This window comes from Bradyrhizobium liaoningense (genome assembly GCF_018130955.1).
GTDB lineage: Bacteria > Pseudomonadota > Alphaproteobacteria > Rhizobiales > Xanthobacteraceae > Bradyrhizobium > Bradyrhizobium liaoningense_C.
Map to the genome: position 1 here is coordinate 1 of NZ_JAFCJM010000021.1, position 54,932 is coordinate 54,932.

Annotated in this window: 57 protein-coding genes, 1 tRNA gene and 3 pseudogenes (1 of these 61 running past the window's edge); 36 read left to right on the forward strand and 25 right to left on the reverse strand. The window is 64.3% G+C overall.

What is annotated here, in order from left to right; translation table 11 throughout:
• Positions 1-170: 170 nt before the first annotated feature.
• On the reverse strand, positions 171-617 hold the full coding sequence (locus JQ632_RS18925; RefSeq protein WP_212404087.1) for a lysozyme inhibitor LprI family protein: 447 nt from the start codon (positions 615-617) through the stop codon (positions 171-173).
• Between the two features lie 283 nt (positions 618-900).
• Here JQ632_RS18925 and JQ632_RS18930 point away from each other — a divergent pair, with 283 nt between their 5' ends.
• From JQ632_RS18930 to JQ632_RS18965, 8 genes are all read left to right on the forward strand, one after another.
• The gene (locus JQ632_RS18930; protein WP_212404088.1) at positions 901-2,058 is read left to right on the forward strand and encodes a thiolase domain-containing protein; all 1,158 of its coding nucleotides are present in this window, start codon (positions 901-903) and stop codon (positions 2,056-2,058) included.
• Entirely contained in the window at positions 2,058-2,447 is a 390-nt protein-coding gene (locus tag JQ632_RS18935; protein WP_212404089.1) for a Zn-ribbon domain-containing OB-fold protein, read from the forward strand. Before JQ632_RS18930 ends, JQ632_RS18935 begins: the two co-directional genes overlap by 1 nt.
• A 201-nt stretch (positions 2,448-2,648) precedes the next feature.
• Positions 2,649-3,509, forward strand: coding sequence for a MaoC family dehydratase (locus JQ632_RS18940; RefSeq protein ID WP_212404090.1), 861 nt, complete (start codon positions 2,649-2,651; stop codon positions 3,507-3,509).
• Positions 3,510-3,616: 107 nt separating this feature from the next.
• A complete protein-coding gene (locus JQ632_RS18945) occupies positions 3,617-4,495 on the forward strand; it encodes an SDR family oxidoreductase (RefSeq protein WP_212404091.1) in 879 nt (292 codons plus the stop codon).
• Between the two features lie 131 nt (positions 4,496-4,626).
• Positions 4,627-5,580 carry a dihydrodipicolinate synthase family protein gene (locus JQ632_RS18950; RefSeq protein ID WP_212404092.1) on the forward strand — a complete coding sequence of 318 codons (954 nt, stop codon included), beginning with the start codon at positions 4,627-4,629 and terminating at the stop codon, positions 5,578-5,580.
• Between the two features lie 4 nt (positions 5,581-5,584).
• Positions 5,585-6,448, forward strand: a complete 864-nt coding sequence (locus JQ632_RS18955; protein ID WP_212404093.1) for an NUDIX hydrolase — start codon at positions 5,585-5,587, stop codon at positions 6,446-6,448.
• 35 nt (positions 6,449-6,483) lie between these two features.
• Positions 6,484-7,401: a DMT family transporter gene (locus tag JQ632_RS18960; RefSeq protein WP_212404094.1), complete on the forward strand. Its 918-nt coding sequence runs from the start codon at positions 6,484-6,486 to the stop codon at positions 7,399-7,401.
• A 107-nt stretch (positions 7,402-7,508) separates the two neighbouring features.
• Entirely contained in the window at positions 7,509-10,196 is a 2,688-nt protein-coding gene (locus tag JQ632_RS18965; RefSeq protein ID WP_212404095.1) for a PAS domain S-box protein, read from the forward strand.
• A 69-nt stretch (positions 10,197-10,265) separates the two neighbouring features.
• Here JQ632_RS18965 and JQ632_RS18970 read toward each other — a convergent pair whose 3' ends face one another.
• On the reverse strand, positions 10,266-10,616 hold the full coding sequence (locus JQ632_RS18970; protein WP_212404183.1) for a GrlR family regulatory protein: 351 nt from the start codon (positions 10,614-10,616) through the stop codon (positions 10,266-10,268).
• 268 nt (positions 10,617-10,884) lie between these two features.
• On the opposite strand from JQ632_RS18970, the gene JQ632_RS18975 reads away from it, so the two are divergent.
• Positions 10,885-11,382, forward strand: coding sequence for a hypothetical protein (locus JQ632_RS18975; RefSeq protein WP_212404096.1), 498 nt, complete (start codon positions 10,885-10,887; stop codon positions 11,380-11,382).
• Positions 11,383-11,445: 63 nt separating this feature from the next.
• Here the strand turns inward: JQ632_RS18975 and JQ632_RS18980 are convergent, their stop codons facing one another.
• Positions 11,446-11,829 (reverse strand): VOC family protein, encoded by a 384-nt coding sequence (locus tag JQ632_RS18980; RefSeq protein WP_212404097.1) that lies wholly within the window; start codon positions 11,827-11,829, stop codon positions 11,446-11,448.
• 308 nt (positions 11,830-12,137) lie between these two features.
• On the opposite strand from JQ632_RS18980, the gene JQ632_RS18985 reads away from it, so the two are divergent.
• The 3 genes from JQ632_RS18985 to JQ632_RS18995 all read left to right on the forward strand — a co-directional run bounded on the left by JQ632_RS18985 (position 12,138) and on the right by JQ632_RS18995 (position 13,560).
• The gene (locus JQ632_RS18985) at positions 12,138-12,653 is read left to right on the forward strand and encodes a hypothetical protein (RefSeq protein ID WP_212404098.1); all 516 of its coding nucleotides are present in this window, start codon (positions 12,138-12,140) and stop codon (positions 12,651-12,653) included.
• A 169-nt stretch (positions 12,654-12,822) separates the two neighbouring features.
• Positions 12,823-13,386, forward strand: a complete 564-nt coding sequence (locus JQ632_RS18990) for a hypothetical protein (RefSeq protein ID WP_212404099.1) — start codon at positions 12,823-12,825, stop codon at positions 13,384-13,386.
• A 97-nt stretch (positions 13,387-13,483) separates the two neighbouring features.
• A tRNA-Arg gene (locus tag JQ632_RS18995) sits at positions 13,484-13,560 on the forward strand.
• Between the two features lie 45 nt (positions 13,561-13,605).
• Here the strand turns inward: JQ632_RS18995 and JQ632_RS19000 are convergent.
• Positions 13,606-14,013: pseudogene (locus tag JQ632_RS19000) on the reverse strand (glutathione binding-like protein); the annotation flags it as partial.
• Between the two features lie 62 nt (positions 14,014-14,075).
• Entirely contained in the window at positions 14,076-14,333 is a 258-nt protein-coding gene (locus JQ632_RS19005; RefSeq protein WP_212404101.1) for a hypothetical protein, read from the reverse strand.
• A 209-nt stretch (positions 14,334-14,542) separates the two neighbouring features.
• Here JQ632_RS19005 and JQ632_RS19010 point away from each other — a divergent pair, with 209 nt between their 5' ends.
• Complete coding sequence (locus JQ632_RS19010; protein ID WP_212404102.1) at positions 14,543-14,953, forward strand: DUF3775 domain-containing protein; 411 nt, start codon at positions 14,543-14,545, stop codon at positions 14,951-14,953.
• A 71-nt stretch (positions 14,954-15,024) separates the two neighbouring features.
• Entirely contained in the window at positions 15,025-15,486 is a 462-nt protein-coding gene (locus JQ632_RS19015) for a host attachment protein (RefSeq protein WP_212404103.1), read from the forward strand.
• Between the two features lie 28 nt (positions 15,487-15,514).
• Here the strand turns inward: JQ632_RS19015 and JQ632_RS19020 are convergent, their stop codons facing one another.
• Entirely contained in the window at positions 15,515-15,778 is a 264-nt protein-coding gene (locus tag JQ632_RS19020) for a hypothetical protein (RefSeq protein WP_212404104.1), read from the reverse strand.
• Positions 15,779-16,069: 291 nt separating this feature from the next.
• On the opposite strand from JQ632_RS19020, the gene JQ632_RS19025 reads away from it, so the two are divergent.
• The 3 genes and pseudogenes from JQ632_RS19025 to JQ632_RS19035 all read left to right on the forward strand — a co-directional run bounded on the left by JQ632_RS19025 (position 16,070) and on the right by JQ632_RS19035 (position 18,101).
• Positions 16,070-16,516: a hypothetical protein gene (locus tag JQ632_RS19025; RefSeq protein ID WP_212404105.1), complete on the forward strand. Its 447-nt coding sequence runs from the start codon at positions 16,070-16,072 to the stop codon at positions 16,514-16,516.
• 63 nt (positions 16,517-16,579) lie between these two features.
• Positions 16,580-17,281: pseudogene (locus tag JQ632_RS19030) on the forward strand (DMT family transporter); the annotation flags it as partial.
• An 82-nt stretch (positions 17,282-17,363) separates the two neighbouring features.
• A complete protein-coding gene (locus JQ632_RS19035; protein ID WP_212404106.1) occupies positions 17,364-18,101 on the forward strand; it encodes a hypothetical protein in 738 nt (245 codons plus the stop codon).
• Between the two features lie 51 nt (positions 18,102-18,152).
• On the opposite strand, the gene JQ632_RS19040 is transcribed toward JQ632_RS19035, so the two are convergent.
• Together JQ632_RS19040 and JQ632_RS19045 are read right to left on the reverse strand one after the other, a co-directional pair.
• Entirely contained in the window at positions 18,153-18,431 is a 279-nt protein-coding gene (locus tag JQ632_RS19040; protein ID WP_249152261.1) for a hypothetical protein, read from the reverse strand.
• Positions 18,432-18,497: 66 nt separating this feature from the next.
• Positions 18,498-19,937, reverse strand: coding sequence for a deoxyribodipyrimidine photo-lyase (locus tag JQ632_RS19045; protein ID WP_212404107.1), 1,440 nt, complete (start codon positions 19,935-19,937; stop codon positions 18,498-18,500).
• A 131-nt stretch (positions 19,938-20,068) separates the two neighbouring features.
• On the opposite strand from JQ632_RS19045, the gene JQ632_RS19050 reads away from it, so the two are divergent.
• Together JQ632_RS19050 and JQ632_RS19055 are read left to right on the forward strand one after the other, a co-directional pair.
• On the forward strand, positions 20,069-21,802 hold the full coding sequence (locus JQ632_RS19050; protein WP_212404108.1) for a methyl-accepting chemotaxis protein: 1,734 nt from the start codon (positions 20,069-20,071) through the stop codon (positions 21,800-21,802).
• 72 nt (positions 21,803-21,874) lie between these two features.
• The gene (locus JQ632_RS19055) at positions 21,875-22,270 is read left to right on the forward strand and encodes a DUF2177 family protein (protein WP_212404109.1); all 396 of its coding nucleotides are present in this window, start codon (positions 21,875-21,877) and stop codon (positions 22,268-22,270) included.
• Positions 22,271-22,422: 152 nt separating this feature from the next.
• On the opposite strand, the gene JQ632_RS19060 is transcribed toward JQ632_RS19055, so the two are convergent.
• Entirely contained in the window at positions 22,423-23,082 is a 660-nt protein-coding gene (locus JQ632_RS19060) for a peroxiredoxin (protein WP_212404110.1), read from the reverse strand.
• Between the two features lie 382 nt (positions 23,083-23,464).
• On the opposite strand from JQ632_RS19060, the gene JQ632_RS19065 reads away from it, so the two are divergent.
• Positions 23,465-24,040: a hypothetical protein gene (locus tag JQ632_RS19065; RefSeq protein ID WP_212404111.1), complete on the forward strand. Its 576-nt coding sequence runs from the start codon at positions 23,465-23,467 to the stop codon at positions 24,038-24,040.
• A 156-nt stretch (positions 24,041-24,196) separates the two neighbouring features.
• On the opposite strand, the gene JQ632_RS19070 is transcribed toward JQ632_RS19065, so the two are convergent.
• The 5 genes from JQ632_RS19070 to JQ632_RS19090 form a co-directional block, all read right to left on the reverse strand.
• Positions 24,197-26,047 (reverse strand): nucleotide pyrophosphatase/phosphodiesterase family protein, encoded by a 1,851-nt coding sequence (locus tag JQ632_RS19070; protein WP_212404112.1) that lies wholly within the window; start codon positions 26,045-26,047, stop codon positions 24,197-24,199.
• Positions 26,048-26,432: 385 nt separating this feature from the next.
• Complete coding sequence (locus JQ632_RS19075; RefSeq protein WP_249152263.1) at positions 26,433-26,750, reverse strand: response regulator transcription factor; 318 nt, start codon at positions 26,748-26,750, stop codon at positions 26,433-26,435.
• Positions 26,751-26,800: 50 nt separating this feature from the next.
• On the reverse strand, positions 26,801-28,024 hold the full coding sequence (locus tag JQ632_RS19080) for an ABC transporter permease (protein WP_212404113.1): 1,224 nt from the start codon (positions 28,022-28,024) through the stop codon (positions 26,801-26,803).
• Positions 28,021-28,746: an ABC transporter ATP-binding protein gene (locus JQ632_RS19085; protein ID WP_212404114.1), complete on the reverse strand. Its 726-nt coding sequence runs from the start codon at positions 28,744-28,746 to the stop codon at positions 28,021-28,023. The genes JQ632_RS19080 and JQ632_RS19085 overlap by 4 nt, the downstream gene beginning before the upstream one ends.
• Entirely contained in the window at positions 28,743-29,909 is a 1,167-nt protein-coding gene (locus JQ632_RS19090; RefSeq protein ID WP_409363498.1) for an efflux RND transporter periplasmic adaptor subunit, read from the reverse strand. The genes JQ632_RS19085 and JQ632_RS19090 overlap by 4 nt, the downstream gene beginning before the upstream one ends.
• Positions 29,910-30,826: 917 nt before the next feature.
• Here JQ632_RS19090 and JQ632_RS19095 point away from each other — a divergent pair.
• The 7 genes from JQ632_RS19095 to JQ632_RS19125 all read left to right on the forward strand — a co-directional run bounded on the left by JQ632_RS19095 (position 30,827) and on the right by JQ632_RS19125 (position 34,613).
• On the forward strand, positions 30,827-31,501 hold the full coding sequence (locus JQ632_RS19095; RefSeq protein WP_212404115.1) for a response regulator transcription factor: 675 nt from the start codon (positions 30,827-30,829) through the stop codon (positions 31,499-31,501).
• A gap of 300 nt (positions 31,502-31,801) precedes the next feature.
• A complete protein-coding gene (locus JQ632_RS19100) occupies positions 31,802-32,200 on the forward strand; it encodes a curlin subunit CsgB (RefSeq protein ID WP_212404116.1) in 399 nt (132 codons plus the stop codon).
• Between the two features lie 122 nt (positions 32,201-32,322).
• Positions 32,323-32,715 (forward strand): curlin, encoded by a 393-nt coding sequence (locus tag JQ632_RS19105; protein WP_212404117.1) that lies wholly within the window; start codon positions 32,323-32,325, stop codon positions 32,713-32,715.
• Positions 32,716-32,758: 43 nt separating this feature from the next.
• Positions 32,759-33,172, forward strand: a complete 414-nt coding sequence (locus JQ632_RS19110; protein ID WP_212404118.1) for a curlin — start codon at positions 32,759-32,761, stop codon at positions 33,170-33,172.
• A 160-nt stretch (positions 33,173-33,332) separates the two neighbouring features.
• Positions 33,333-33,677, forward strand: a complete 345-nt coding sequence (locus tag JQ632_RS19115; protein ID WP_312015629.1) for a curlin — start codon at positions 33,333-33,335, stop codon at positions 33,675-33,677.
• Between the two features lie 20 nt (positions 33,678-33,697).
• On the forward strand, positions 33,698-33,994 hold the full coding sequence (locus tag JQ632_RS19120; RefSeq protein ID WP_212404120.1) for a hypothetical protein: 297 nt from the start codon (positions 33,698-33,700) through the stop codon (positions 33,992-33,994).
• Positions 33,995-34,163: 169 nt separating this feature from the next.
• Positions 34,164-34,613, forward strand: a complete 450-nt coding sequence (locus JQ632_RS19125; RefSeq protein ID WP_212404121.1) for a hypothetical protein — start codon at positions 34,164-34,166, stop codon at positions 34,611-34,613.
• Positions 34,614-34,640: 27 nt separating this feature from the next.
• Here JQ632_RS19125 and JQ632_RS19130 read toward each other — a convergent pair whose 3' ends face one another.
• Together JQ632_RS19130 and JQ632_RS19135 are read right to left on the reverse strand one after the other, a co-directional pair.
• On the reverse strand, positions 34,641-35,318 hold the full coding sequence (locus tag JQ632_RS19130) for a MarC family protein (RefSeq protein ID WP_212404122.1): 678 nt from the start codon (positions 35,316-35,318) through the stop codon (positions 34,641-34,643).
• 3 nt (positions 35,319-35,321) lie between these two features.
• Positions 35,322-36,164, reverse strand: a complete 843-nt coding sequence (locus JQ632_RS19135) for a GNAT family N-acetyltransferase (RefSeq protein WP_212404123.1) — start codon at positions 36,162-36,164, stop codon at positions 35,322-35,324.
• Between the two features lie 110 nt (positions 36,165-36,274).
• Between JQ632_RS19135 and JQ632_RS19140 the strand changes: the two are divergent.
• A pseudogene (locus JQ632_RS19140) lies at positions 36,275-36,980 on the forward strand (SDR family oxidoreductase).
• Positions 36,981-37,204: 224 nt separating this feature from the next.
• Complete coding sequence (locus tag JQ632_RS19145; protein WP_212404124.1) at positions 37,205-38,035, forward strand: outer membrane protein; 831 nt, start codon at positions 37,205-37,207, stop codon at positions 38,033-38,035.
• A gap of 59 nt (positions 38,036-38,094) precedes the next feature.
• Here JQ632_RS19145 and JQ632_RS19150 read toward each other — a convergent pair whose 3' ends face one another.
• Both JQ632_RS19150 and JQ632_RS19155 read right to left on the reverse strand, forming a co-directional pair.
• Positions 38,095-39,150, reverse strand: coding sequence for a serine hydrolase (locus tag JQ632_RS19150; protein WP_212404186.1), 1,056 nt, complete (start codon positions 39,148-39,150; stop codon positions 38,095-38,097).
• A gap of 316 nt (positions 39,151-39,466) precedes the next feature.
• A complete protein-coding gene (locus JQ632_RS19155) occupies positions 39,467-39,637 on the reverse strand; it encodes a hypothetical protein (RefSeq protein WP_212404125.1) in 171 nt (56 codons plus the stop codon).
• A gap of 174 nt (positions 39,638-39,811) precedes the next feature.
• Here JQ632_RS19155 and JQ632_RS19160 point away from each other — a divergent pair, with 174 nt between their 5' ends.
• From JQ632_RS19160 to JQ632_RS19170, 3 genes are all read left to right on the forward strand, one after another.
• Positions 39,812-40,198 carry a helix-turn-helix transcriptional regulator gene (locus tag JQ632_RS19160; RefSeq protein WP_212404126.1) on the forward strand — a complete coding sequence of 129 codons (387 nt, stop codon included), beginning with the start codon at positions 39,812-39,814 and terminating at the stop codon, positions 40,196-40,198.
• A 3-nt stretch (positions 40,199-40,201) separates the two neighbouring features.
• Positions 40,202-40,693 (forward strand): SRPBCC family protein, encoded by a 492-nt coding sequence (locus JQ632_RS19165; RefSeq protein ID WP_212404127.1) that lies wholly within the window; start codon positions 40,202-40,204, stop codon positions 40,691-40,693.
• Positions 40,694-40,866: 173 nt separating this feature from the next.
• Positions 40,867-41,709: a hypothetical protein gene (locus JQ632_RS19170; protein ID WP_212404128.1), complete on the forward strand. Its 843-nt coding sequence runs from the start codon at positions 40,867-40,869 to the stop codon at positions 41,707-41,709.
• Positions 41,710-41,712: 3 nt separating this feature from the next.
• On the opposite strand, the gene JQ632_RS19175 is transcribed toward JQ632_RS19170, so the two are convergent.
• Both JQ632_RS19175 and JQ632_RS19180 read right to left on the reverse strand, forming a co-directional pair.
• Positions 41,713-42,375, reverse strand: coding sequence for a response regulator transcription factor (locus tag JQ632_RS19175; protein WP_212404129.1), 663 nt, complete (start codon positions 42,373-42,375; stop codon positions 41,713-41,715).
• Complete coding sequence (locus tag JQ632_RS19180; RefSeq protein WP_212404130.1) at positions 42,372-43,760, reverse strand: sensor histidine kinase; 1,389 nt, start codon at positions 43,758-43,760, stop codon at positions 42,372-42,374. The genes JQ632_RS19175 and JQ632_RS19180 overlap by 4 nt, the downstream gene beginning before the upstream one ends.
• A 189-nt stretch (positions 43,761-43,949) precedes the next feature.
• Here JQ632_RS19180 and JQ632_RS19185 point away from each other — a divergent pair, with 189 nt between their 5' ends.
• The gene (locus tag JQ632_RS19185; RefSeq protein ID WP_212404131.1) at positions 43,950-44,831 is read left to right on the forward strand and encodes a DUF3280 domain-containing protein; all 882 of its coding nucleotides are present in this window, start codon (positions 43,950-43,952) and stop codon (positions 44,829-44,831) included.
• Positions 44,832-44,859: 28 nt separating this feature from the next.
• On the opposite strand, the gene JQ632_RS19190 is transcribed toward JQ632_RS19185, so the two are convergent.
• The 3 genes from JQ632_RS19190 to JQ632_RS19200 are packed head-to-tail and all read right to left on the reverse strand — an operon-like array spanning position 44,860 to position 47,906.
• Positions 44,860-45,891 carry an L-idonate 5-dehydrogenase gene (locus JQ632_RS19190; RefSeq protein ID WP_212404132.1) on the reverse strand — a complete coding sequence of 344 codons (1,032 nt, stop codon included), beginning with the start codon at positions 45,889-45,891 and terminating at the stop codon, positions 44,860-44,862.
• Positions 45,892-45,929: 38 nt separating this feature from the next.
• Positions 45,930-46,697, reverse strand: a complete 768-nt coding sequence (locus JQ632_RS19195) for an SDR family oxidoreductase (RefSeq protein WP_212404133.1) — start codon at positions 46,695-46,697, stop codon at positions 45,930-45,932.
• 9 nt (positions 46,698-46,706) lie between these two features.
• Positions 46,707-47,906, reverse strand: coding sequence for a mandelate racemase/muconate lactonizing enzyme family protein (locus tag JQ632_RS19200; protein WP_212404134.1), 1,200 nt, complete (start codon positions 47,904-47,906; stop codon positions 46,707-46,709).
• Positions 47,907-48,087: 181 nt separating this feature from the next.
• On the opposite strand from JQ632_RS19200, the gene JQ632_RS19205 reads away from it, so the two are divergent.
• Together JQ632_RS19205 and JQ632_RS19210 are read left to right on the forward strand one after the other, a co-directional pair.
• Positions 48,088-48,849 carry a GntR family transcriptional regulator gene (locus tag JQ632_RS19205; protein ID WP_212404187.1) on the forward strand — a complete coding sequence of 254 codons (762 nt, stop codon included), beginning with the start codon at positions 48,088-48,090 and terminating at the stop codon, positions 48,847-48,849.
• A gap of 33 nt (positions 48,850-48,882) precedes the next feature.
• Positions 48,883-50,247 carry an MFS transporter gene (locus JQ632_RS19210; RefSeq protein WP_212404135.1) on the forward strand — a complete coding sequence of 455 codons (1,365 nt, stop codon included), beginning with the start codon at positions 48,883-48,885 and terminating at the stop codon, positions 50,245-50,247.
• Between the two features lie 7 nt (positions 50,248-50,254).
• Here the strand turns inward: JQ632_RS19210 and JQ632_RS19215 are convergent, their stop codons facing one another.
• Positions 50,255-51,505 (reverse strand): arsenic transporter, encoded by a 1,251-nt coding sequence (locus JQ632_RS19215; RefSeq protein WP_212404136.1) that lies wholly within the window; start codon positions 51,503-51,505, stop codon positions 50,255-50,257.
• A gap of 86 nt (positions 51,506-51,591) precedes the next feature.
• Positions 51,592-54,069, reverse strand: a complete 2,478-nt coding sequence (locus tag JQ632_RS19220) for a PAS domain S-box protein (protein ID WP_212404137.1) — start codon at positions 54,067-54,069, stop codon at positions 51,592-51,594.
• Between the two features lie 251 nt (positions 54,070-54,320).
• Here JQ632_RS19220 and JQ632_RS19225 point away from each other — a divergent pair, with 251 nt between their 5' ends.
• Positions 54,321-54,932 carry the 5' portion of a putative zinc-binding metallopeptidase gene (locus JQ632_RS19225; protein WP_212404138.1) on the forward strand. It continues 459 nt past the right edge of the window, so 612 of the gene's 1,071 nt are visible here — the first part of the coding sequence; it begins with the start codon at positions 54,321-54,323; its stop codon lies off the right edge, out of view.

A 54,932-nucleotide genomic window follows, 5' to 3' on the forward strand; every position in this document is an offset into this window, starting at 1 on the left:
CCGCGGGTTGCTGCCGCGGCAGGCCATTCCTCACGGAACACGCCGACAATATCTGATTGCGCTATTACAAGGGTGGGCAAAGGCGCGAAAGCGCCGTGCCCACCATGTTTCCTCAGCGTTTGGCGGAAGAGGTGGGCACGCTTCGCTTTGCCCACCCTACAAGCTACAAGCTATCGCTGAATATACGGCACCTTCAATTCGCCGATCCGCTCAAACGTCTTCTCCGCCAGGCAGCCATAGGCCCAGGTCCTGCTGCCCGAGCCGCCAGGCTCTCCGACGACTCCCCAGCATTCGGCATCGCGATAGGCTTCCCACGCTTTCTGGCTTGCGGTGATCCGCTCCGCCGAACTCGGTCCGTTGCCGGATGGCGGCGGCCAGGTGTTTCGCGCCCGCGCGTCCGCTTCCAGCGCCGTCGCACGGTCGACCGACCGGCGATAGATCTGCTCGAGCTCGGCTGACGCTGTGCGATAGAGGTCGTGCAGGCAGTCCCGCTGCTCGGCATTCGATCTGCGCTCATAGCACGCCTTGATGCGGTCGTTGTCGGCGCGGCCACAGCCGGCCAGTGCGAGCAGCAGGGCCACGCTGAAGCAGGACATGCCGTTCGAAAACTTCGTCAAATCGGTTTTCCCGCGCACACTTGCATCGCCTTCGGTTTCATTGGTGGCCGTCGAACCCAGCCGGGTTCAACGGGAGGCGGTTCTACTGTGCATGGGGTTGATTTCGAGAAAAAAGAAACGACATAGGCCGTGGGTAAATCGCGTCTGCGATCTTGCTCGCCCTGACGGCGAATTGCGCCGAGCCGCTACCCTCTCGCCCGACGGAATATTTCCGCGCTTGCCAAGCTGCCAGCGGCGGTTCAGAAAAACGGTGCAAGAAGAAACGCCAGCGGAGAACCTGAGTTTGACCATCAAGGGCAAGGCCTACATTGCCGGGATCTACGAGCACCCGACCCGGCATGCGCCGGACAAATCCACAGCCCAACTCCACGCCGAGGTCGCCAAGGGCGCGATCGAGGACGCCGGGCTCACCAAGGACGACATCGACAGCTATTTCCTCGCTGGCGACGCGCCGGGCGGGGCCTGGCCGATGGTCGATTATCTCGGCCTCAACACCAAAAAGCTGCGCCACATCGATTCCACCGAAACCGGCGGCTGTTCCTACCTGATCCATCTCGGCCATGCCGCGGAAGCGATTGCCGCAGGAAAATGCTCGGTCGCGCTGATCACGCTGGCGGGCAAGCCGCGCACCGGCGCGATGCCGCCGCGCGCCGCCGGCGCCGAGGTTGATTTCGAGTCCGCCTATGGCGCGACCACCCACAATGCCTATGGCATGTGTGCCATGCGCCATATGCACGACTATGGCACCACCAGCGAACAGCTCGCTTGGATCAAGGTCGCGGCGTCCCATCACGCCCAGTACAATCCGCACGCGATGCTGAAGGACGTCGTCACCGTCGAGGACGTGCTGAACTCGCCGATGATCTCCGATCCCTTGCACCGCATGGATTGCTGCGTCGTCTCCGATGGCGGTGGCGCGCTGATCGTGACGACGCCCGAGATCGCCAAGAGCCTGAAGAAGCCCTTGGTGCGCCTGATCGGCCATGGCGAGGCGATGAAGGGACCGCGTGGCGGCAAGGACCTCGATCTCACATACTCCGCCGGTGTCTGGTCCGGCCCGCGTGCGTTCGAGGAAGCCGGCATCACGCCGAAGGACATCAAATACGCCTCGATCTATGACAGCTTCACCATCACCGTCTTGATGCAGCTCGAGGACCTCGGCTTCTGCAAGAAGGGCGAGGGCGGCAAGTTCGTCGCCGACGGCAATCTGATCTCTGGCGTCGGCAAGCTGCCGTTCAACACCGACGGCGGCGGCCTGTGCAGCAACCATCCCGTCAACCGCGGCGGCATGACAAAGATCATCGAGGCCGTCAGACAATTGCGCGGTGAGGCGCATCCAAAAGTGCAGGTGCCAAATTGCGATCTCGCCATCGCCCACGGCACCGGCGGACTTTTGGGCGTACGCCACGCCGCCTCGACCTGCATCATGGAGCGCGTGTGATGGCTGAAGCGAAGAAATATCCGGCACCGGTGACCAATCCCGAAACGGCGCCGTTCTGGGAAGCGGCGAAGTCCGGCAAGTTCATGATCAAGCGCTGCACGGCCTGCGGCGAAGCGCATTACTTCCCGCGTTCGATCTGCCCGTTCTGCTTCTCCGACAAGACGGTGTGGGAGGAGAGTTCGGGCGAGGGCACGATCTACACGTACAGCCTGATGCGGAAGTCGCCGACCGGTCCTTACGCCATCGGTTATGTCACGCTGAAGGAGGGGCCGTCGGTGCAGACCAACTTTGTCGACTGCGACCTCGAGAAGCTGAAGATCGGCCAGAAGGTGAAGGTGGTGTTCAAGCCCACCGACGGCGCGCCGCTGCCGTTCTTCACACCGGTGTAGGTCCTTTCTTCCTTCTCCCCCTTGTGGGAGAAGGTGGCGCGCAGCGCCGGATGAGGGGTCTCGCTCGGCGGAGAGACTCTCTGTGCTCAACCGACCCCTCACCCAAATGAGTTTGTTGCACCGTCTTCGCCGCCCTCTCCCACAAGGGGAGAGGGCACCTCAACTGGCGGTGCCGAAGACATTCGGGAGGAAACCAAAAAGATGTCCGCGCGATACGAAGAACTCAAAGCCCTGAAAAACCTCGGCCAAAAATACGCCTACAGCGATCGCGAGGTGATGCTTTACGCCTATGGCATCGGGCTCGGTGCCGACCCGATGGACGAGAAGGAGCTCGCCTTCGTCAATGAGGGCACGCTGACGCCGCGGCCGCTCAAGGTGGTGCCGACCTTCGCATCCGTCGCGGCCTGGGGCGCAGGTCCCGGCGAGATGAACCTCAACCGCGTGATGGTGGTGGACGGCGAGCGCGACATCACCTTCCATCAGGCTTTGCCTGCCACTGCCCACATCACCGCCGACTCCTCCGTGCTCGAGGTCTACGACAAGGGCAAGGACAAGGGCGTGGTGATCAGCCACCAGACCGTGCTGAAGAACGAGAAGGGCGAAAAGCTCGCAACGCTCGTCGCCTCGCGCTTTGCCCGCGGCGACGGCGGCTTCGGCGGGCCGAACCTGACCCAGCCCGATCCGCACAAGATCCCGTCGCGGTCTCCCGACAAGACCGTCGATATCGTCACGCGTCCCGACCAGGCGCTGGTCTATCGTCTCTGCGGCGACCGCAACCCGCTGCACAGCGATCCCGAGTTCGCCAAGAAGGCCGGCTTCCCGCGTCCGATCCTGCACGGCATGTGCACCTACGGCATCACCTGCCGCGGCGTGCTCCAGACCTATGCCGATTACGATCCGTCCGCCTTCCGCCAGCACATCGCGCGGTTCTCCTCGCCGGTCTATCCCGGCGAGACCGTGACCATGGACCTCTGGAAGGACGGCAACGTGGTCTCGTTCGAAGCCAAGGTGAAGTCGCGCGGCGTCACCGTGATCAAGAACGGCAAGACGGTGCTGGCCTAACTTACGCAGTTGCGCACCTGAGAATCTCGCGCGACGACCTCTGGATTCCGGGTTCAGCGCTGCGCGCTGCCCCGGAATGACAAGAATAAAATCAGGGAGAAGCCACCATGGGACTACTCGACGGCAAGGTTGCGCTGATCACCGGTGCGGGCGGCGGGCTCGGTGAGGCCTACGCAAAACTGTTCGCGCGCGAAGGTGCAGCCGTCGTCGTCAACGACCTCGGCGGTCCCCGCGACGGCTCGGGCGCCGACAAGTCAATGGCCCAGCTTGTGGTGGACGCGATCAAGGCCGAAGGGGGCAGGGCGGTTGCCAACGGCGCCGACATCTCCACCATGGAGGGCGGCCAGTCGGTGTTCGACGACGCCATCAAGAATTTTGGCCGCGCCGACATCCTCGTCAACAATGCCGGCATTTTGCGCGACCAGACCTTTGCCAAGGCGTCCGAGGCCGATTGGGACAGGGTCATCAAGGTGCATTTGAAAGGCACCTTCTGTTGCACCATGCCGGTGTTTCGCTGGATGCGCGAGAACGGCGGCGGCGTCATCGTCAACACGTCCTCGACCTCGGGCCTGATCGGCAATTTCGGCCAGACCAATTACGGCGCGGCCAAGGGCGGCATCTGGGGCCTGTCCAACGTGCTGGCCATCGAGGGCCGCAAGTACAACATCCGGATTTGGACCCTGGCGCCGGGCGCGCTGACCCGCATGACCGCAGACCTGCCCCGCTACAAGGAGAACCCTGGCGCGGCGCTCGGGCCGGACGGCATCGCGCCGGCCGTGCTATACATGGTCAGCGATTTGTCGGGCGACCAGACCGGCAAGGTGCTGGGCGTGTCCGGGCCCCGCGGCGTGCGCGAAATGCGGATGATGGAGATGGAGGGCTGGAAACCACCGCACACGGGCTGGAACGCCCGGGACATCATCGATCACGCCAAGGAGATCTTTTTCTCCGAGGAGCAGATCAAGATGGGCGCGCGGCGGTTTTAGCTTGATTTGTCGTTCCGGAGCGCGACGAAGTCGCGAGCCCGGAATCCATAACCACCAGCCGGGGTTATGGATTCCGGGCCTGGCCCTTCGGGTCATCCCGGAATGACGACAGATGATAGGACAGAAGACCAATGAAACTCACCGCCGAAGCCAAGGGCACCTTTGCGATCGCGCCGACGCCGTTCCACGACGATGGCCGCATCGACGAGCGCTCGATCGATCGCCTGACCGATTTCTACGAGGAGGTTGGCTGCGACGGCGTCACCGTGCTCGGCATCCTCGGCGAGGCGCCGAAGCTCGATGCGGCCGAGGCCGAGCAGGTGGCGGTTCGCTTCGTCAAGCGCGCGAAGACAATGCAGGTGATCGTCGGCGTCTCCGCGCCGGGCTTTGCCACCATGCGCTCGCTGGCGAAGGCATCGATGGATGCAGGCGCGGCAGGTGTGATGATCGCGCCGCCGCCATCCTTGCGCACCGACGACCAGATCATTGGTTATTTCAAGCAGGCGGCCGAAGCGATCGGGCCCGATGTTCCCTGGGTGCTCCAGGATTACCCGCTGACGCTGTCGGTGGTGTTCACCCCCGCCGTGATCCGCAAGATCGTCATGGACAATGCGAATTGCGTGATGCTCAAGCACGAGGACTGGCCGGGCCTGGAAAAGATCTCGACCCTTCGCAATTTCCACAAGGACGGCTCGCTGCGGCCGCTCTCGATCCTCTGCGGCAATGGCGGCCTGTTCCTCGATTTCGAGATGGAGCGCGGCGCTGACGGCGCCATGACCGGCTATGCCTTCCCCGAACTTCTCATCGACGTCGTGCGGCTCTCGAAGGAAGGCAAGCGCGACGCCGCGCATGATCTGTTCGATGCGCATCTGCCGCTGATCCGCTACGAGCAGCAGCCGGGTGCGGGCCTTGCCGTGCGCAAATACGTGCTGCAGAAGCGCGGCATCATCGCCTCCAGCGCGCAGCGCAAGCCGGGTGCTGTCATCACGCCGGCCGCGAAGGCCGAGGTCGATTATCTCCTGTCGCGCGTCGCGAAGGTCGACAAGCGCGCCAATCTCCAACTGCAGTCCAGCGCAGCAGGTTAACTCCATGGCCGAGATCGCCGCCGTCCGCCCCGCGTCCACGATCCTCCTGTTGCGCGATGGTGCAGCGGTTGTCGACGGCAAGAGCCGCGACGAGATCGAAGTCTTCATGATGGTCCGCCATCATCAGATCGAGTTCAATTCGGGCGCACTGGTGTTTCCGGGCGGCAGCGTCGATGCCGGTGACAAGGAGATCGTCGCGCGGTCTGATCTCTATTCGGGCGGCGAAGGCCTGAGCGAATCCGATCGGGGCTTTCGTATCGCCGCGATCCGCGAAACCTTTGAGGAGAGCGGCATTTTGCTGGCGCGCCCGAAGGGCTCGAGCGCACCGATCGACGCCAGGCGCGCCGGTGAGCTCGCCGATGCGCATCGCGTCGCGCTCAACGAGCACAAGGTCAGCTTTCTGAGCATCCTGGCTGACAACGGCCTCCAACTCGCGCTCGACACGCTCGTGCCCTATGCGCACTGGATCACGCCGGAGGGCATGCCAAAGCGCTTCGACACCTGGTTCTTCCTTGCTGCCGCTCCTCCGGATCAGCTCGGCGCCCATGACGGACGGGAGTCCACGGACTCGATCTGGGTGTCGCCGCGTGAGGCGGTGGAGGGCGGCAAGAGCGGACGCTTCATCTTGCCGTTCCCGACCACACGCAACCTGATCCGGCTTGCCAAGCAGCCCAACGTGACGGCCGCGCTCGACGACGCCCGCGGCATGTCGATCGTGACCGTCATGCCGGTCATGACCAAGACCGCAACCGGTCGCCAGCTCCGCATTCCCCGCGAGGCCGGCTATGACGGCGAGGTCTTTGAGGTGGGGCTGCCGGCTAGCACAGTTCGACCCACAGCGAAGGATCGCGACCTCCGGCCGCGGTAGGTTCCGTCTGATGGAAACGAGACGGAACGTGCAACATGGACGGCCGGCAAGACACCAATATCGCCGTCGAGCTGGCGTTGCTCGTCCTGCTCGCAACGCTGTGGGGCGGCTCCTACACCTTCATCAAGCTTGGCGTCGCCACCATTCCGCCGATCACGCTGATCGCGGCGCGCACTGCGATTGCGGGCCTGCTGCTGCTCCTGGTGATGCGCCTGCGCGGCGTCACCATGCCGACGGACCTTGCGACCTGGCGCCGATTCGCCTTCCAGGCCGTGCTCAACAGCGTGATCCCCTGGACGCTGATCGCCTGGGGCGAGCGCCACGTCGATGCCGCGCTCGCCACCATTCTCAATTCGGCCGCGCCGATCCTCACCTTCCTGCTCACGGCGATCGTCACCCGGCACGAGGCAACGAGCCCGCGAAAGCTGTTCGGCGTCGTCGCGGGCATGGCCGGCATCTGCCTGATTGTCGGCGTCGATGCGTTTCACGACGTCGGCCGCGGCTTCCTTGCGGAGGCCGCCATCGTGGCCGCCACCATCTGCTACGCCTGCGCGGCGATTTTTGGCCGCAGCTTTAGGGGGCTCGACCCGATGGCGCCGGCGGCCGGCTCGCTGCTGGCGGGAGCCGCTGTCCTGATCCCGGCTTCGCTCGCCTTCGAGCAGCCCTGGACGCTGTCGCCCTCCATCAGCTCGGTGCTGGCATTGCTCGCGCTCGCGGTGTTCTCGACGGCTGTGGCGTTCGCGATCTACTTCCGCCTGATCCAGGCGCTCGGCTCGGTCGGAACGACCGCCCAGGCCTATCTGCGCGTGCCGATTGGCGTGGCGCTCAGCGTGGCGTTGCTGGGCGAGACCCTGAGCAAGACCGCCTGGATCGGGCTCGCCTGCGTCGTGCTCGGCGTTGCCGCCATGACCATCCCGGGGCGGGCGCCGGCGGCGGCCCGCGCATCGCCCTGATGGCGGGGCAGGGGCCGATTGGTTAATTTTCGGCCGATTCAGCCATGTTCCCCCAGGGCCGGCATCCGTCGTATATTGCGCCGGCCAGGAGTCCGGTTCCCATCAAAATGCCCGCCGAATTGACGCCAATACCCGAAAAGAAGCGTGCGTTCTCGCTTTCCATCGGACAGATGACATTCGGCAGCTTTATGCTCGTGCTGGCGGTGATCCTCGTCACCTCGACCGCGAGCGTGATCGCGATCCGTCACATCGATGCGACCTTCGCCGAGCTTCAGCGGCTCCAGAGCGTCGGCGACCTTGCCGAGGATATCGACCGCCGGATGAACGAGCTCAGGCTCGCCGCGCGCGACTTCGTCACCGATCCAGGCGCCGGCGTTCAGTTCAAGCAGGTCGGCGAGGCCGCCTCCACCCTCAGCGACATCCTGAAGAAGACCCGCATCGAGCTTGCGCCCGAGCAGCAGGACATGATCGACGGCGTCACCGAACGCCTTGCGACCTATCGCACCGGGCTCGAGCGCATCTCCGCCCTGATCGACCGCCGCGCCCAACTGATCGCCGGTCTGCCGCCGCTGCGCGAGCAGTTCGACGCCGCCATCAGCGCCTCGACCGACCGCGAGCTCGCCTCGCGCCTCGCCGAGGCGCAGAGCCGGATCGCGGTTGGATTGCTCGCCCGCAATCCCTCCGCCGCCGAGCAGGCCGCGCAGGGCATGCGCGCGGCCGACATCGGCGATGCCAGGCTGAAAATGGCGGTCGACAATTATGCCGAGGCCATCATCGCGGTTGCGGTACGCGAGCGGCAGATCGCCGACATCGACCGCGAGGTGCTGGGATCGGAAGGACGGCTGATAGGGCGCGTCACCGAATTGTTGCGCGACGTCAGCGACCGCCGCGGCCACGTATTGTCGCGCGATTTCGCGCGGACGCTGGCCGAGGCGAAGTGGCAGAGCATCGTGCTCGGGACCATCGGCGTGCTGATCGGCATCGCCGCGGCGCTGTTCGTGGTGAGCCGGACCGTTCGTCCGCTCGCCCAGATCGCCCGCTCGATCCGGGCGCTTGCAGGGGGCGAGAAGAACATTTCGATCCCGTCCGCCGAGCTCGACAACGAGATCGGCGACATCGCGCGGGCCGCAGAGGTGTTCCGCCGCGCGTTGGAGGAGGCCGACACCGCGCGCGAGGCGGCGGTGCGCGCGCTCACCGAGCAGCGCCTTGCCGAAGAGAGCTACCGCAAGCTGTTCGAAGGCTCGGTCGACGGCATCTACGTGACCACGCCGGCCGGCGACCTCGTCAACGCCAACCCGGCCCTGGCGCGGATGATGGGCTATGCGAGCCCGCAACAACTCATCGACAGCATCAGCGACATCGCCCACACGATCTACGTTCACCCCGAAGCGCGCGCCGAGTATCAGCGGCTGATGGAGCGCGACGGCATGGTACGCGAGTTCGAGTATCAGGTGCGCCAGCGCGACGGCGACATCCTGTGGCTCTCCGACAGCGCCACCGTGGTGCGGGACGAGCAGGGGCAGATCGTTCGCTACGAAGGTACGCTGCGCGACATCACCGACCAGAAGCGCGCCGAAGATGCGATCGCCGAAGGCCGGCGCCTGTTGCAGCAGGTTATCGACACCGTGCCGGCGGTGATCAACGTCAAGGACCGCGACCTGCGCTACGTGCTGATGAACCGCTATATGGCCGGCATCTTCGGCATCGAGCCCGGTGACGCGCTGGGACGCACGACGGGCGACCTGATGTCGCGTTACGGTGCGGCCAAGACCGACGAGAACGACAAGCGGGTGCTGAAGGTCCGCAAGGGGCTCGGCTTCTACGAGGAGGAATACAAGGATTCGTCCGGCAACATGCGGCAATGGCTGGTCAACAAGCTGCCGCTGCTCGACGCCGACGGCGAGATCGAGCGGATCGTCACCGTTGCGCTCGACATCGGCGAGCGCAAGCGGGGCGAGCAGGAGATGCGCAAGGCCAAGGAGGCGGCCGAGACCGCGCTGCGCAATCTGCGCGAGACGCAGGCCTCGCTGATCGAGGCGGAAAAGCTGGCCGCGCTCGGACGGCTGGTGGCGGGCGTCGCGCATGAGGTCAACAATCCCGTCGGCATCAGCCTGACGGTCGCCTCCGCCCTGGAGCGCAAGACGGCGATGTTCACGGCCGAGGTCGAGCGCGGCGAATTGCGCCGCTCCACCCTCAACGACTATCTCAACACCAGCCGCGATGCGTCCTCGCAGCTCGTCGCCAACCTCAACCGCGCGGCCGAACTGATCCAGTCGTTCAAGCAGGTTGCGGCCGACCGCAATTATTCCGACCAGCGCACCTTCGACCTCGCCGATCTCACCGAGCAGGTGGTGATGAGCCTGCGGCCGGGTCTGCGCAAACACAATCTGACGCTCAACGTCGAGTGCCAGCCCAATCTGATCATGAACAGCTATCCCGGCCCCTACGGCCAGGTGCTGACGAACCTGTTCCTGAATTCGGTCGCGCACGCGTTCCCGGACGGGCGGCCCGGCATTATCGATATCCAGGTGCGCGAGTCCGGCAAGGACAATGTCGAGATCATCTTCTCCGACAATGGTTGCGGCATGTCGCTCGACGTGCGCCGCCGCGCCTTCGACCCGTTCTTCACGACGAGACGCGACCAGGGCGGCACCGGGCTCGGGCTGCACATCGTCTACAGCATCGTCACCAATCGCCTGGGCGGGCGGCTCGATCTCGACTCCGAGGCGGGCGAGGGCACGCGCATCCAGATGATCCTGCCGCGCGTCGCGCCGCTGGAGCAGGCCGCCGAGTAGTTCGCGGTCGATTCTTGTTTAGGCGCGTTTTCTTGACGCGAACCGGTAGCCACTTCGCTTGAAAACGCTCTAGCCGATGTCGGCGAGCTTGCGCAGCGTCGCGCCGAAAATCTGGCTGGCCTTGCCGACGAGCGCGGTTCCCGTCATCTCCGCGTGCGTCCCGGTGAAGGTGCCGGTGACACCGATACCGACCGGCGCCGGTCCGCCGAACAACGGGTTGTCGTCATTGCGCGGAGAGGTGTGTCGCTGCACCAGCACCTCGCCCCTGAAGGTGTTGTCCTTCACGGTGTAGCTGCCGGTGTAATAGAGATAGGCATCGCCGCCGAGGATCTGCCCGTCGCGAAACAGGATCACGCCGCTGCCTTTGCCGACGCGTCCATCGAGCAGCGTCACATGTATCGAGTAGAGGCCGTTCTTCATCACGTCCCGCGGCCGATCGCCTTCGCCCTCGGCCGACCGGTCCATCTTTTATGCCAAAGCGCGTTGGCCCGCGCAACGCGGCAGTTTGGCTGCGGACCGCACCTCACGCCTCGCAAGCCGTAGTTGTCCCGGCTTGCAGTGACGCTTGTGTGACGGCCTGATGATGAGGTGAGGCCAAGCCAGACGAAGCAAGTCAGGCGAATCAAACTGGCCCGCGAAATGCATAGCCATTGTTGCACTGGCCGCGGGGTGCTGGAGCAAGACGAACGTGACAAACTGGATCGATTCCGGCGGCGATCAGCCGCGTCTCTACGGTAGGCGTCTGGACAATGTCAGGTGTAAGGCCAAGCGGTGGCGGATCGGAAGCGCGACACGCTGGCGCGGCGCGCTTCAGCTGAGCTGCGCGGTGCTCATGTTGGCGCTCGCTACGCCATACGGACAAGCGCGCGATGACGGGCGCTATGCCAATTCGCCGTTGAAGGAATGGTTCGATTCCTTGCGAAGCGGCAAGGGGCCGTGCTGCTCCGACGCCGACGGCTCGGCGATCTCGGATTCCGATTGGGAAAGCAAGGACGGGCGCTATCGCGTGCGCGTGCCGCGCTACGGCTATTTGCTCGACGGGCAGCAGCAGGAGCTGGTCTGGGTCGACGTGCCCGACGACGCCGTGATTTCGGAACCCAACCGGGTCGGGCGCACCATGGTGTGGCCGATCTACGGCTATATGGGCGTGGCGATCCGCTGCTTCATGCCGGGATCGATGACCTGATCATCGCGCCATGATCGGCGTCACTCATCCGAGTGGCGCCGACGCGCCGATCCCGCATGCGCCTCAGGTGTATTTCTTGTCGCGCTCGAGCAGCTCGACGGAGATGTTTTCCGGGCCGCGGATGAAGCAGACGCGAACGCCGGGGCGGATGGTCGTAGGCTCGCGCGTGAACTCGACGCCCTTGGCCTTGATCTCGGCGGCGACGGCGTCGATGTCCTTGACGGTGAGCCCGATATGGTCGAGCCCCTGATGCGGGTGCGGGGGCGGTGGGTTCATCGGCTTGTTGGGCTCGAGCGGCGCGATGAAGATGTTGGCGCCGCCAAGCTTGACGTCGATGCGTCCCGGACCGCGGACAATCTCGCCGCCCAGCACATCCCTCAGCCAGGCTGCCGTCGCCTCCGGATCGGGGCTGCGCAAGTGAACGTGATCCCAGGTGACGACCGGCATTTCCATCTCCTCTATGAAGCCTTGCCGCATTGCAGCGCATGTTAGAGCGTTTTCAAGCGAAGTGGACCCCCGGTTCGCGTCAAGAAAACGCGTCAAAACGAGAATCTAGAGCCCGTTTCGATTCCATCGGAACGGAAAGGGCTCTAACAATCCCGTCGCGCGATGACCACACGCGGCGGTCGCCGGACGGGAACCCGGAGCGATCTCGCGGGTTGAACAACGCGTGGCGGTCCGCCGTCAAACGGCCGTATCGGCACGCTAGCGGTGAGCGGCAAGGGCACGACGCCTTGCCCGAGATTCGGTGACGCATGAGCGCTGGGCTTGGCCGTATCGGACGTATCAGCTTCGGCAAGCGAAGTCTGGTGCTACTCTTCGCCCTCATGCTCCTCGGCCTTGGCGCCTGGCTGTTCCTGCCCGCCTCCAACGGTCGTGTAGCGGGGACCAAGCCGCCGGCCGCAAATCTTGCTTCCCTTCAGGGCGAGGCCTCCGAGGCGGCGACAATCGGGCTTGCGACCTCGTCAACGGATGCTGCCGAGCTGCAGCGGCTGCGAATCTCCTCGCAGACCTGGCGGCGCGGCGGGCTCGGGTCGAAGGCGCTGGTGACCTTCACCCTGCGAAACGACAACGACTATGCCGTGAGGGACGTCGAGATCTCCTGCGCCTTCAACCGGCGCGACGGCAGTCATCTGACGGACCGCAGGCGTGTGCTTCCCGAAACCGTGAACATGAAGAGCCGCAAGACCTATGCCGAAGTTCATATCGGCTTCGTCAACATCAACGCCAGCCAGGCGAGGTGTTCGGCGGTGGCTGCGCGCCGTAGCTAGCCGTATCTAAAGGTCGGCACGTTCCGGTAGTGGAAAACTTACTGTTCTCCTCCCTATCGCCAAAATACCCGCGTTGCCGTTGAACCTGATGCCATCAGCAGGAACCAATTAAGAGATCGCCGGTTTAAGGCAGAGAGCCTGTGCGCAATGCGCGGGCGGAGCGTCACCAATGCCCATCCTTCGCTATTTTGTGTACGTCGGCGGGGCGCTGCTCGTCCTGCTGTTCGGTGTGAATCTGGTTCTGCCGCAAGCCGCACATGTCGAGACCGTCGCGTCGGAGGCCTCCATCAGCGATGCCCCGATGATCCGGATCCGCTCCGAGCGAAAGCTGCCCGAGCGGGTGGTTCTCGACACCAGCCAGCCGACGGTCGTGCCGGTGAAGACGGCCGAAGTCACTGCTTCGAACCAGCCCGCCCAAACTTCGCAATCCCAGGCGCTGGCCGACCTGTCGGCCAAGGCGCGCGTGCGCGATACCTTTGCCCAGTTCACGCCGGAACCGAAGGCTGATGCCGCGGCCGGCAAGAAGGGCGAGGTCAAGCCGCAAGTGGCCCAGGCGGCGCCGCAATCTGCGCCGTCGCCGAAGCACAAGGTAGCCCGGTCGCGCTCGATGCAGCCGCAATACTATGGGCAGCAATATTATGGGCCGCAGTACGGATACTATGGGCCGCAATACGGTCGTCCCATGAGGGTGGCCCAGCAGCCGCATTTCGGCCTCTTCAACAACACCTGGTAAGCTCCTCCGGCCTCCTGCAATTGCGCGGATGGGGCTTTTGCTCCGCGAACCTCTCTGCTAATCCGACCACGACATCGGCCCGGCGCCCGGGCCGCACGCGCTCGTAGCTCAGCTGGATAGAGCATCGGATTTCGATTCCGAGGGTCGGAGGTTCGAATCCTTCCGAGCGCGCCATTCGCAGCCCGCGTTCCCTTTACGTTCCGTCGATGCCGGCTGCCGTCAGCCTCGCATCCGATCCGCCGCAGCGAAATGCGCCATCTGGTCTGCGTGCGCCTTGGCGAAGAAGGGGCGGGCGGTGGCGCGCGCGACGTAGTCGCGACAGGCGGGCGTATCAGCCAATCCGTTGAAGCGATCGACCAGGCGCAGCACGTCGGCCATGAGAATGTCGGCAACCGAGAACGATCCCGCCAGCCACGCGCGCTTTGCCAGCACCGCTTCCATGTGCCGGAGCCGGGCCTTGTGGAATTCGTCAAACAGCTTCCGTGCCGGCGTCGCGCCGGTGTCACCGGAGAACATGAACAGCGACCAGGGCAGGCTCGCCATCTCGACTGAATTGAGCGCCGCGAACACCCATTGCAAGACATCGCTGCGGCCGCGCGGATCGGCAGGCATCAGGCACGCATGTCGACATCGCTGACGAATTTCTCGCCACCGATATGCGAAGGGGCCCAGAGGGCCCCTTCAAAGTCTCACCAGTAACGGTAGCGCGGGCCGTAGACGCGCGGCCCGTAGCCATAGTACCTCGGGCGGTAATAGGGCCTTGGACCATAATAGCCATAGTAGCTCGGGCGCCACCAGCAGCGTCCGTAGATGTCGCAGACGTAGCGAACCTGCTCGACGTCAGGCGTCACCTGCGGGGCAGGCGCGATCGGCATGGCCGAGGCAGCCGGCGACGCCGCGAGCGCGGCAAACAGGGACGCGGCAACGAGGCCAATTCCAAGCTTCATAATGTATTCCTCCGCTTACGCGTCCAGAATATCGAACCTGTTCCGCTCAAATTGTGGCGAAGGCGAAATGTAATGCTGATGAACATATGTTCAGTCAGCCCAAGCCACCCAGCCGCTTCCTTGATCTCGCGCAATCAGCCTGCGCGCCTTCCCGGCTAGTCTTTCTCGGTGGGAGCCACCAAGCGCCGGCCCCCGGAAAGCGAGTGACGATGACGACAATTCCGAATCTGTCGATTTCGCCGGAGAAGGTCTTCTTCATCATTTCGAAGTCGCGACAGTCCGACAGCGGGGCCGCCGGAGGCGGTGTCATCCTGGAGTCCGGCGACGACGACTTGAGCTACGGCCGCGGCGGTCGTGGCGAGGAGACCGATCGGACCGAACTCGCGGGCTTCATTCGGGATCTCAACATGGACGAGCAGATCGACCTGGTCGCCCTGACGTGGCTCGGCCGCGGCGACGGCGATCTTGCCAATTGGCGCGAGTTGCATGCCCAGGCCGCCCAAGCCCACAACAGACGCACCGCGTCCTACCTGATCGGGACGGCGATGCTGGCCGACTATCTCGAAGAGGCGATGGCACAGTTCGGAAAATCCTTCGAAGAGTTCGAAGCGCATCTCTGATCGAGCGTTTCGCTAGCGGTGCCGCGGGCAGCCACGGTTGGCGGCCTCCGCACGTTTCCTGGAGTCCTGCAATGAACAAAATGAGAATCGACAAGGGCGATTGGCTCGTCGTGTGCGACGGGCGCAAGGCGCTGATCCTGGAGAACCTCGGCGACGAGATGTTTCCCAATCTGCACACCCGCGAGGTGCACGAGCAGCCCAACCCGTCAACCAGCGCGCAAGGGACCGATGCGCCCGGCAGGCTCAATGCCTCCGTGGGCGGAGCCCGCAGTTCGGTCGAGCAAACCGACTGGCACGACGAGGCCGAGCGGGCCTTCCTCAAAACCCTGGCCGGCCGGCTCGACACCGCCCTGACCGCGGGCGAGACGAAAGCGCTGACCATGGTGGCCTCGCCACGCGCGCTCGGCATGATCCGCGAGGACTATTCCGCCGCTTTGCGCAAGGCACTGCGGGGCGAGATCCACAAGGACCTCGTCAAGCTGCCGGTCTACGAGATCGAGAAGCAGTTGCTGGAATCGGGCGCCGGCAACTAGCCGGTCACCTCAGCACCCGCGGCACCCCTCAGTAGCAGGGGTGCCGGCGGCCGTCCTGGCCGATATAGGCGGCCGCGCTCTGGCGGCAGTGATTGGTCGAGGGACCGTCGTAATAGGCGAAGGTGCCGGCCGTCAGGCCCGGCCCGTAATTGTGCAGATAGCTGATCGGATAGGGCAGCGGATTCGCGTGATACCGGTGGTAGCGGTGATGATGCCGCGCCTCCGCCAGCGCAGGGGCCAAGGTTACCGCCGACAGGACCGCAAGGGCGGCAAGACGCGTCAATTTGCTCATCTCATTTCTCCGGAACCGGCGCTAACGAACCGATATCTTATAGCCATTTTGGGCAGGCTTGGTACCTGCCAGACCGGCGGAAATGGTAGCAGATTCCACAGATTCGGTCGTCGCCGGATCGAAATGCCGGTAGGGCCGTCGGGAGCTGCCCATTTTTGGCCTTTTCTGGATGCTTAACGAATTGCCAACACAGTTTGGCCAAGAGTCGTTCAAGTGTCCTGCGGGCCGGCCCTTTGGGGGTCTCTATCGAGGTCGGTCCGTGTCCCAGAAGGCTTCAGCCCGTCGGCTCGCATGCGCATCACGTCCGTAAGTCTGCTGTTGCTCTCCCTCGTCGCGGCCGCGCCGGCGCGCGCGGAGCTGCACATCACCCGTGACCATGGCGGCTACGTCGAGGAGTACAAGACGAAGTACAAGCGCATCCGCGACAAGGGCGAGCGGGTCATCATCGACGGCATCTGCAATTCGGCCTGCACGCTGGTGCTGGGCATCGTGCCCATGAACAAGATCTGCGTGACGCCGAAGGCGAGCCTCGGCTTCCACCAGGCTTATTACGACAAGGCCTTCACCTTCGGCATCAAGGTCACGAGCGCGGAGGGGACGTCCGACCTGATGTCCTACTATCCTGACACGGTGAAGGACTGGATCCGCCGCAATGGCGGGCTCACCACCGAGATGAAGAAGATCAAGAACGGCACCGATCTCTGGAAGATCATCGATCCTTGCCCCGAGGAATGGTGAGCGGCTGAGCTGACGCCGCTGCTTCCGTCGCTTCTCCTGCAACGCAACATCCGTCACACGTAAATTCGCATTGCCGCACCGCCTGATCGGGCCGGCATCTTCCATAGCGCGGTGGCCGGCATCCTCGTCCACGGCTTCTATCTCGGCGGCACGGCGATCGCGATCGCGCATTCGATTCCCGCCGGCCTCTCCGCGCTCATTCCGGGCCTGCAGCCGATCCTGACCTCGACGATCGCCAACCGCTGGCTCGGCGAACGGGTGACGCCGTTGCAATGGGGCGGGCTGCTGCTCGGCCTCGGCGGTGTCGTGCTGATCCTGCACAACCGTCCCATGACCGGGGAGGCCGGGCTCGGCTGGCTCGCCTCCGTGCTGTCGCTGATCAGCATCACGCTCGGCACGCTCTACCAGCGCCGCTACTGCAATCACATCGACTGGCGTGCCGGCAATCTCGTGCAGTACGTCGCGGTCACCATCTTCTTTGCGACCGGTGCCTTCCTGTTCGAGGAGCGGGTAGTGCACTGGACGCGCGAGTTCGTGCTTGCGTTGGCCTGGCTCGCCGTCGTGCTGTCGATCGGCTCGATCGGACTGTTGTACTGGCTGATCCGGCATGCGGCGGCGACCTCGGTCGCGAGCCTGTTCTATCTGGTGCCCGCGGTCACGGCGCTGATGGCCTTTCTTCTCTTCGACGAAAAGCTCGACGCCATCGCGGTCGCCGGCATGGCGCTCTGCGCGGCGGCCGTGTTCCTGGTCAACCGGCGGTTCTAGCGAAACCGGAGGTCAGCACAGCTCTGGCGTGTGTCGCGTGCCATGCTAGAGTGGCGGCGCCATTTCACACGGTGATCTTCAAATGACGACAACCAAGCGCGCATTGCTCGGCGGGGCGAACAAGCCGGTTCGGATTGCATGCATCAACCACGCGAAGCGATCGCTCAACGTGCCGATGGCGAAGCTCACGGCGGCGCTGCAAAAGTGCTACGACAGGCACTTCCTCCCAGTCTGGGGCTATCCGGTCAAGCTCTACAACACGAACGATCCGAGGCCGACGGACTGGCAGCTGATCTATGTGAACAACTCCAGCCAGCGGAAGGGGTTGTCAGGTCGTCATGAGCTGACCTATCGCGGCCAGCCGATCTCAAAGATATTCGTCGAGAGGGTGCTTGCCGGCGGCGAGGACGTGAGCCTTGCAGCCTCGCACGAATTGTTCGAGATGGTCCTCGATCCCATGGCGAACCTGTGGGCGGACAAGACCAAGCGTACCCAGTACGCCTACGAGGTCTGCGATGCGGTGGAGGAGGACTCTTTTGAGGTCGATGGGCTGCCGATGTCGAACTTCGTCTATCCGTCGTGGTTCGAGCCGTTCGATCATCCGCGCGGCACCAAGTTCGATCATTTGGGAAGCCTGACAGAACCCTTCACCATGACCGAAGGCGGCTATCTCATCAAACGGGTGGACGGCAGGGACATCATCAAGGAGTTTGGCTCCCTGGCCAAGCAGCGACGCTTCGAGGCGGAGGACCGGCGCGGGCATCGCAGCGAGTTTCGCGATCCGCGCGGGATTCATCTCGCGCCCAGGGGCCGGCGATAGGCCGAAAAGCAAGACCCCCGGGGCGCGGTGCCGCCGGGGGGCGTGTTGCGGTCAGCGCTTGGCCTTTTTGGCCTTCTTCTTCTTGGCGGTCTTCTTGGCTGCTTTCTTTGCGGCTTTCTTGGGTGCCTTCTTGGCTTTCTTGGCCGCTTTCTTCGCGGATTTTTTGGCGGCCTTCTTTGCCTTCTTCGGCGCCTTCGCTACCTTCTTTGCAGCCTTCTTGGCAGCCTTCTTTACAGCTTTTTTCGGCGCGGGCTTCGGCGCTTCCTTCGGTGGCTCGGGAGCCACCACTGTCTCCATCACCGGCTCAGCTACGGGCGTGTCGTCGTTCATGTCGTCCCCCAGGGTTTGAACGGAACGATGACGATAGCGGGATTCCACAACCTGTCAAAGCAGCGCTCACTTCTTGCGGATCTTCGCATAGGCTGCGAGCGCGCGCTCGCGTCCGTGCGCGTGATCGACGACCGGCTGCGGATAGGTGTCGCCGAGCGCGACACCGGCACTCGCGAGCTCGACCGGCGTCGCGCGCCAGGGCTGATGGATCAGCTCGGCCGGAAGGCCCTTGAGCTCCGGCACCCAGCGCCGGACATAGGCGCCGTCGGGATCGAACTTTTCGCCCTGGAGCACCGGATTGAACACGCGGAAATAGGGCGCGGCATCCGCGCCGCAGCCGGCGACCCATTGCCAGTTCGCCGGATTGCTGCCGGCGTCCGCATCGACCAGCGTGTCCCAGAACCAGCGTTCGCCGCAGCGCCAGTCGATCAGGAGATGCTTGACCAGGAAGGAGGCGACCACCATCCGCACCCGATTGTGCATCACGCCGGTGTGCAAGAGCTCGCGCAGGCCGGCATCGACGATCGGGTAGCCGGTGCGGCCGCGTTGCCAGGCGGCGAGCGCAGCGGCATCGCGCTTCCAGGGAAACGCGTCAAAGCCGTCCTGCAGGTTCTGGTCCGCAAGCTCGGGGACGTCGAACAGGAGGTGGCGGCAGAATTCGCGCCAGCCGAGCTCGCTCAAGAATTTCTCGACGCCGGGAGCGAGGGTGGGCTCGGCGTCGGCGGCAAAGCGCGCGGCGTGCCAGACCTGGCGCGGGCTGATCTCGCCGAACCGCAAATGCGGCGACAGGCGCGAGGTGCCAGCCAGGTCGGGCCGGTCGCGATCACCTGCGTAAGTCCGGACAGTCGTCTTGAGGAAGTCGCGTAGCCGGGTGCGGGCGGCGGCCTCGCCAGGCGTCCAATTGTCGCGCAGGCCACCGGCCCAGTCGGGCTGGGCCGGCTCGAGCCCGTAGTCTTCGAGGACATCGCTGGCGATGTTTGGGACGGATCGCAGCGCCTTCGGCGCGGCCTGCGGTTTGGGCGGATCGCCCATCGCCAGCACGCGGCGCCAGAACGGCGTGAAGCCCCGCAGGCCGCGGTCGTCCTTGTTGCGGATCGCGGCCGGCGGGACCAGGAGGTCGCCAGGAAAGCGCTGCGTTTCGACCGCAAGCTTCGCCAGCGACGCCTCGAGCTGCTCCTCGATTGCTTGATGGGGTCCTTGCGCGATCTCGTTCCAATAGACGGCGCCGGCCGTGCTATCGCGCGCCAGGTCCGGGATGATCCTGGCCGCCGCTCCCTTGCGCAAGGTGAGCGATCCCCCGATCGCCGCAAGACCAATCCCTAATGCGCGCAGCGATTGCGCGAGCCACCAGCGCGCCGCGCCGCCGGGCGGCCGTCCCACGGTTTCGTCGAAGACGTAGAGGCAGATCACCGGCGCGCCTGTTTTGGCCGCGGCATTGAGCGCCGGATGGTCGGCGAGACGCAAATCGTCACGAAACCAGACGATGATCGGCTGCGGGTCAGGCATGATCTGAGGCAATACCTTTGTTTACGGATTGGAAAGGATGTCTCGGACGTCAGACGTTTCCGAATCTTCCCATCGTTAATCGGAAGGTAAGCTGATCCCTCAAATATACGGCGTTCTTTTGGGGGAGTTTCATGTCCAGCCTTTTTGGGAAGTTCCTGCCGCAGCTCAAGCTCAAGCTCGGCACCAAGGCCGTCGCGGCTGCGGTGCTGCTGATCGCTGTGAACACCGCGCTCGTGGTGGGCGCGGGCTATTGGTCTCTGACGTCAGAATTCAACGATCGCGCCCTGCGCGACATCGAGGTCAATCTGCGCACGCTTGCATTGGCCTTCACCGAGACCGTTCCGGACGCCAAGATCACGATGAAGGACGGCATGGTCGTTCGCGCCGAAATCGCCAAAATGCCGGAGTTCAAGGATCACGCGATCGTCGATCGCGCTGTGTCCTACACTGGCGGCAACGCGACGCTGTTCGTCTTCGACGACGCGAGCGGGCAGTTCGTGCGCCGTTCGACCAATGTGAAGAAGGAAAACGGCGATCGCGCAGTCGGCACGCAATTGGCAGCGGACCACCCGGGCCAGGCGCCGCTGCGCAAGGGCGAGGCCTATAAGGGGCCGGCCGTCCTGTTCGGCAAATCCTTCATGACCGCCTATTTTCCGGTGCTGGGCGCGGGCGGCAAGGTGATCGGCATCCTCTATGTCGGCATTCCCATGGCGCAGTTCGAGGCCATGCTGAACGAAGCGATCCGGAACATGGCGATCGCCGCCGGCATCGCGGCGCTGCTGGTGTTGGCCCTGACCATGCTGCTGGTCAGCCGCGTCACCAAGCCGCTGACCTCGGTTACGAGCTCGCTGACGGCGCTCGCCGATGGAAAGAACGACATCGAGATCGAGTGTGAGGACCGGGCCGACGAAATCGGTGAGATCGCGCGCACGGTCGCGGTGTTCAAGAGCAACTCGCTGGAACGCCAGCGGCTGCGCGGCGAGCAGGCGGCTGCGTCCGCGGCCGCCGCCGAGCAGCGCAAGTCCGAGCTGCGTGGCTTCGTCGACGAGTTCCACGGCAGCGTCGGCGGCATCCTCGACAAGGTGCTGGATTCCTCCGGCGAGTTCGAGCGCGTGGCGAAGCAACTGACCGACACCGCCCGCTCGACCGCCGACCTGTCGGCACAGTCGGCCGGCGCATCCGAGACCGCGTCCGATCACGTGCGCACGGCGGCGGCCGCCTCCGACGAGCTCTCCAAGTCGATCTCCGAGATCACCCGCCGGGTGCAGGAATCCAACGACATCTCCGCCGAGGCCGTCCGCCAGGCTGAGGCGACCGACCAGCGCATGGCCCAGCTTTCGGAAGCGGGCTCACGTATCGGCGACGTCGTCAAGCTGATCACCACCATCGCCGAGCAGACCAACCTGCTTGCGCTCAACGCCACCATCGAGGCGGCGCGGGCGGGCGATGCGGGCCGCGGCTTCGCGGTGGTGGCCCAGGAGGTGAAGAGCCTCGCTGGCCAGACCGCGAAGGCGACCGAGGAGATCTCCAGCCAGATCGCCAGCATGCAGCTTGCGACCGAGGAGTCGGTCGGGGCCATCAAGGCGATCGGAGAGACCATCGAGCGCATTAGCGGCATCTCGACCTCGATCTCGGCCGCGGTCGAGCAGCAGAAGAGTGCCACCCACAACATCGCCCAGAGCGTCCGTGCGGCCGCGAGCGGAACGGCCAACGTCGCCACCAATGTCCGCCATGCCGCCCAGGGCGCGAACGAGACCGGCGAGACCTCGAGCCAGATGTTTGCTTCCGCCCAGGCGCTCTCCAGCGAAAGCCTCAACCTCAAGGCCGAGGTCGAGAGGTTCCTGGACCGCGTCCGGGCGGCTTGATGTGAAAGGAGTGGCGGGCTGAAACCACACAGCCCGCCGCGCCGTATCTGGCGGCATCCGATGAGGCCCGCCATGAACCGCTATCTCGTGCTTTATGTCACGACGCTGGTCGTCCTGATGGGACTGGACTTCCTGTTCCTCGGGATGATCGCCAAGGGCTTCTTCACGTCGCAAGTCGGCGACATGCTGGGCGAGCTCAAGCCGCTGCCGGCCGTGCTGTTCTACCTGCTCTATGTGGGCGGGATTCTCGTCTTCGTCAGCGGATCGCTGGCCACGACCTGGCAATCGACGCTGCTCTATGGCGCGCTGTTCGGCCTGTTCTGCTACGCGACCTTCGACCTGACCGCGCTTGCGCTGCTCAGGCACTGGAGCTGGCCGGTCGCGTTCGTCGATATCGGCTGGGGCGCGGTGGTAACCGCGGTCTCATCGACCGCGGGTCTCCTTGTTGCGGATCGTGTGACTTCCTGACTCCCTGTCGTTCCGGGGCGATGCGTTAGCATCGAACCCATTGCGCAATTGCGCAATGTGGAATCTCGAGATCCCACAATGCGCAATTGCGCATTGGGGTTCGCTTCGCGCCCCGGGATGACATTCGCGATTGCTTGGCGCAACCGCGACCGTCATTTCGGCTGCGGCACGATGCGGATGTAGGGCTTCGGCTCCTTCCAGCCCTGCGGCCAGATCGTCTTAGCCTCGTCGTTGGATACTGAGCCCGCGATGATCACGTCCTCGCCCTGCTTCCAGTCGGCCGGCGTCGCGACGCGATGTTTCGCGGTCATCTGCAGGGAGTCGATGACGCGCAGAATTTCCTGGAAGTTGCGGCCCGTGGTCATCGGATAGACCAGCACCAGCTTGATCTTCTTGTCCGGGCCGATGACGAAGACGTTGCGGACCGTCTGGTTGTCGGCCGGCGTGCGGGAGAGGGGATCGCCCGAGGTCGAGGCGGGCAGCATCTCGTAGAGTTTCGAGACGTTGAAGTCGGTGTCGCCAATCATCGGGTAGTTCGGCGCGGCGCCTTGCGTCTCCTTGATGTCTTCAGACCATTTGGCGTGGCGGTCCACCGGATCGACCGACAGGCCCATCAGCTTGACGCCGCGCTTGTCGAATTCGGGCTTCAGTTTCGCCAGCAGACCGAGTTCCGTGGTGCACACCGGCGTGAAGTCCTTGGGGTGCGAGAACAGCAGTGCCCAACTCGAGCCAATCCAGTCGTGGAATTTAATTTTCCCCTCGGTGGTTTCGGCTTCGAAGTCGGGGGCGGTGGTGCCGATCGGAAGTGGCATGGTTCTACCTCATCTCATTGAAGTTAAAAGTAATTTCTGTCTAGAGGCGTCCGGCCGAGTATAGGCCGGAGAAGGTCCCAAGTGAACCCGTTCAAGTAAAATGTGAAATCATTCTCTGAAGGGCCCGATGTTCTAGCATCTTCTGGCTGCTGGCGCTGCTGCGGCGAAATATCCCCGCATCCGGGAAAAGGTTTGATTGCCCCGATATTGCCTTTTATGACCCGCATCACGCCCGCCCCGACGTTGATGGAACCGAATTGATCCTGACAGCGACTAATCGGCAACCATCTAGAAAAGTCGCGATCCCCGTATCGAATCATTAACCACTCGTTTACGCCCGCATGAAAATGCTGGCCGATCAGAAGAAATCTGGAAGTGAACTATGTCTGCCGCTGCGTCGAATACTGTTGAGTTGTTTCAATCCCTCGAACCGTCCTGCCGTGATACTGCGGCTCATGCGCTGACCATCGTGCGCGACGGCGTGATTACCGGTGAAGGCCCCACCACCAAGGGCCGGGTGCATTTCTCCCGTGCGCTCGATTCCGATGACGCCGCCTGGTGCGTGCGCATCCTGACCGCCGCCGCCGTCAACGACCAGCCGATCAGCCGCGCCGAAGCCGAGGCGCTGTTCGAGATCAACGAGGCCGCGACCGAGCGTAGCGACGGCGGCCGCTTCGAGGATCTCCTGGCCAAGGCCGTCGCCCATCACGCCGCCAGCGCCTCCGGCCTGGCGGTGCCGCCGCGCAGCGTCGCGCTGTCGCCGGAAACCGACATCGAGAGCTGGGCGCCGGGTTATGCCAGCCGCGTCAACCGCGACATGCTCGAATGGATCGCCGGCCAGATGCGCGGCAGCCGCCAGGGCAACCGTCGCCTGATGGCGATGGTGGCGACCTTCGTCGGTGCTACCGCACTGCCGCTGGCCGGCCAGTTGCCGAACGTGTTCGACATCGGCATGTGAGATTTTTGCGCCCGCCTAAAGCGCTATCGCGCTTCAGGCGGTTGTTTGCGCATGATCTCCGCGCAAACGCGTTCCGCGTTTGTCGCGAGGGAAAACCACTGCACACTTTTCCGGATCATGCGCTTGTGCGCGACTGAGTTGCAGAAAGCGGCGGGGTTATTTCCCCGCCGTTTTTGTTTTGTCGTCCGCTTCGAGCCCGAGGGTGCGTCCGGGGAAGCCGGCGACGTCGAAATAGCGCTGGCTGCCGACGCGCTGGAAGTTCAGCACGGTGCGAAGCCCGCTGTCGGCCGGCCGCGACTTGACCGACCCGACATAGGCCTTGGGCGTCTCGCCGTTCGGCATCGCCTCCGTCATCACGCGCCCGATCAGGCTGCCCTTCGGCTTCGTCGTCAGGCCCATCAGCTTGGCTGCGGTCGCGCCGACATCGGCGTTGCTGACGGGGAGCTCGTCGACATAGCCGGCTTTGAAGTCGGGCCCGATCGCCGCCATGAAGTTCATGGTGTCGCCGCGGCTGAAGCTGCCATGCATGCCCTGGCCCTGGCGCAGCACGGTGTCGGCGACCTGCACCGAGCAATTGGTCGGCGCCTCGCCGCAATCGCTGGCGTAGGAGCGGAAGTTGACGACGATGGCGGGGTGGGGCGTTGCCGCCTTGCCCTTCAGGCTGAGTTGCGACAGCGGCAGCGTGCCCGGGAAATTGCCGAGATCGTCGTGCACGAAGAGGCCGCTGACATAGTCCTGCGCGAGCAGCGCGTTGATCACCTTGCGGGCGAGCTTGCGGTCCTTGCTCGGGATGTAGATGAGGTCCGATCCGCCGTTGGTGGCGACCACCACGTCCGGCTTGGTCGGATCCTTGCCGAGCACGCCGTTGCCGGCCTTAGGATGCTTGTTGCCTTCGACCTTGGCATTCTTGTCGTTGGGATCGAATAGCGGCAGGTCGAGCGCCTTGGCGAGATCGAGCGCGACAAAACCCATCGGCAAAAAGTCCTTTGGCGTGTCGTCATAGCTGACCTTCGCCGATGGGCTGGTCTTGCTCTCCTTGGAGATCGTCGAGAAGCCGTGGTCGGCCGAGACGATGATGTTGGTCGAGGCGGAAAGCCCGAGCTCGTCCAGCGCCTTGCGGATCTGCGCGAGGTTGTTGTCGGCATTCTTGATGCCGGCCATCGAGGTCGGGCCGTTGATGCCCGGCTTGATCTGGTTGAGGCTGTCGCCGGTGTTGTGCTGGCTGCCGTCGGGATCGCGCGACCAGAACACCAGCACGAAGGGCTTGTTGCGGGCCTTGAACATCGGCAGCACGACCTTGGTGGTGACGTCGGCCAGATAGGCCTGCTGCGCCACGTTGGCGACGGTCGTGCCCGGCGTCTTGGCGTCGCCCGCCTTGGCATTGTCGCCGCGCGACGGCGTGGCGAGCGGCAGGCCGGCCTTGGTCAGGGCCGCCTTCATCTCCTCGGACAGCGGTACGCCGTGCTTGCCACCGGTGGCATCGTCCAGCACGATCGAATGTAGCCCGGCCTGATCCGGACGGTCGGTATGGTCGAACTGGTAGGTCGGCCCGTGCTTGCCAAGCGCGGCGGTCGAGAAACCCATGTCGCGGGCGAGCTTCAGGATGGTGTCTTCGTTGAGATAGTTGCCGTTAAAATGCTCGTCGATGTCGCCGAGCACGGCGTCGTTCTCGATGAAGGGGACGACGGTGTCGCCGGCCGGCACGGAGGTGTAGGCGGTGTAGATCGTGTTGGAGAACACGCCGGTGTCGCCGAGATAGTGTCCGGTCGACATCGCCGAGCCGTTCGCCATGGTGAAGGTCGGAAACAGCGAATGCGGGTTTTTGAAGTTGATGCCCTTGTCGCGGATTTCGGCCATGGCGGGCGCGGTCTCAGGGCTGACCTTGAGCGCGCGCAGGCCGTCGGGAATGAACAGGATCAGGTTGCGCTGGGTATTGTTCTGGGCGGACGCCAGTCCGGTGGACATGAGCATCAGTCCGGCGGACAGCAACAATCGTGAACGGCGCATCAATTCTCTCCCTGCGATCAGGCGGATCGGCGACCGGCGCGGCCGCAGCCCTCCTTTAGTTTTGCTGCGTGACCGTTTTGTTACAAGGGGCGGGGGTTAGGCAAGAGTGATGTTGGGGAGCGGGCACGTAATGCTGTCATTTCGTGCGACCCGGCGGCGCCAAGGCTTTTGCGCCAAGGCTTCTGCGTCAGGGCTTCGCCGGGCTTGATGACCACGACCGCACTTTGGGGCTGGGATGGTTGATACAACCGACAATTACAAACTCTAAACGATGAAAAATATGCTTGCTGCAAGGACCTGACAGGACGTTGTTAATTTGTCCGACGCGCGGGCTATCCAATCAATCCTTGCGCACCCAAGGCTGGCTCAGTGCATCGTAGGCTCGTCACTTCGACGCGGAATGCACGCTCGGATTCCCGGCCATTACCGGCGGCGCCTTTTCCGGTGCCTGAAAACTTCCGGCGTTGACCAGATCGCGGCGCAATGAGGGTGGCGCGGCATGAAGGGCGAAAATAATGGCAATCTGCGTTCTATTCTGGAGGCGGTACTTGCGCATGATGTTGCCGATATGTGCGCGCACCGTATTTTCGGAGATCTTGAGCTCATAGGCGATGTTCTTGTTCTGAAATCCGCGCGCGATAAGCATCATGAGCTCACGCTCGCGGGGCGTAGGTGTGATCTGTTCTTTTGGATCTGGGCTCATGACTAGCTCCTTCCTGGCCTGATGGTTGATTTGGCCATCGCAACACGTTCTCATTCCGTCTTGAGCGCCTCGATCGGGCTAAGCTTGGAAGCCTTGTGAGCAGGATAAAAACCAAAAACGAGACCGGTCGCGATCGAGAAGACCAGGGCGAGCCCAATCGCCTCGGAATCGACCGATGTGATCCAGCCGGCCATGCGGGCGACCGTCATTGAAAGCGCAATTCCGCCGACAACGCCTATGGCGCCGCCGAGAAGGCAAAGGACGAGCGCCTCGCAAATGAACTGAAGGCGAATGTCCCGCATGCGGCCTCCGAGGGCGCGGCGAATCCCGATCTCGCGGGTGCGCTCGGTGACCGACACGATCATCACGTTCATGATGCTGATGCCGCCGACGAGCAGGGAGACCGAGGCGATGGCAACCAGCAGCAGTGCTACCGTGCGGATCGCGCCCTGCTGCGCCTCCATGGCCGCGGCCGGATCCTGGACCTTGAAATCATCCTCCTGTCCGACGGGGATTCGATGGCGTTGCCGCAGCAGGCTCTCGATTTCGGATCGAGCGCCCGCCATCTGACCGTCGGCAGCCACCTTGGCGATGATGTAGGCAACCGAGTCCCGGTTGATCCCGCTGGCGCTGCCGAGAAATCGCAGTTTGGCCGTGCTCAGGGGAACGAAGGCGACGTCATCCTGCGCGGGACCCTTGCGATCGAGCACGCCGACCACCTCGAGCGGGACATTCATGATCCTGATCTGCGCGCCGATCGGGTCGTCGCCCGGCGCAAACAGCTCGCGCGCAACCGTGCTTCCGAGGATCACGACCTTGCCAGCGCCGGTCTCTTCGGGGCCGGAAAAAAACCGGCCGGACGAGAGCTGCCAGTCGCGCACCATGAAATGCCCGGTCGTCGTGCCGTTGATCGTGGTGTTCCAGTTCTTGCTTTCGTGGATGGTCTGTGCGGTCCCGGCGATCGAGCCGGCCGCGGCCTGGACCTCCGGAATCTGCTCGAGGATGGCCTGCACGTCGCTTTCGGTCATGGTCAGCTTGGTGCCTTCCTTGAGACGAACGCCGCCCTGGTAGACCGCGCCCGGCGTGATCATCAGGACATTGGCTCCGATCGAGCGGATCTGCTCCTGAAGCCGGAGCTGGGCGCCCGCGCCGATCGCAAAGACCGTGACGATCGACGCGACGCCGATCACGATGCCGAGCATCGTCAGGAAGCTGCGCAGCGGATTGAGGCGCAGCGCATGAAGTGCGATCTGGAAGCCCTGAAGCACTGTCATGACGCCGCAACCCTTTTCGGCACGAGCGGGAGCTGTGTTTCGTCGCTGACGAGCTGGCCGTCATGCAGACGGATCGTGCGCCGGCATCGCGTCGCGATGCCGGGGTCGTGGGTGATCATCACGATGGTCTGACCGGCCTCGTTGAGGGCGTCGAACAGGGCCAGGATCTCGCCGCCGGTGCGGCTGTCGAGTGCGCCCGTCGGCTCGTCGGCAAGTACAATCAGCGGGGATGCGATCAGGGCCCGCGCGATCGCAATTCGCTGTTGCTCGCCGCCTGACAGCTGCCGTGGAAAGTGCTGCGCCCGGTGCAACATGCCGACGGCCTCAAGGCTTTGCTCGGCCCGTGTGATGCGCTCCTTGCGGTTCACGCCGCAATAGACGAGGGGAAGCGCGACATTCTCGACCGCGTTGTGCCGCGCGAGCAGATTGTAGGACTGAAACACGAATCCGATGCTGCGCGCACGCAGGACCGATCGACGGTCCTCGGAGAGATCGGCGACGTTTTCTCTCTCCAGGTAGATCGCGCCTTCGCTCGGCAGATCAAGCAGCCCGATCATGTTCATCAGTGTGGATTTCCCGGAACCGGACGGTCCCATGACGGCAAGAATCTCGCCCCGCGCAATGTCGAAACTGACATTGCGGACAGCCGTCACCGCCACCCCATCCATGCGGTAGGTCCTGCACACCGATCGGAGGCTGATGAGAGGAGGGCGGCCCGTCATGATCCCAACCTGATTCCAAGAAATTCCATGCCTGCGGGGCGGATCGCCTGTCCAACCGCGACCTGACTGCCTTCGACCAGATCACCGCTCTTGAGCGCCACCTGTTCTGCTCCTGCGGTGCCAACAGTCACGGGGATGCGCTGGAGTGAACCGCCGGCCGTACGGAGCCATACGCCGCTGTGTCCGGGGGCTCCGTCCGGCTGCTTGCCTGAGGGCTGGAAGCGCAGGGCGGCAAGCGGCACTTTCAGCACGTCGTCCTGGCGCTCGATCACGATCCTCACGAGCGCAGTCATTCCGGGCAGCAGCGCGCCGTCGAGATTGGAGGTCGCCAAAACTACCGTATAGGTCACCACATTCTGCTGGGTCTGCGGCGCCTTGCGCACCTGCCTGACGAGCGCTTCGAAACGGCGATCAGGATATGAATCCACCGTGAAGTGCGCGCGCTGGCCGGGCGCAATGCGCCCGATGTCCGCTTCATCAACCCGCGCGTGAATCTCCATGTCTTCCAGGCGGTGCGCGACCACGAAGGTCGTGCGAGATTCAAGGCCGACCGCGAGCGTTTGGCCTTCGTTGACGAACCTGCCGACGACGACGCCGTCGATCGGCGAGCGGATCACCGTGCGGTCGAGATCGGCCTGAGCCGCCGCGAGGACAGCCACTTTCTCCGGAACCGCCATCCTTGCCTGGTCCAGTTCGGCTTCGATCCTGCGCAAATCCGCTTGCGCACCCTCGACCGAGTAGGCGTTCAGCGACATGAGGACCTCGGCTTCGCGTTCCTGCGCCAGTCTCGCGGTGAATTCGGTCTGGGCGTCATCAACCGATGCGGTCGCCACGACATTCTGTGTCTGAAGCGCCAGCTTGCGCTGAAGCGTTTTTTGCGCCGACGCCTTGACGGCCTGGGCGCTCTCGAGCTTGGCGGCGAGGACGGCCCGGCTGCCTTTCGCGTTCTCCAGATCGACCCTGGCGCGATCGAGCTTGGCCCTCTCAAGGTCGACAAAGGAGTTGGCCACTTCCACCGCCGCCTTGGCCTCGTCGACCTTGGCAGCGAAGGTCCGCGGATCGATCAGCGCGAGCGGCTGGTCCTTCCTGACCGTGTCGTTGAAGTCGACGTAAACCTTGGACAGCTGGCCGGACAGTTGGGAACCGACCTCGATCGTCTTCACGGGCTGAAGGGCGCCTGTGACGGTCACGGTCTGCTCGATGCTGCCGCGCTGTATCGAGGCGTAGCGGAACACGGGGGCATCCGACCCGAAGGCGGCGGCATTGCGTTCGATGGGCGGAATGGATTGGACGGCCGCCCGATAGGCGCGGCTTGCTTCGCTCGCAGCCCACGCAGCAGCGCCTCTGACCCCCGGGGGATCGGCGCCGTATGTTGCAGCCAGGCCAGATATGACGGCAAGCGGAACAATGACTGGCACAAATCGCATATCAGAAACCCGCCTTCTGAAAAAAGATGAGATCGCGGCGGAAAACCAGAGCTCGCGTAATGGTTGTAAAGGAAAGGTGTAACACCTGCATCTAGGAGTATGTCGCCGCTTCCGGGGTGACGGACGGGAGCGCTGCATCATCCAGATGCAAAAATTGCGGACGCGATCATTCGTGACTTGCGCGGTTCCTATACGAGGCGTATGCGAGAACGTGTGTGCGGTATCAAGTACGATCATTGATTGAACGCCCCGGCTGATGCGGATCCAATGCGACCGTCAGTCGATGCGTTCGGAGAAGTCGTGACGCCATGAACTGCTCTGGGAAAGACCTGGCGACAGCGCGGCCAGTTCAATCCACTCACCAGCCGGACGTGAGATGTGCGGCCGCCATGTCGGTGGTGCGCATCTTCCGTCTCTCGCGCGGTGTTCATGTCGTCGACGGCGACGCCCGATATCGCGATGATCAATCCCAATGTGTGAACGCGTTCACTCGTTTTCGGGAAGTATTGGGCTTAAGACGGTCGAGTCGCCCGGGCAGGGGCGATGCGTTCGACCTGCGGAACGTCCTTCAAGCACCTTAGCATCGCTCGCAAGAAGAATGGACAGCTCGATGTCGGATCATCGAGCTAAGAGGAGTCCAGGAGTCGGTTGCCATGGGTTCGAATCAAGCCACGGTCTATGTCGTTGACGACGAATTACAGATAAGGAATGCGATCGGAAGTCTTTGCGAGGAGACCGGGCACCAGGTGAAGTTGTTCGCCTCGACGGAGGAATTCCTCGCGCAAAGCCTCGACGTCGGGCCGTCCTGTCTCGTGCTGGACGTCCGCTTTCCCGGCACATCGCCGACCGGGCTCGAATTGCAGCGTACGCTCGCGCAATCCGGCGTGCCCATTCCGATCGTGTTCATCAGCGGCTACACGGACGTCCGCGTTTCGGTCGAGGCGATGAAGCGTGGAGCGGTCGAGTTTCTGCCAAAGCCGTTTCGGGAACAGGAACTCCTTGACGCCATCAGGCACGGCCTCGAGCGCGACCGCAGGCGGCTCGAACGTGACGACAGGCTGCGTGACGCCAGGCAGCGTGTCGAAATGCTGACCACGCGCGAGCGCGAGATCATGTTGCTGATGGCAGAAGGGCTTGTCGCCAAGCAGATCGCGGCAAGGCTGAATGTCAGCGAGGTGACGGTGAAGGTGCATCGCGCACGGATGATGAGAAAGCTGGAGCTCCGCTCGCCGATCGAGGTGGTCAGGCTGATCGACAGCATGGGGCCGGAGTTCGATGCGAGACGGATCGGCACGTCGCAGTCGCCTTTTCAGGCCGGCGGATCCTGACATTTCGCGCAACGTCTAGAGCATGATCCGGACCCGTTGAGCCGCGTTAGCGCAAAGTGTGTAGCGGTTTTCCCTCGCAACAAACGCGGAACGCGTTTGCGCGGAGATCATGCTCGAACAAAGAGCTAGAGCGCGATGACGATTCAACTTGATCTCATCGCGCTCTAGTCTGTCCAGACTAGCATGAATCACAGTCTGTCGCATGGAGCGCTATCGGTTCAGAGTCATCCCCATGATGTCGGCGTCCTCCAAACGGCATCAGAGACTTGATCAGATAACTTGACAAGAAAGGGATACTCCATGCGTAAATTTCTTCTCGTTTCCGTCGCAGTGTTCGCTCTGTCGTCCGCCGCTCAGGCCGCCAACACCTCAACCACGGTGCAAGTTGGTGTCGTGAACGGCTCGAGCGTCACCCAGAACGGCCTCACCAACGACAGTTCGTCCACCAGCCAGCTCGGCATCCTGAACACTGCGTCCACTTCGCAGGGCACGAGCTCCCCGTCGCTCAACAACGTCAGCACGGTCAACCAGGTCGGCGTGCAGAACACGGCGGCTACCGGTCAGGTCGCATTCGGCAACAACGGCAGCTCGATCACCCAGAATTCGTTCGGGCCTCCGGCGCTGCAGAACAACGCTGCCGCCGTCGGTCAGCTCGGCCTCGGTACCAATACCTCCGTCATCTCGCAGACGGCGCACTGAGCCAGCCCCACAGCGTCCGGACGCGTCACAGCGCGGCGCGTCCGGGCCATTCTCCAGAGAACCGCAATCAGGCTGATTGACCCAACGGCGGATCGACGGCCGATAGTCGCGGAGGAAATGACATGCGGATAAATTACTTTATTGCGACGATTGTCACGCTCAACGCGTTGACCGCCATTGACGCCCATGCCGGCAACACGGCCAGCGTGTTGCAGTTCGGGACGACGAACAGCTCCTTCATCTCCCAGAGCGGTTCGACGAACAACAGCGCCACCACGCTGCAATTCGGTGCGACCAACCAGGCGACGACCTTGCAGACGGGATCGCTGGCCACGGTCAATACGTCGGTCATTGGACAGGGCGGCACGACGAGCACGGCAACTAATACGGCGGTCGCCGGCCAGGTCGGCGGTGTCAACTCGAGCCTGATCGGTCAGATCGGCGCGAACAACACGGCCGGCGTAGGTCAGCTCGGCATCCTGAACGGCTCAACGATCCTCCAGCAGGCGCCGTGACCGCGGGGCCTTCCCGATGTCCGCAACAGTGATGAGGCATGTCATGAAACACCGTCTTCCCAGCGTCGCAAGTTTGGCAGCTCTCATTCTCTGTTGCGGGCAGAGCGGACCGCTGCACGCCCAAACGGCTGACATCAAGACCATCGTGTCGGTCGGCGGCCCGCCAGTCGTCCTGAACCAGAACAGTCAAACCAATATGGCGGGCGTGTTCATGGTTGGTGGCACCACCAGCGCGACCGTCGTCCAGACCGGCACCAACAACGCCACGGGAATCCTGCAATTTGGCGGAGCCAACTCGGCGGCGGTCGGCCAGAACGGCATCAGCAACTTCACCTTTGTCGGTCAATCCGGTCAATCGGCCAGCAGTACGCTGTCCCAGCTGGGCAGCATGAACACAGGGGTGATCGCACAGTTCGGCGGTACGAACTCGTCGACCATCGTTCAGACCGGTCCGTGAGCCTCGCGGAACCCGCGAACAGCGGGAATCCGGGCCAACAGGGGGAAGTCCGATGAGACGGCGTCCGCAAGCCTGGGCGGCGGCTGCGCTGCTCGCCGCCTTGAGCGTGAGCACGGGAGCCTCCGCAGGCTCCCTCGAGCGCAGCCGGGTGAATGGAAATGTGAGTGTCGAGACCATCGTCCAGTTTGGCAACGATGTGCAGCCGGTCACGATCAACGAGAGCAGCCGTTTCAATATCGCGCGGGTCATCCAGATTGGCGGATCGGCAACGACGGCCGACGCGACGATCATCCAGAACGGGACACGCAACTACGTGGATATCATCCAGGTGGGCGGCACCACCAATGCTGCGATCGGTCAATCCGGCGTGAGCAATACCGCCAACATTACGCAGATCGGCAACGCGACGAACGCGCTGTTGTTGCAGATCGGGGACATGAACACGGGATCCGTCAGGCAGTTCGGGCGTTTCAACTGGTTGGCGATCTTCCAGTTCGCTCGATGATCCGAAGGGAGAGGTGCGACATGAGGTCCATCTTTTTTGCAGCGGGAGTGTGCATCATGATCTCAAGCGGGTCAGGACCGGCCGGGGCCGGAGGCGATGACGGGCACACGACCGTGGTCCAGGACGAGAACGGCAAGACCGTCATCACGCAAAGCGGTGATCCCGCCGAGGCCGAGGTTCGCATCGACAAGGAGCCGGGGCGAACCACGGTCTATCGCCGCAATGGCGGCAACACGACGATCGTGACGCAGAGCAGCAGCGGGTCGGGAGTTCCGCAGGACCTGCTCGAATGGCTGCGCAAGCAGCAGGGCCGCTGAACTTCGCCCGTCGTCCGGTATCGGGTGCGGGTGGAGCCTCGGCGTGACCAAACGCCTCTGTATTAATGTTACGTCTTAACCAATAATTAAGTATGGGTTTGCGGGCGACGAAGAGGCCGGCTTAGCGTCTCCAAAGAGGGGCGGAGCAGCCAACGAGTTGGTGCGTAACATGTCGTATCGAGTGTTTGGGGCGTTGATCGCCTCCGTGAGCGCAATGCCGCTCTTGCTTGCCGCCGAAGACGCTTCTGCGAGGTCAGGCGGTGCGGTGCCCCCGGCAGCCATTGCGGCGCCAGCCCCGGCCGTCCGCGCGCCGGTCGCGCCAGGGGCGCGGTTTCATCATCACCGCGGCGTGCGGGGCGCATGGAACATGTGGCCGGCAGGCGGTGGCTTCTTCTACGGGCCGTCGGGCAGCGAAGGTTTTGCGGAAGCTGCGCCGCCGCTCTCCAACGATATCCGCTACACCTATACGTACGACGTGCCCTGGGATTGGGTGCATCGCTATCCGCCGAACGTCGTGCCGTCCGACCGGCCCTATGTGCCGAGCTGTCCGTCCGAGACCGTCGTCGTTCCCGGCCGTGGCGGCCAGGAGCACACCGTCAACGTGATGCGCTGCTACTGAGGCGTTGCGGCACGCGTGTCGTGCCGCTCATTTTATGCTGTCCAGGATCGAGCGTGCGAGCTCGGTCACGCCGGTGAGCATGATCTGGACGCCCACGCAGAGCAGCAGGAAGGCGGACAGGCGGGTGACCACGCTCGTGCCTTCCTCGCCGAAGATCCGCGCCATCACGCTCGACTTCGCATAGGCGTGATAGATGATCGCGGCCATGGCGATGGCCACGAGCAACGACACGATCGATGACGTGAACAGGCCGTCGAGATCGTCCGGCCGGTGCGTGCCGATGGCGATCGCGGTCGCGATCGTGCCCGGACCCGTGGTCAGGGGAATGGTCAGCGGGAAGAACGCCATCCGCTGCACGATGGCGAAGTTGTCGGACGATGTCGCATGGGCGCCGGGTGCCGTCGGGGCTGCGTGCAGCATCGACCAGCCGGCCGCCGCGACGACCAGCCCGCCGGCAATGCGCAGGGCCGGCATGGAGATGCCAAAAATCTTCAGGACCTGGCTGCCGACGAACAGAGAGCCGAGCATGACCGCGAACGCATAGAGCGCAACCCGCAGCGCGACGCGGGCGCGTTCGCTGTCGGACAGGCCCATCGTCCGGTCCAGGAAGATGAAGGCCAGTCCGTAAGGGTTGATGATCGCAAACAGCGCGCCGAACGCGAACAGGAAGTCGCCGATCCAGCGGGATGCGAAGAATTCGGCCATGCGCTACCCCAGCTCGAAGGTGGTGACGCCGAACACGCGGTCGATCCGCAGCGGCGGGATCGCACCGGTGTACATGCGCGCGGTCTCGAAGGTCGGCGCGAGGCCAAGCGCTTGCGCGAGCGCGACGGCGTCGGGGTTGACCGCGGGAACGTCGAGGAAGATCTCGCCGGGACCTGCGCTTGCGAGCAGGGCGAACAGGACCGTTTCCGCAGCCGCACGGTCGTCGGCAACCAGCGGGCCGATCTTGCAGCCGTGCCGGCAGGGACGGATCACGCCCCATCCGGCAAGCCGGCCGTCGCGCATCAGGGCGCGGCCGACATGGCCGGGCGCGCCGATCCAGGCGCGCAGGAATGCGCTGCGCGGAGCGGGGAAAACGGTAGCGTCGTCCGTCTCGATCATCGCAAACGGGACTTTGTCGAGCGCGACGCTGTCGGCCTTCGGTGCGGGAACGAACGCGACGGTCCCGCCATAGCGGATGTTGGCATAGGCGCGCGTGAATCCGGATTTGCGATAGTTGTCCTGCTGCGCCACGACTCCGTCGAGCCCGATCACGCGCGGTTTTGCATGCGCGATCGCGGCGTTCCAGACGGCGAGGCCATAGCCACGGCCGCGCATGTCGGCGCGCACGATGTAGAAGCCGAGGAAGGCGAAGGTCGTGCCATAGTTGACGCATGAGACGGTCGCGACCGGCTCGCCGTCGACCTCGCCGACGAAAAATCCCTCGGGATCGACGGTTGCGAAGCAGGCGGCGTCCGCGAGCCCGGGATTCCAGCCCTCAGTGGCGGCCCAGTCGACGGCAAGCGCAATTTCGTCCGGCCGCAGGTTGCGGATGTGCAGATCGCTCATGGCGGCTCCCTGAGGCTTGGACTTATGCCGGCGCAAGTCTGGATGTAAAACACCTCCAATGATAGGCCCCGCACTCGGCAGGCCTCAACAGCAAGACTTAAGGAATCGTCATGGCAGGAGAAAAGGTCGCGCTGGTGACCGCGGGCGGCAGCGGCATGGGGGCAGGGGCCGCGCGCAGGCTTGCCGCCGACGGGTTTCGGGTCGCGATCCTGTCGTCCTCCGGCAAGGGCGAGGTGCTGGCGCAGGAACTCGGCGGGTTAGGGGTGACCGGCTCGAACAGGTCGCATGACGATCTGAAGCGGTCTCGTCGACGCGGCGCTGGCGAAGTGGGGCCGGATCGACGTCCTCGTCAACAGCGCGGGCCACGGGCCGCGCGCACCGATCGTCGAGATCACGGACGAGCAGTGGCACACCGGTATGGACACCTATCTGCTCAACGTCATCAGGCCGACGCGCCTCGTCGTGCCGGCGATGCAGGCGCAAAAGTCCGGCGCCATCATCAACATCTCGACCGCCTGGGCGTTCGAGCCGAGCGCGATGTTTCCGACTTCGGCCGTGTTCCGCGCAGGCCTTGCAGCCTTCACAAAAATCTTCACCGACACCTATGCGCCCGACAACATCCGCATGAACAACGTGCTGCCGGGCTGGATCGACAGCCTGCCGGCGACCGAGGAGCGGCGGGCGAGCGTGCCGATGGGCCGCTACGGCAAGGTCGAGGAGATCGCGGCAACCGTTGCATTCCTAGCGTCCGACGGCGCCGCCTACATCACCGGCCAGAACATCCGCGTCGATGGCGGGCTGACGCGGTCGGTGTGAACAGGCGCGGTTGACCCGTCCAAATCGGCGGACGATGCGTGGCGGACCGGCCACACAAGTCGGTTTCTTGCGCAACAGCTCGCCGACTGCGCCGTAGTCCCAGCGAACTGCGTCGCCGTCCAAGACCGCAGACGGTGCGGTGCTTATGCCCGACATGCACTGGATGCTTCCCGATCGCGCTTGGTCACGCGAGCACGAATCGCGTCAGGGGCCTGGAGACTTGAATGAAGACAATATCACTCGCGACGTCGCTGGTCCTGTTCGGGACTGCTTCCGCATTGGCCGCCGATCTCGCGCCAAGCTACACCAAGGTCCCCGCGATGGCGCCCGTCTACAACTGGACCGGCTTCTACATCGGCGGCAATGTCGGCGGTGCCTGGGGCAACGCGGATCCGGCTACATCGACCGTGTACTCGCCGATCGGCTATTTCGCACCCACCAGCGTGACCGCCGTCAATGCGGTCGGCGCCCAGAACGTCAACAGCTCCAGCGTCACAGGTGGTTTCACGGCCGGCTACAACTGGCAGGTCAACAACGCCGTCTTCGGCCTTGAAGGCGACATCAACTATTTCGGCTTCAAGGGCCGCGCGGTCGGTTCGGCGGCGTATCCATTCTTCGGTTCCAGTTTCACTGTCGGCTCGTCGGTGTCGGCCGACTGGCTTGCAACTATCCGCGGTCGTATCGGTTTCCTCGCCACCCCGCACTGGCTGCTCTATGCCACAGGCGGTGCGGCCATTGCCGACGTGAAGGGTGACTTCACTTTCACCGACACCTGGGGCGACGCGACCGAATCAGCTGCGATCCGAGGCACGCGCGTCGGCTGGACCGCAGGCGTCGGCGGCGAGTATGCGGTCGGCAATGGTTGGTCACTCAAGGCGGAATATCTCTATGTCGATCTCGGCCGCAGCACTGTTACCAGCGCCAACCTGAAGGCTTTCGCCGTCCCGGTCTCCTACCCAGACAACGTATTCACCCACTCCGTCGACCTCAAATCGAACATCGTTCGCCTCGGTGTGAACTACAAGTTCGGCGGGCCGGTGGTCGCCAGATACTGAGCCGCGAACCGCGCGGAGGCCGACACAGCAGAGCCCGGATCAAACCGGGCTTTTCTGCGTCATCTCACCGAGACCAGCCGCGCCAGCGCGGGCAGGATCTTGTAGCGGGCGATCTCGTGGGGGTATTCGCCGCGATTGGCGAGCAGAACGATCGCGAGCTTGTGCGTCGGCACGAGGCCGAAATAGCCGGAGGCGTTGTTCAACCCGCCGGGCTTGTCGACGACGGTGACGCCGTCGAGATGGACGGTTTCCCAGGCCATCGCCTGTCCGAACTTTTCATCGACACGAAAGCTCTCGCGCTGGGTCAACCGCAACGCATCGCGCAGCTCGGGCGCGACCGAACGCCCGTCGACGCAGGCGGCCACGAAGATCGCAAGGTCTCGCGCCGACGAGAAAATCTGGCCGGTACCCGGAAAGTCGAAGTAGCTTTGCTGGTTGCCGGGCGGGCCGATCGCCGTGCCCTGATCGGAGTAGCCCTGCGCGGTCCGTTGCATCGCCTCATGGCTCATGATCGCGCGATTGTCGGGGCCGCGCTCGGGAACGAATGTCGACGTCATGCCCAGCGGTTTCAGGATGCGTCTGTCGATGAGCTCGCGGATCGGTCTGCCGTAGCGGCGCTCGAGCGCGAGCTGGAGCAACACGTAGCCCGCGTGGCTGTAGATGCGCTGCCTGCCGGGCTGCTCGCCATGCTGCGGCGTCCAGGCGTTGAGCATGTCGAAGAATTGGGCTTGCGTGAAGGTGTCGTCCGGCCAGGGCGGGTGATCGGTCGGCAGCAACAGCCCGGATGTGTGGGTGACGAGCTCACCCATGGTGACCTTGCGAACATAGTCGCCGCGCAGTTCCGGCACGTATCGGGTCACGGGGTCGTCGGGCCTGAGCTCGCCACGGAGCGTGCCCAGCGCAACCAGCGCGGCCTCGAAGGGCTTTCGCAAGGAGGCGAGGTTGAACAGCGTGTCCGGCGTCACGGGCTGTCTGGTGGTGTCGTCGGCAAGGCCATAGTCGAAAAATTCGACATGCCGGCCCGCATAGAGCGCGGCGGCGAGGCCGCCCGGATGGTCCGGCGTCGCGGTCGGCGCCAGCTCGGCTGTGACGATGTCGCGCATCTGCGCGATCATGTCGGAATCGGCGGCGGCGCGGCGCGGCCGGGCAAGCGTGATCGTGAGCGGAAGCAGGGCGAGCGCCCGCCGGCTGATTGAGGTGTGGCCTGAGGTGACAAGAGTCGACACGTGACGAGATGAACAGATCGCTGGCGCCCCCAGCCATGTCCTATCCGCAAACCGCCCCGTGTCTCAATTCACAATCGCGCGTTGGAAGTTCCGCGCACGAGCCTCCAAAGCGCGATGGCGTTAGGTTGAATCGTCATCGCGCTTTAGGTCTTTGTGTGAGCATGATCTTTTCGGAAAACCGCTGCGCACTTTTCCGGATCATGCTTTAGCCGCCGCCGAGCTTGTAGTTGACACCGACGCGAATGACGTCGTTGCGCACGGTGGATTGTGTTCCCATGGTCGGGAAGGTTTGGCCGGTCGTCGCGAATGTATGATTGATGCTGCCGAGATCGAAATGCAGATATTCGATCTTCCCGTCCAGTTTGGCCCAGGGCAAGAATCGTGCGGCGCGATTGAGCCACAATTGCCGATGCGTTGGCTGTGACCGGCCGGCCACAATCCCAGGTGTTTGAGTCCCCGTTTCGCTCGTTCGCAGGCGCGCGGGTGGTTCACTTAGCCATTCGGCTAACAGATGTTGACGCGGCCTCGCGGTCCGCCTATAGTTAGCGTCATGGCTAACAATGTAATCCAGCTCGACCGCATTTTCGCAGCGCTCGCCGACCCGACGCGGCGGGCGATCGTGATGCGGCTTTGCGACGGCGAGGCCTCTGTGGGCGAGCTCGCCGATCCCTTCGACATGGCGCTGCCGAGCTTCATGAAGCACATTCACGTGCTGGAAATGAGCGGCCTCGTCCAATCGGAGAAGGCGGGCCGCGTCCGCACCTGCCGGCTGCGGCCGGAGGCGATGGTCGGGGCCGAGGACTGGCTGCAGCACCAGCGCGCGATCTGGGAAGCGCGGCTCGACCGGTTCGAGGCCTATGTCATGAAATTGAAGAAAGAGAAGACGGAGAGGCCGGCTCCCAAACGGCCGTCTGCGCCAAAAAAAGGAAAGGCTTAAGTGATGACCAGTTCTGCCATTTCAGCGCTGTCGCAATGGTCGCTCGATCGCGAGATCGTGCTGTCGCGCGTGATCGACGCGCCGCGCGATCTTGTCTTCCAGGCGTGGACCGACCCAAGACATCTGCCGCAATGGTTCGGTCCGGCAGGCTTCAAGATCGAGACCAAAGAGATCGACGTGCGCGTCGGCGGGCTATGGCGTTTCGACATGATCGCACCGGACGGCACGCTGTATCCGAACCGCATGCGATTTCTTCGCATCGAGAAGCCGCGGTTCATCGAGATCGACCACGGCTCGGACAAGGACGAGGATCCCGGCATGTTCCGGACGACCATCACATTCGAGAGCCAGAGTGACGGCAAGACCGTGCTGACGATGCGGCAATTGCACCCGACCGTGGCGCAGCGCGAGGCGGGGATCGGCTTTGGTGCCGTCGAATACGGCTACCAGACGCTCGACAAGCTGGCGGCCTACGTGGCGGCGGCGAACCGCTGATTGGTTCGGCGCCGGATGAATTGTGACAGTCGGCTGCCGGCAATTGTGACAGGAAATGAATTGTGACAGCGGGCGTACGCGGCCCGCTCACGCATTTTTTTGTCGCGGTTCGTTCCGCTCATGTGACAGAATTGCTACCGTTGAATGTCATTTCGACTACGACGGAGCAGATCATGTTGCGGTGGCAGGCGCGGACCAATCCCCTGGCCTGGTGGTGGGGTTCGCTGACGCTTGTCAGCAACGTCAATATCCTCGTCTGGTTCATGCTGTACCGCGTGTTCTACGAGGCGCCGGTGGGCAACGCCGCGGCCCCGTCCGGAACCGGGCTGATGCTGCTACTCTGCGCGGCCTATGTGTTCGGCTGCGCGTTCCGCTCGTTCCTGCCGCGCGCCGACGTACAGCGGATCTGCCTGTTCGACACCTGGCTGTCGAGCGTGTTCGTCGGACGCTCGGTGGCAACCGTCGCCGAAGTCTGCTTCGCGGCGCAGTGGGCGATCATCCTCCATCAGCTCGGCGGCATGGCGAACGCAGAGACCGCCGTCAACATCGCCTGGGTGATCGTGCCCGTGATCATCGTCGCGGAGTGCTTCTCCTGGTACGCGGTGGTGACGACCAACTATCTCTACAATGCGATCGAGAATTCGCTGTGGGCGGTGGTGTTCTTCCTGGTTGGCGTTGCGCTCGTTCGCCTCGTGCCGGAGTTCTCCGGTCCGGTGCGCTGGGGCCTCGTCGCAGGGATTATCGGCATCGCCTGTTATCTTGCCTTCCTCATCACCGTCGACGTGCCGATGTACTTAAGCCGCTGGCGGGCAGGGCACGGCGAGGGCGGCCGGCTCCTCGGCCTGCTCGAGGGGCTGCACGATGTCAGCACGCGCTGGGTCGTGACCCACGACGTCGCGCACTGGAAGGGCGAGCTCGCCTGGATGGCGCTCTATTTCAGCCTGGCGGTGTGGTCGAGCCTTGCGCTGTGCGCCTTCTACGCCATGCCGGAGTACTTCGCGCGTTACCTGACCTGAGCCTCAGGCTTCGCCGAGATCGATCTCGGTCAGGATTTTCTGCCGCAGCGCGAGCCGCACCAGCTCGATGTCCGAGCCGACGCCGAGCTTGTCCTTGATCAGCGAATGCAAATTCGCCACCGTCTTTGGGCTGACATGCAGCGTCTCGGCGATCTCCTCCGTCGTGCGCTCGGCAAGCAGCAGGCGCAGCACCTCGAATTCGCGCGCGGTCAACACGTCGGCGGCGGAGGATTCGCCAGCGAGCCGGCTCAGCGCCAGCTCATGGTCGATGTCGGGGCTGATCGCGATCTTGCCTGCGAGCACGTCCATCACAGCCCGCACCAGCGTTTCGGGCGGGCTCGTCTTGGTGACATAGCCTCTGGCGCCGGCGCGGATCGCCTGCGCGGCAAAGCCTGCGTTCTGGTGCATGGTGAAGACCAGGATCTTTGCCGCCTTGTCCCATTGCCTGATGCGCCTGACGGCCTCGATGCCGCCGATCCCCGGCATGCTCAGATCCATGATGACGAGATCGGGCTTTGCGGCCTTGAACTGCCGATAGGCCTCGGCGCCATCAGAGGCTTCGGCGACGACGCGCAGGCCCGGTTGCTTCTGCAGCACCGAGCGATAGCCCTCGCGGACCACGGCGTGATCGTCGACCAGCAGGATGGCCCAGCCTGCATCGCTCATGCCGCGTGCTCCAGCGCGGCGGGTTGATGCGGCGTGGCTGCTGGAATGAGGACGCGCAAGGCGCAACCGCGCTCGGGGTTTGCCTCGAAGCTGAGGCGGCCGCCCAGTGCGGCGACGCGCTCGCGCATGCCGAGCAGGCCCATGCCGCTCCTGACCGCCGACTCGTTCGGCCGGCCGTCGTCGGCGACGACGAGATCGATGTCACCGTCGTGCATCGCCACGTGCAGGGTCACCCGCGTGGCGCCGGCGTGCTTGGCGGCATTGGTCAGCGCCTCCTGCACGATGCGATAGAGATTAGCGCTGACAGCAGGGGCGAGGTGCTCGAGATTGCCGGAAAAGCCGATCTCGAAACGAGTCTGTCCGCGGCTGCGGCCATTCCAACCCGCGACCAGGCCATCGAGGCTTCCGACGAGGCCGAGCTCCTCGACGTCCGGCGGGCGCAACCGGAACAGCGCGCCGCGCAGCGTCTCGGCCATGCCGGTCGCGGTTCGCGCGATGCCGTCGCATTCGGGCAGGAGGGTAGGGCAGTCCTGCGCCGCGGTCTGGCGGGCCGATGCGGTCAGCGCGCGGATGGCGGCGAGCGATTGCCCGAACTCGTCGTGCAGCTCGCGCGCCAGATGCCGGCGTTCCTCGTCCTGCAGCGCGATCAGTTTTCGCGTGAGCTCGCTGCGCGCGGCCAGCGCGGCCTCGAGGCTTTCGGCCAGGTGATTGAAGACGTCGCGGATGGCGGACAGCTCTGCGAGGTCGAACGGCGGCAGCCGCGCCGAGAGATCGTTGGCGGCGATCCGTTCGAGCCCGGCCCTGATCAGTTGGGTCGGCCGCAACGCGCGCGCCAACGCCGCGTAGACCAGGATGCAAAGCAGCGGTAGCGCGAGCGCCAGCGCAGCCATCAGCCGGCCGGCCTCATGCCAGGCCTCGGCCGTCAGCACCAAAGGATCGACCCAGACGACGGCGTCGCCGACCCGCACGCCGCGCGAAGTGACGGGGCGCGCCGCTTCTCGGCCGGGCTCGAACAGCGCGCGGTAGAACGCGGCAAAGGCCTGCGGCGGCTCGCTCATGCGTCCGCCCGTGCCGCCGCAGAAGCGCTGCAGCATCTCGCCATTGGCGGCGCGGAAAGCGAGGCACAGGCCGGGCGTCATCACGGAGGCCGCGACATTGTCGAGGTCGGGAAAGTCGGTGCGCGGACTATTCACCCATTGGATCTTGCCCTGCTGCAGCTCCAGCGTCTTGGCGGCGAGGTCGGCGATGGCGTCGGTCCGCGCATGCACGGCGCGGTCGGCGGTGATGAGGAAATAGGCCGAGATAGCTGCGAAGCAGAGCGCCGCTATGGCTGCGACCCGCAGCGTCAAACAGACTTTCAGGTCGGACCTCGATCGGTTCCACATCGCGGCGCACCTCGCAGGCTGCATGTACCGTCGCCATTTAACGGCAGAAGTGAGATGGCGGAAAGCGCGGCCGGCTCGGGGAGGGCAATCTCGTGAAATTTTCCCGGCCTGCGCCGGGATAGCGGCGGCTGCGGACACGAGAGCGCCCGGCATAGGTTTCCACCCCTGTCCCAGCCTGCGAGGCCCCTCATGCGCCGCCTGATCCTGCCAGTCCTGATCCTGCTCGCCCTTATCCCGGGTGCCCGTGCCCAAACCACCGCCCAGCCCGTCAGCGTTGCCGTCGACGATTTCAGCTTTACCGATACGTCGGCTGAGCCAGCGGACCAGACCGCGGCCCATGAAAAACGCCTCAAGGCGTTCATGGTCGCGCTGCGGCGGGACATCGCGGCCGACGGCCGCTACCAGCCCGTCCCGGCCATGCAGGCCGACGCACGGTTCAAGATCATCGGCGGCGTGCAGAAGACGAGCACGTTGGTGCAGTGGGCGAAGGCCGTGGTGATCGACGCCACGGCCAAAAAGATTGTGCTGGAACGGCTCTACACGTTTCGCGGCGACACCGACGAGGCGTGGGATCACGCCGAGGCGTTCGTCTCTCGCGAGATTCGCGCGGCACTGGACAAGGCGCTCGCGCCTGCGCCGATCGCGCTCGCGGTGTTCGACTTCGAGCTGGAGGATACCACGGCCGCGCCGTCGAGCGGGCTTGCCGCGTCAGACGCCGCATATCTGGCGGAAGCGACGGCGGGCGTGCGCGATCTCCTCGCACAGTCCGGCCGTTACCGCATGATCGATGTCGGTGGCGTCGGCGCGGAAGCCGCCAAGGCGCGCAAGCTGCGCGACTGCGGCGGCTGCGAGGCGGCGATCGCCCGCGAGCTCGGCGCGGATCAATCGCTGATCGGCGTGGTGCGGCGGGTCAGCCGCACCGAGTACACGATGGGATTCCAGGTCCGCGACGCGAAGACCGGCGCGGTGGTCTCGCGGGGCGACAGCGGGCTTCGGATGGGCGCCGACTACTCCTGGAAGCGCGGCGCCGTGCGGCTGGTCGGCGACCAACTCGTCGAGGCGCAGCGCTAAAGCCACGACCGTCCAAGCGTAGGCCGCGTCAGAACGTCAACTGCACCTTCATCGATTTCGACCGGTCGCTGGCGAGCTCGAAGGCGGCGACCGCGTTTTCGAACGGCATCACGGCCGTGATCACGGGCTTCACATCGATCAGGCCTTCGCCCATCAGGCGCAGCGCCAGCTCGAACTCGGGATCGAAGCGGAAGGTGCCGCGCAGTTGCAGCTCTTTTGCGACGATCGAATTGATCGGCAGCGTCATCTCGCCGCCGAGGCCGAGCTGTACGATGGTCGCGCCCGGCCGCAACAGGTCGAGTGCGGTGCGCAGCGCGGCCTGGTTGCCGGAGGCCTCGAACAGCGTATCGAACACGCCCTTGCCGGCGCGCCAGGGATCGAGTGCTGCGGCGTTCGATGCGACGTTGATCGCATGGCTGGCGCCGAGTGTCTTTGCGAGCGCCAGCGGCGCATCCGCGACATCGGTCACCACGATCTCGGCGGCGCCGCCGAAGCGTGACACCAGAATCATCAGCGCGCCGATCGGGCCGCAGCCGGTGATCAGCACGCGCTTGCCGAGCAGGGGACCGGCCTGTTTTCCCGCATGAAGACAGACCGCAAGCGGCTCGGCCACCGCGGCTTCGGCGAGTGACAGCCTCTCTGCGATCGGAATCGCCTGCGCAGCGTCTACGGTGACGTATTGGCGAAAGCCTCCCTGCACATGGGGATTGCGCATCGCGCTGCCCATGAAACGCATGTCCAGGCACTGGTTGCGCATCCCTTCCTGGCAGTGCAGGCACTGGCCGCACGGCTTGCTCGGATTGACCGCGACGCGGGTGCCAGGCTTGAGATGCGCAACACCGTCGCCGACCGCGGCGACGACGCCTGCGATCTCATGTCCCAGCGCCATCGGCTGCTGGATGCGGACGGTGCCAAAACCGCCATGGTGATAATAGTGCAGGTCGGAGCCGCAGATGCCGCCATTGGCGATCTTGACGCGGACTTCGTTCGCGTCAGGTGCAGGGTCTGGAAAATTATCGATCCGAAGATCCTTCGGCGCGTGAATGACGACGGCACGCATGGGCTTACTCCCTGATAGTTGTTCGGGGCAGGGCGCGGCTACATCGCGGCCATCATGCCGCCGTCGACATAGATGATCTGGCCGTTGACATAGGTCGCGGCGTCCGAGGCGAGGAAGATCGCGGCGCCCACCAGTTCGTCCGGCTTGCCCCAGCGCTTGGAGGGGACCCGGCCCATCAGCCAGTTGTTGAACTCCGGATTGGACATCAGCGCCTCGTTCATGTCGGTCAGCATGTAGCCGGGACCGATCGCGTTGGCCTGAATCCCGTGCTGCGCCCATTCGACGGCCATCGAGCGGGTCAGGTTCTTGATGCCGCCCTTTGCCGCGGTGTAGGGGGCGATCGTCGGTCGCGCCAGCTCGCTGCCGAGCGAGCCGATATTGATGATCTTGCCGCGCTTGCGGGGGATCATCCGCTTGGCCGCCTCGCGCCCGATCACGAAAGCGCTGGTGAGGTTGGTCTCGATCACCAGGCGCCATTCCTCGGTCGTGAACTCGGCCAGCGGCTTGCGGCGCTGGATGCCGGCATTGTTGACGAGGATGTCGACTGCGATGCCCGCGCGATCGAAGTGCTCGAAGGCAGCAACGATCGCAGCCTCATCGGTCACGTTGAAGGGCGCACCCTCGGCCTCATGGCCGGCGCTCCGAAATTCGGCGACCGCCTTGTCGACGCCCTTGGGATCGACGCCGTTGATGATCAGCTTTGCGCCGGCTTTCGCCATGCCTTCGGCGATGGCACGGCCGAGGCCGCGCGAGGAGCCGGTCACGAGCGCGGTGCGGCCGGAGAGATCGAAGAGGGCGGTGCTCATGTCGGGTCCTTATGCGTTGGTGCGGCGCACCGTGAGATCGCTGCGGTCGAACACCGCAGGGAGCAGATCGACGCCAAGCCCGGGACCTTCCATTGGATAGACGTAGCCGTCCCTGATCACGGGCATGGTGGTGACGAGCTCATTGTACCAGCCCTTGTAGAACGCGCGTACCGATTCCTGGATCAGTGTGTTCGGCTGGCTGAATGACATGTGGATGGCGGCGATGAAGCCGACCGGGCCGATGCAATCATGCGGCGCGAAGGGCCGGTGATAGGTCTCGGCCATCGCCGCGATCTTGCGGCCCTCGGTGAGGCCGCCGGTCCAGCACAAATCGGCCATCACCACGTGCATCGCGTCGCGGTCCAGCATGTCCTTGTAGGGGAAGCGCGAGCCCAGCGTCTCGCTGGCGCAGACCCAGACGTCGGTCGAGCGCGCATATTCGGCGAGTGCCTGCGGCGAGTTCATGCGGATCGGATCCTCGTACCAGGTCGGCTTGTAGGGCTCGAGCGCACGCGCGATCTGCTTTGCGGTCGGCAGGTTCCAGAGCGAGTGGAGCTCGACCATGATCTCCATCCTGTCGCCGACGGCCTTGCGGATCTTTTCGAACGGCTCGATCGCCTGCTTCATCTGCGCGGCCGTGATGAACAGGCCCTTGTTCTCCTGGGCCGCCGGATCGAATGGCCAGATCTTCATCGCCGAGATGCCGCTCTCCAGAAGGCTTTCGGCGAGCGCGTCGGCGCGGGTCATGAAGGCGTCGAGGTCTTCGTACTGGCCCTGGGTAGCCCCGAGATTCCAGTTCGCGACCGGGCTGATATTGGTGGAGCGGACATATTTGGTGCCGGCGCAGGTGTTGTAGATGCGCTGCTTGTCGCGGCAGAGGCCGCCGAGCATCTGGTGCACCGGCTGGCCGCAGACCTTGCCGAACAGATCCCACAGCGCGATGTCGATCGCGGAGGCCGCGCGGTATTCGACGCCGGTGGAGGACTGCGCCATCGGCAGATTGAGCATGTCGCGGTGGATCGCCTCGATATGCAGGGGATTGCGGCCGATGAGGCGGCCGGCAAAGGTGTCGTGGATCTGCGCCTCGACGGCGCCCGCGCCATAGAAGGTCTCGCCGAGGCCGATGACGCCGGCATCGGTGTGCACGCGCACCCAGATGACGTTGGCGAATTCTTCGGTGCGCAGAGTCTCGATTGAGGTGATCTTCACCGCGATATCCTCCCGGCCGCGTCGGCGGCGCTCTGTTGTTATTGGTTCCGAACGGCCACTTTGCGGGCCGCCGGGCAGGCGCATTCTTAACGCCACTTGTAATATATCACAACATGTTTTATGAAGGTCACAAATGAGGCGCCGCCCGGACAGGGACAAGCGGGCCGACAGGGAGGACGACATGGTGCGCCGCAAACGCGCGCTCGAGGTGGTGCAGCCCGACGGTGAGGGCAGGCCCAGCCGGCGCAATCGCGTCAATTTCTTCCAGCTTGCCTATCAGAAGATCGAGGACCTCCTCGTCAATTGCGAGCTCAAGCCCGGTCAGTTCCTGACCATGCTGGAGCTTCAGCATCTCACCGGCTTTGGCCGCACGCCGGTGCATCACGCAGTCAACACGCTCGCCGCCGATACGCTCATCACCATCCGCCCGCGCCACGGCTTGCAGATCGCGCCGATCGATCTCGCCCGCGAGCGCATGCTGCTGGGCCTGCGCCGTGATATGGAACGCTTCGTTATCCGGCTCGCTGCCGATCGCGCCAGTCTTTCGCACCGGAACCAGGCGCTGCATATCGAGCGCCTGCTGAAGGAGCGGCGCGCGAGCCTCACGCTCGACGAGTTCAACCAGATCGACCGCCGCATCGACGCGCTGATCCTGGAGTCGGCCGGCGAGCCGTTCCTCGCGCATACGCTGCGGCCGCTGCACACGCTCTATCGCCGCATCGGCTTCATCCATCACCGCTGCATGCCGGGGCAGGGCGACCTGTCCGGTACCATCGACAGCCATCTCGCCATTCTCAACGCGGTCGCCAATCGCCGCGTCGACCGCGCGGTCAAGGCCAGCGACGCGCTGATCGACTTCATGGACTCGATGTTCGAGGGGATGGAGGCGGGGATCGATCCGCGCCTGCTCGACTGCAGCATCGAGCCGCTGCTCGGCGCCTGATCAACAAGCAACAAGGGACAGGGAGGAACGGGAATGCAAACAATGGCCGTGCCGCAACAGACCGCGATCGACAGCGCGGTGCGCTACCTCATCACCAACTACAGCCCGAAGGGCAACAAGGTCGGTTGGCTGATGATGGCCTCGATCCTGGTCGAGGCCTGGGATCTCTATTCCATCGCCTTCGTGCTGATCTTCATCCGCGAACAGTACAATCCCGATCCGCTGATGCTCGGCCTTGCCGCCGCCGGCACGCAAGGCGGCGCCTTGATCGGCGCGCTGATTGGTGGCTGGCTGTCCGACAAGATCGGCCGCCGCGTGATGTTCCTGGTGACGATGGTCCTGTTCATCATTCTGGCACTGGCGCAGGCCTTCGTGCCCGGCGTCGGCTGGCTCGTCGTGATCCGATTCCTGCTCGGCATACCCTTGGGCAGCGACATCTCGACCGGCTACACCTACATCATGGAATCCATGGCCAAGGGAGAGCGCGAGGTCATGGGCAATCGCTGGCAGTTCATGTTCGCGGTCGGCGAAGTCCTCACCGTCGGCGTCATCGTGCTGTTCCTGCTGGTCAACATCAACCACGAGACGCTGTGGCGGGTGACGCTCGGCCTCGGCGCGTTGCCGGCGCTGATCATCCTGGTGATGCGGCACGACGTGCCGGAGACTGCGGTGTGGCTGGTGCAGAAGGGGCGCTTCCGCGAAGCCAAGCAGGTGGCCCGCGAGATGTTCAACGACAATCTCGACATGCTGCCGAACCATGACGTCGTGCTGCCGAAGGCCAATACGATGGCCTTCCTCGCCGACCTCAGGAAGGATCCGATCCGCTGGCGCGCCACGGTCTATGGCTGGATCGCCTGCTTCGCCCAGGCGAGCGAGTTCTCCACCTTCGCCTTCTACCTGCCAGTGCTGTTTGCGATGGTCGGCGTCTCCTCGGTGCTCGGCAACAACCTCGTGACCATGGCGCTGTTCTCCTTCGCCGCGCTCTCTGGCTGGGTCGGGCCGCTGCTGACGCCGAAGATCGGCCATCGCGGCATCGCGATTGCGGGTTTTGCGATCGTGCTGGTGTCGCTGCTGGTCGCGGCCTTCGCGCTCTACACCGACAACAAGGTGCTGCTGCCGCTCGCCGCCGCCGGCATGCTGTGGGGTCACTACTGGGACGCCTCGAACTGCATGACGATCCCGACCATGGTGGCCCGGCCGCAATATCGCGGCACGGCCAGCGGTTTTGCCTACATGTTCGTAAAACTGCCGGCGTTCTTGGCGATCTTCCTGTTCCCGTCGCTGTTCGCGGCGATCGGTCAGGCCAATGCGACGCTATTCGTCGCGATCTTCCCGCTGATCGGATTGCTGGCTGCGATCTTCATCCTGCCCGAGGTTTACGGTTACGAGAACGACTAAATGGGACCTACCTGATCGCGGCCGCGAGCGCCGCGATCAGGGCGGGCGGTGTCACCAGCATGCCGAGCTTGAGGAACGGCCAGGCGCCGACCTCGATCTTCTCGCGGCGGAGCGCGACCAGCCACAGGATGGTCGCGAGCGAACCGGTGATCGAAAAGTTCGGTCCGAGATCGACGCCGATCAGGATCGCGCTGACGACCGATGCCGGCAGGTGATCGGCTGATACGATCGAGCCGGCGACGAGGCCGACCGGCAGATTGTTGGCAATGTTGGTGGCAACAGCCGTGGCGATGCCGACGCTCCAGGCGGCCTTTGGCACGGATTGGCTGACGGCCTCATGCAAGAGCCCGCTGAGATGGCCGATGACGCCGGTCTTCACCAGCGCTTCCACCATCACGAAGAGGCCGCCGACCAGTGGCAGCACGCTCCAGGAGACGTGCTTGAGGACCGGGATCGGTGACTGCCGGCTGAGCAGCAGAACGAGCGCGGCCGTCACCACACCGCAGATGAAGGTCGGCAGGCCCAGTTGCTTGTCCAGCGCCGAAGCCGTGACCAGTACGGCACCGATCGCGGCGATCCCGATTGCGGTCAGCTTGCCGCCGCGGGTGAGCTTCGGATGCGGCACTTTCTTCGCAATGGTCTCTTCCTTCAGCGCGCCGTGCTGGCTCAGGCGCAACGCCACATAGGTCAGGGTGATCGCGGCGACCGAGGGCAGGGCGAACTGGCGCAGCCATTCAGTCAGATGCGGCATGCGTGAACCGAACACCACGAGGTTTGCCGGGTTGGAGATCGGCAGCACGAAGCTTGCGGCATTGGCAATGAAGGCGCAGACGAAGAGATAGGGCAGCGGCTTTGCACCCGCCGCACGCGTGGCGGCATAGACGGCCGGGGTCAGCACGATCGCGGTGGCATCGTTCGACAGGAGCACGGTGACCAGCGTGCCGACGATGTAGATCAGCAGGAACAGCCGCTGCGGCGAGCCGTGTGAATGCTCCACCGCAAGGGCTGCGAGGTAGTCGAACAGGCCCTCGAGCCGGGCAAGCTCGGCGATCAGCATCATGCCGATCAGGAACAGATAGACGTCGACGCCCTTCTCGACGCCGGTGAGCGCCTCGCGCCATGTCAGGAAGCCGAACAGCACCAGCGCGACAGCGCCGAGCAGCGCCCAGATCGCCTCGGGCAGGCGAAAGGGCCGGATGATGACGGCTGCGGTGGCGGCTACGATGATACTCCAGGCCCAGAAGGCGTCAGATGGCACGGTCGGCAAACTCAATCCTCAATGCAGGTCCATTCCGCTGCGATAGCCGAACCGGCCGCGGTTGTCTTCCCCGGCCGCGAGCGCAATTACCTCGCCACCGGCAGCTTCTCGGAAATCGCCTTGCGCAGGATGCGCGAGAGCGACTCCACCGAATACGGCTTCTGGATCAGCTCAAAGCCGCGATGGGCATTTTCGGCGAGCACGTTGCTGTAGCCGCTTGTCAGCACGACGGGCAGGCCGGGATAGCGCTCGCGGATCACGCCGGCGAGCTCGACGCCGTTCATGCCGGGCATGATGACGTCTGAAAACACGAGGTCGACGGAGAATTCGTCGTCGGACAGGATCGCCAGCGCCGCATTCGCGTCGACCACGCGCCGCACGACATAGCCGAGGTCCTCCAAAAGCTCGGTGGAGAATCGCCCGACATCGTCATTGTCCTCGACGACAAGCACGCGGTAGCCGCGCCCGGTGGCGGCGGACTCGCTTGCGATGGCCGCGGCCGCCTTCTCGCCCTCCGGGCTCGGTGCCTGCGGCAGATAGATCGTGAAGGTCGCGCCCTGGCCTTGCGTGCTCGCCACCGCGATGTCGCCCTCGGACTGTTTTGCGAAGCCAAAAGCCTGGCTGAGGCCGAGGCCAGTGCCCTTGCCGACCTCCTTGGTGGTGAAGAACGGCTCGAAGATCGCCTCGAGATTTTCCGGCGCGATGCCGGTGCCGGTGTCTTGGAGCGAGATCGCGACGAAGTCGCCGCCGCGCGCCGACTGCGCCCGCAGGCTCGGGATGCCCTGGACCTTCTTCACCGAGATGGTCAGCCGGCCCTCGTCCTTCATGGCGTCGCGCGCGTTGATCGCGAGATTGATCAGCGCGGTCTCGAACTGCGCGACGTCGGCGATGGTGAAGCAGTCGGCCGACTGGATGTCGACCGCGATCTGGATGCGGGCGCCGACCAGGGGGCGGACGAGCTGCGCCACGCTCTCGACCTGCGTGCCGACGTTGAACACCTGCGGCTTCAGCGGCTGCCGGCGCGCAAAGGCCAGCAGCTGCGCGGTCAGGTTCGAGGCCCGCTCCACCGTTTCGGAGATCGCATCGACATAGCGGCGGCGACGCTCCTCCGGCAGCTCGCGGCGGCGCAGGAAGTCGGTGGCGGAGCGGATGATGGTGAGGAGGTTGTTGAAGTCGTGCGCGACGCCGCCGGTGAGCTGGCCGATCGCTTCCATCTTCTGCGACTGGCGCAGCGCCTCCTCGCCGCGGCGCCGCTCCGTGATGTCGACCGCTTCGGGCACTGCGCCGAGAATCTTGCCGTGCTGGTCGAGCAGGGGGCGGATGCTGAAGTCGAAATAGCGCTCGCCGATCGGCAGGCGAAGCTGCATTTCGATCCGGACGGCTTCACCCGTCAGCACGGTGTTGAAGGCCTCACGAACGGTTGCGGGCATGCCCGGGGTCGCGGTGAACCACGGCGTGTCCCAGAACGGCTTTCCGATCACGTCCGAAGGCTCGGCCTTGATTCCGGCGAGCGCGGTGTTGTTGGCATAGAGCCACTCGCCGGCCAGATTGAGCAGCCCCTGGTACTGGTTGCTGGTCTCCAGGATCGAGCGCAGCCGCGCCTCGTTGGATTCAAGCTGCGCGGTGCGCTCGGTGATGCGCTGTTCCAGGGTCTCGTTGAGCCGCCGGAGCTCCATCTCCGCCTGCTTGGCAACGGTGACGTCATGCGCCACCCCGATGAAGCCGATATGCTTGCCGTTGGGATCCCAGCGCGGTTGCGATTCCGAGCGGAGCCAGCGCCATTCGCCGTCGGCGCGCTTGTAGCGGGCTTCCAGCACGAACGGCTTGAGCGAGGCCTCGCCTTGCACCGATTGTTGCAGGACGTGCGGCAGGTCGTCCGGATGCAGCACCTTGCGCCAGTCGAAATCGATGGCTTCCTCGAAGGGCAGGCCGAGGAAATCGACATAGGCCTGGTTGGCAAAGGACCGTTTGCGATCGAGCTTGGTGACCCAGATCGGCACCGGCGCAGAGTCGGCGATCAGTCGGAAGCGCGCCTCGCTCTCCTGCAAGGTAGCCTGCGCCAGCATCTGGTCGGTGACGTCGATGTCGGCGCCGATCAGCCGCAGCGCGCGGCCGGCGGCGTCGCGTTCGATCTTGCCGACGACGCTGATCCACCTGATCTCGCCGTCATTCTGGCGGATGATCCGGTACTTGTCGGAATAGTCCTCGCTGTTGCTCTTGAGCGTGGCGAACAGGCGCTCGACCGTCCGCGCACGGTCCTCGGGAAAGATCCGTCCGACCCATTCCTCGTAGGTCTCCTCGGCAGCTTCAGCGGGCAGCCCGTGGATGTGAAGATATTCCGGCGTGCGCCGGTTCCTGACACCGCGGCACAGATCGATCTCGAGACCGCCGACGCCGGCAATGCGCTGGATCTGCGCGAGCTCGGCCTCGCGCTGCTGGAGCGCGTAGTAGGCCTCATCGCGCTCGCGGGCGATTTCTTCGAGATGCTGGCGCAGCCGTTCGGCGGCGATGGTTTCGGGCAGTGGATCGTTCAAGGCGTCGGCCGTTGTGATGCGTGCCTGCACGTGCCGGAGCGATACTCACACATGCGCGTTGCGAATTCCATCGCTCCGAAGGCAAAGCGGACAAGAAAGACGTCGGCCTGCTGTTGGTCGATCGTGCAAGGTGCTTGGTCCGGTGTCGGGAAAAGTGAGTGACAAGTCAACGACTGACAGCGCAAATTGTTCCAATTGTTGGAACGATACTGGCGCGGAAACGTCTTCGCAGGCGCCCGCGGTCCGTCTGCTCAAGCAGCACTTGCCGAAGAGGTTAAATCTTGAAGCTTTTTGCCTGCCAGGCCTGCGGCAACGTGCTGTATTTCGAAAACCGCGTCTGCGAGCGTTGTGGCCACCGGCTCGCCTTCCTGCCGGAAAGGGAGACGCTCTCCGCGATCGAACCCGATGGGGCTTCCTGGACGACGCTCGCCGACAAGGGCAGCGGGCGCATGCTCTGCGCCAATGCCGAGTTCGACGCCTGCAACTGGCTGACCGATCCCGGCAGCGAACAGGCCTATTGCCGTGCCTGCCGGCACAACGGCACCGTGCCCAACCTGTCCGATCCGGCGCAGCTCGCCGCCTGGCGCGAGCTGGAGGTGGCGAAACACCGGCTGTTCTATTCCCTGATCCGCTGGCGGCTGCCGCTGACGACGCGCTGGGAGGACCAGGCGCACGGCCTGATCTTCAATTTCCTCGCCGATGATCCCAATAGCAGCCAGCGGATCATGACCGGCCACGACAACGGCCTGATCACGATCGCGCTGACGGAAACCGACGAGATCGAGCGCGAGCGTCGCCGGCTCGAGATGGGCGAGCCCTATCGCACGCTGCTCGGCCATTTCCGCCATGAGGTCGGGCATTATTTCTGGGACGTCCTGGTGCGCGCCGGCGGC

Bases quoted from the DNA above. Each gene is read 5' to 3' on its own strand.
- JQ632_RS19080 (WP_212404113.1), bottom strand. From the start codon at position 28,024: ATGACAGTGCTTCAGGGCTTCCAGATCGCACTTCATGCGCTGCGCCTC.
- JQ632_RS18990 (WP_212404099.1), top strand. From the start codon at position 12,823: ATGCCCATCCTTCGCTATTTTGTGTACGTCGGCGGGGCGCTGCTCGTC.
- JQ632_RS18960 (WP_212404094.1), top strand. From the start codon at position 6,484: ATGGACGGCCGGCAAGACACCAATATCGCCGTCGAGCTGGCGTTGCTC.
- JQ632_RS19195 (WP_212404133.1), bottom strand. From the start codon at position 46,697: ATGAGCACCGCCCTCTTCGATCTCTCCGGCCGCACCGCGCTCGTGACC.
- JQ632_RS19040 (WP_249152261.1), bottom strand. From the start codon at position 18,431: ATGAACGACGACACGCCCGTAGCTGAGCCGGTGATGGAGACAGTGGTG.
- JQ632_RS19150 (WP_212404186.1), bottom strand. From the start codon at position 39,150: ATGATCGCGCAGATGCGCGACATCGTCACAGCCGAGCTGGCGCCGACC.
- JQ632_RS19205 (WP_212404187.1), top strand. From the start codon at position 48,088: ATGGTGCGCCGCAAACGCGCGCTCGAGGTGGTGCAGCCCGACGGTGAG.
- JQ632_RS19165 (WP_212404127.1), top strand. From the start codon at position 40,202: ATGACCAGTTCTGCCATTTCAGCGCTGTCGCAATGGTCGCTCGATCGC.
- JQ632_RS19010 (WP_212404102.1), top strand. From the start codon at position 14,543: ATGACGACAATTCCGAATCTGTCGATTTCGCCGGAGAAGGTCTTCTTC.
- JQ632_RS19190 (WP_212404132.1), bottom strand. From the start codon at position 45,891: ATGCGTGCCGTCGTCATTCACGCGCCGAAGGATCTTCGGATCGATAAT.
- JQ632_RS19045 (WP_212404107.1), bottom strand. From the start codon at position 19,937: ATGCCTGACCCGCAGCCGATCATCGTCTGGTTTCGTGACGATTTGCGT.
- JQ632_RS19095 (WP_212404115.1), top strand. From the start codon at position 30,827: ATGGGTTCGAATCAAGCCACGGTCTATGTCGTTGACGACGAATTACAG.
- JQ632_RS18965 (WP_212404095.1), top strand. From the start codon at position 7,509: ATGCCCGCCGAATTGACGCCAATACCCGAAAAGAAGCGTGCGTTCTCG.
- JQ632_RS18970 (WP_212404183.1), bottom strand. From the start codon at position 10,616: ATGAAGAACGGCCTCTACTCGATACATGTGACGCTGCTCGATGGACGC.
- JQ632_RS18935 (WP_212404089.1), top strand. From the start codon at position 2,058: ATGGCTGAAGCGAAGAAATATCCGGCACCGGTGACCAATCCCGAAACG.
- JQ632_RS18940 (WP_212404090.1), top strand. From the start codon at position 2,649: ATGTCCGCGCGATACGAAGAACTCAAAGCCCTGAAAAACCTCGGCCAA.
- JQ632_RS19015 (WP_212404103.1), top strand. From the start codon at position 15,025: ATGAACAAAATGAGAATCGACAAGGGCGATTGGCTCGTCGTGTGCGAC.
- JQ632_RS19210 (WP_212404135.1), top strand. From the start codon at position 48,883: ATGCAAACAATGGCCGTGCCGCAACAGACCGCGATCGACAGCGCGGTG.
- JQ632_RS19180 (WP_212404130.1), bottom strand. From the start codon at position 43,760: ATGTGGAACCGATCGAGGTCCGACCTGAAAGTCTGTTTGACGCTGCGG.
- JQ632_RS19135 (WP_212404123.1), bottom strand. From the start codon at position 36,164: ATGAGCGATCTGCACATCCGCAACCTGCGGCCGGACGAAATTGCGCTT.
- JQ632_RS19105 (WP_212404117.1), top strand. From the start codon at position 32,323: ATGCGGATAAATTACTTTATTGCGACGATTGTCACGCTCAACGCGTTG.
- JQ632_RS19100 (WP_212404116.1), top strand. From the start codon at position 31,802: ATGCGTAAATTTCTTCTCGTTTCCGTCGCAGTGTTCGCTCTGTCGTCC.
- JQ632_RS19145 (WP_212404124.1), top strand. From the start codon at position 37,205: ATGAAGACAATATCACTCGCGACGTCGCTGGTCCTGTTCGGGACTGCT.
- JQ632_RS19185 (WP_212404131.1), top strand. From the start codon at position 43,950: ATGCGCCGCCTGATCCTGCCAGTCCTGATCCTGCTCGCCCTTATCCCG.
- JQ632_RS18985 (WP_212404098.1), top strand. From the start codon at position 12,138: ATGAGCGCTGGGCTTGGCCGTATCGGACGTATCAGCTTCGGCAAGCGA.
- JQ632_RS19060 (WP_212404110.1), bottom strand. From the start codon at position 23,082: ATGCCACTTCCGATCGGCACCACCGCCCCCGACTTCGAAGCCGAAACC.
- JQ632_RS19020 (WP_212404104.1), bottom strand. From the start codon at position 15,778: ATGAGCAAATTGACGCGTCTTGCCGCCCTTGCGGTCCTGTCGGCGGTA.
- JQ632_RS19130 (WP_212404122.1), bottom strand. From the start codon at position 35,318: ATGGCCGAATTCTTCGCATCCCGCTGGATCGGCGACTTCCTGTTCGCG.
- JQ632_RS18955 (WP_212404093.1), top strand. From the start codon at position 5,585: ATGGCCGAGATCGCCGCCGTCCGCCCCGCGTCCACGATCCTCCTGTTG.
- JQ632_RS19170 (WP_212404128.1), top strand. From the start codon at position 40,867: ATGTTGCGGTGGCAGGCGCGGACCAATCCCCTGGCCTGGTGGTGGGGT.
- JQ632_RS19005 (WP_212404101.1), bottom strand. From the start codon at position 14,333: ATGAAGCTTGGAATTGGCCTCGTTGCCGCGTCCCTGTTTGCCGCGCTC.
- JQ632_RS19055 (WP_212404109.1), top strand. From the start codon at position 21,875: ATGAACCGCTATCTCGTGCTTTATGTCACGACGCTGGTCGTCCTGATG.
- JQ632_RS19160 (WP_212404126.1), top strand. From the start codon at position 39,812: ATGGCTAACAATGTAATCCAGCTCGACCGCATTTTCGCAGCGCTCGCC.
- JQ632_RS19110 (WP_212404118.1), top strand. From the start codon at position 32,759: ATGAAACACCGTCTTCCCAGCGTCGCAAGTTTGGCAGCTCTCATTCTC.
- JQ632_RS19035 (WP_212404106.1), top strand. From the start codon at position 17,364: ATGACGACAACCAAGCGCGCATTGCTCGGCGGGGCGAACAAGCCGGTT.
- JQ632_RS19050 (WP_212404108.1), top strand. From the start codon at position 20,069: ATGTCCAGCCTTTTTGGGAAGTTCCTGCCGCAGCTCAAGCTCAAGCTC.
- JQ632_RS19075 (WP_249152263.1), bottom strand. From the start codon at position 26,750: ATGAGCCCAGATCCAAAAGAACAGATCACACCTACGCCCCGCGAGCGT.
- JQ632_RS19120 (WP_212404120.1), top strand. From the start codon at position 33,698: ATGAGGTCCATCTTTTTTGCAGCGGGAGTGTGCATCATGATCTCAAGC.
- JQ632_RS18945 (WP_212404091.1), top strand. From the start codon at position 3,617: ATGGGACTACTCGACGGCAAGGTTGCGCTGATCACCGGTGCGGGCGGC.
- JQ632_RS18980 (WP_212404097.1), bottom strand. From the start codon at position 11,829: ATGCCGGTCGTCACCTGGGATCACGTTCACTTGCGCAGCCCCGATCCG.
- JQ632_RS19065 (WP_212404111.1), top strand. From the start codon at position 23,465: ATGTCTGCCGCTGCGTCGAATACTGTTGAGTTGTTTCAATCCCTCGAA.
- JQ632_RS19085 (WP_212404114.1), bottom strand. From the start codon at position 28,746: ATGACGGGCCGCCCTCCTCTCATCAGCCTCCGATCGGTGTGCAGGACC.
- JQ632_RS19125 (WP_212404121.1), top strand. From the start codon at position 34,164: ATGTCGTATCGAGTGTTTGGGGCGTTGATCGCCTCCGTGAGCGCAATG.
- JQ632_RS19025 (WP_212404105.1), top strand. From the start codon at position 16,070: ATGCGCATCACGTCCGTAAGTCTGCTGTTGCTCTCCCTCGTCGCGGCC.
- JQ632_RS18950 (WP_212404092.1), top strand. From the start codon at position 4,627: ATGAAACTCACCGCCGAAGCCAAGGGCACCTTTGCGATCGCGCCGACG.
- JQ632_RS19070 (WP_212404112.1), bottom strand. From the start codon at position 26,047: ATGCGCCGTTCACGATTGTTGCTGTCCGCCGGACTGATGCTCATGTCC.
- JQ632_RS19175 (WP_212404129.1), bottom strand. From the start codon at position 42,375: ATGAGCGATGCAGGCTGGGCCATCCTGCTGGTCGACGATCACGCCGTG.